General features: G+C 35.1%; 48 protein-coding genes, 1 pseudogene and 1 CRISPR repeat array (1 of these 50 running past the window's edge). Of the genes and pseudogenes, 37 read left to right on the top strand and 12 right to left on the bottom strand.

Features of this window, described 5'->3' with window-relative positions; all coding sequences use genetic code 11:
• Positions 1-52 precede the first annotated feature (52 nt).
• The 4 genes from RV15_RS14555 to RV15_RS14570 all read right to left on the bottom strand — a co-directional run bounded on the left by RV15_RS14555 (position 53) and on the right by RV15_RS14570 (position 4,649).
• Positions 53-799 (bottom strand): SDR family NAD(P)-dependent oxidoreductase, encoded by a 747-nt coding sequence (locus tag RV15_RS14555; RefSeq protein ID WP_071878743.1) that lies wholly within the window; start codon positions 797-799, stop codon positions 53-55.
• 241 nt (positions 800-1,040) lie between these two features.
• Entirely contained in the window at positions 1,041-2,963 is a 1,923-nt protein-coding gene (locus RV15_RS14560) for a PTS fructose transporter subunit IIABC (RefSeq protein ID WP_071878744.1), read from the bottom strand.
• A 22-nt stretch (positions 2,964-2,985) separates the two neighbouring features.
• On the bottom strand, positions 2,986-3,900 hold the full coding sequence (gene pfkB, locus RV15_RS14565; protein WP_071878745.1) for a 1-phosphofructokinase: 915 nt from the start codon (positions 3,898-3,900) through the stop codon (positions 2,986-2,988).
• Positions 3,897-4,649: a DeoR/GlpR family DNA-binding transcription regulator gene (locus RV15_RS14570; RefSeq protein ID WP_139243045.1), complete on the bottom strand. Its 753-nt coding sequence runs from the start codon at positions 4,647-4,649 to the stop codon at positions 3,897-3,899. Before RV15_RS14570 ends, pfkB begins: the two co-directional genes overlap by 4 nt.
• Positions 4,650-4,834: 185 nt before the next feature.
• Between RV15_RS14570 and RV15_RS14575 the strand changes: the two genes are divergently transcribed.
• The 21 genes from RV15_RS14575 to RV15_RS19080 all read left to right on the top strand — a co-directional run bounded on the left by RV15_RS14575 (position 4,835) and on the right by RV15_RS19080 (position 31,729).
• Entirely contained in the window at positions 4,835-6,322 is a 1,488-nt protein-coding gene (locus RV15_RS14575) for an alpha-amylase (RefSeq protein WP_071878747.1), read from the top strand.
• A gap of 284 nt (positions 6,323-6,606) precedes the next feature.
• Positions 6,607-7,383: direct repeats of the CRISPR family, unit length 33 nt; unit sequence GTCTCACTCTTTATTGAGTGAGTGGATTGAAAT.
• Between the two features lie 228 nt (positions 7,384-7,611).
• Complete coding sequence (pcrA, locus tag RV15_RS14580) at positions 7,612-9,852, top strand: DNA helicase PcrA (protein ID WP_071878792.1); 2,241 nt, start codon at positions 7,612-7,614, stop codon at positions 9,850-9,852.
• Between the two features lie 192 nt (positions 9,853-10,044).
• Positions 10,045-12,090 carry an NAD-dependent DNA ligase LigA gene (gene ligA / locus RV15_RS14585; protein WP_071878748.1) on the top strand — a complete coding sequence of 682 codons (2,046 nt, stop codon included), beginning with the start codon at positions 10,045-10,047 and terminating at the stop codon, positions 12,088-12,090.
• Between the two features lie 198 nt (positions 12,091-12,288).
• Complete coding sequence (gatC, locus tag RV15_RS14590; protein ID WP_071878749.1) at positions 12,289-12,594, top strand: Asp-tRNA(Asn)/Glu-tRNA(Gln) amidotransferase subunit GatC; 306 nt, start codon at positions 12,289-12,291, stop codon at positions 12,592-12,594.
• Positions 12,594-14,063 (top strand): Asp-tRNA(Asn)/Glu-tRNA(Gln) amidotransferase subunit GatA, encoded by a 1,470-nt coding sequence (gene gatA / locus RV15_RS14595; protein WP_071878750.1) that lies wholly within the window; start codon positions 12,594-12,596, stop codon positions 14,061-14,063. Before gatC ends, gatA begins: the two co-directional genes overlap by 1 nt.
• The gene (gene gatB / locus RV15_RS14600) at positions 14,063-15,493 is read left to right on the top strand and encodes an Asp-tRNA(Asn)/Glu-tRNA(Gln) amidotransferase subunit GatB (protein ID WP_071878751.1); all 1,431 of its coding nucleotides are present in this window, start codon (positions 14,063-14,065) and stop codon (positions 15,491-15,493) included. Before gatA ends, gatB begins: the two co-directional genes overlap by 1 nt.
• A gap of 16 nt (positions 15,494-15,509) precedes the next feature.
• Positions 15,510-16,568: a diacylglycerol kinase gene (locus RV15_RS14605; protein ID WP_071878752.1), complete on the top strand. Its 1,059-nt coding sequence runs from the start codon at positions 15,510-15,512 to the stop codon at positions 16,566-16,568.
• 267 nt (positions 16,569-16,835) lie between these two features.
• Entirely contained in the window at positions 16,836-17,516 is a 681-nt protein-coding gene (gene pnuC, locus RV15_RS14610; protein WP_071878753.1) for a nicotinamide riboside transporter PnuC, read from the top strand.
• Between the two features lie 22 nt (positions 17,517-17,538).
• The gene (locus RV15_RS14615; RefSeq protein WP_071878754.1) at positions 17,539-18,180 is read left to right on the top strand and encodes a deoxynucleoside kinase; all 642 of its coding nucleotides are present in this window, start codon (positions 17,539-17,541) and stop codon (positions 18,178-18,180) included.
• 109 nt (positions 18,181-18,289) lie between these two features.
• Positions 18,290-19,657: a 23S rRNA (uracil(1939)-C(5))-methyltransferase RlmD gene (rlmD, locus tag RV15_RS14620; protein ID WP_071878755.1), complete on the top strand. Its 1,368-nt coding sequence runs from the start codon at positions 18,290-18,292 to the stop codon at positions 19,655-19,657.
• 493 nt (positions 19,658-20,150) lie between these two features.
• Complete coding sequence (locus tag RV15_RS14625; protein WP_071878756.1) at positions 20,151-20,921, top strand: helix-turn-helix domain-containing protein; 771 nt, start codon at positions 20,151-20,153, stop codon at positions 20,919-20,921.
• Positions 20,876-21,226 carry a hypothetical protein gene (locus tag RV15_RS14630; RefSeq protein WP_071878757.1) on the top strand — a complete coding sequence of 117 codons (351 nt, stop codon included), beginning with the start codon at positions 20,876-20,878 and terminating at the stop codon, positions 21,224-21,226. Before RV15_RS14625 ends, RV15_RS14630 begins: the two co-directional genes overlap by 46 nt.
• Before the next feature lie 473 nt (positions 21,227-21,699).
• A complete protein-coding gene (locus RV15_RS14635; protein WP_245791389.1) occupies positions 21,700-22,893 on the top strand; it encodes a tyrosine-type recombinase/integrase in 1,194 nt (397 codons plus the stop codon).
• Positions 22,894-23,253: 360 nt separating this feature from the next.
• Positions 23,254-23,976 carry a winged helix-turn-helix domain-containing protein gene (locus tag RV15_RS14640; protein WP_071878758.1) on the top strand — a complete coding sequence of 241 codons (723 nt, stop codon included), beginning with the start codon at positions 23,254-23,256 and terminating at the stop codon, positions 23,974-23,976.
• A 274-nt stretch (positions 23,977-24,250) separates the two neighbouring features.
• On the top strand, positions 24,251-27,022 hold the full coding sequence (locus RV15_RS14645) for a MucBP domain-containing protein (protein WP_071878759.1): 2,772 nt from the start codon (positions 24,251-24,253) through the stop codon (positions 27,020-27,022).
• A gap of 18 nt (positions 27,023-27,040) precedes the next feature.
• Positions 27,041-27,316 carry an LPXTG cell wall anchor domain-containing protein gene (locus RV15_RS14650; protein ID WP_245791390.1) on the top strand — a complete coding sequence of 92 codons (276 nt, stop codon included), beginning with the start codon at positions 27,041-27,043 and terminating at the stop codon, positions 27,314-27,316.
• A 52-nt stretch (positions 27,317-27,368) separates the two neighbouring features.
• On the top strand, positions 27,369-28,196 hold the full coding sequence (locus tag RV15_RS14655; RefSeq protein WP_071878761.1) for a WxL domain-containing protein: 828 nt from the start codon (positions 27,369-27,371) through the stop codon (positions 28,194-28,196).
• 31 nt (positions 28,197-28,227) lie between these two features.
• Positions 28,228-29,052 carry a WxL domain-containing protein gene (locus tag RV15_RS14660; RefSeq protein WP_071878762.1) on the top strand — a complete coding sequence of 275 codons (825 nt, stop codon included), beginning with the start codon at positions 28,228-28,230 and terminating at the stop codon, positions 29,050-29,052.
• 244 nt (positions 29,053-29,296) lie between these two features.
• Positions 29,297-30,475 (top strand): WxLIP family cell surface protein, encoded by a 1,179-nt coding sequence (locus RV15_RS14665; protein WP_071878763.1) that lies wholly within the window; start codon positions 29,297-29,299, stop codon positions 30,473-30,475.
• Positions 30,414-31,067, top strand: coding sequence for a hypothetical protein (locus tag RV15_RS14670; RefSeq protein ID WP_245791391.1), 654 nt, complete (start codon positions 30,414-30,416; stop codon positions 31,065-31,067). Before RV15_RS14665 ends, RV15_RS14670 begins: the two co-directional genes overlap by 62 nt.
• Before the next feature lie 533 nt (positions 31,068-31,600).
• Entirely contained in the window at positions 31,601-31,729 is a 129-nt protein-coding gene (locus RV15_RS19080; protein ID WP_010765698.1) for a hypothetical protein, read from the top strand.
• Between the two features lie 239 nt (positions 31,730-31,968).
• Here RV15_RS19080 and RV15_RS14680 read toward each other — a convergent pair whose 3' ends face one another.
• Positions 31,969-32,796 (bottom strand): MBL fold metallo-hydrolase, encoded by an 828-nt coding sequence (locus RV15_RS14680; RefSeq protein WP_071878764.1) that lies wholly within the window; start codon positions 32,794-32,796, stop codon positions 31,969-31,971.
• 310 nt (positions 32,797-33,106) lie between these two features.
• Entirely contained in the window at positions 33,107-34,606 is a 1,500-nt protein-coding gene (locus tag RV15_RS14685) for an AcpB/EbpR/MafR family transcriptional regulator (RefSeq protein ID WP_071878765.1), read from the bottom strand.
• 333 nt (positions 34,607-34,939) lie between these two features.
• On the opposite strand from RV15_RS14685, the gene RV15_RS14690 reads away from it, so the two are divergent.
• The 7 genes from RV15_RS14690 (at position 34,940) to RV15_RS14720 (ending at position 43,222) form a co-directional block, all read left to right on the top strand.
• Positions 34,940-36,721 carry an Ig-like domain-containing protein gene (locus RV15_RS14690; RefSeq protein ID WP_071878766.1) on the top strand — a complete coding sequence of 594 codons (1,782 nt, stop codon included), beginning with the start codon at positions 34,940-34,942 and terminating at the stop codon, positions 36,719-36,721.
• Positions 36,722-36,758: 37 nt separating this feature from the next.
• Entirely contained in the window at positions 36,759-37,115 is a 357-nt protein-coding gene (locus tag RV15_RS14695; RefSeq protein WP_071878767.1) for an EF2685/EF0750 family sortase-dependent surface protein, read from the top strand.
• Complete coding sequence (locus tag RV15_RS14700) at positions 37,102-37,878, top strand: WxL domain-containing protein (protein WP_071878768.1); 777 nt, start codon at positions 37,102-37,104, stop codon at positions 37,876-37,878. Before RV15_RS14695 ends, RV15_RS14700 begins: the two co-directional genes overlap by 14 nt.
• Before the next feature lie 82 nt (positions 37,879-37,960).
• Positions 37,961-38,716: a WxL domain-containing protein gene (locus RV15_RS14705; RefSeq protein ID WP_071878769.1), complete on the top strand. Its 756-nt coding sequence runs from the start codon at positions 37,961-37,963 to the stop codon at positions 38,714-38,716.
• A gap of 122 nt (positions 38,717-38,838) precedes the next feature.
• Positions 38,839-39,870 (top strand): WxLIP family cell surface protein, encoded by a 1,032-nt coding sequence (locus tag RV15_RS14710; RefSeq protein WP_071878770.1) that lies wholly within the window; start codon positions 38,839-38,841, stop codon positions 39,868-39,870.
• A 100-nt stretch (positions 39,871-39,970) separates the two neighbouring features.
• Positions 39,971-40,672, top strand: a complete 702-nt coding sequence (locus RV15_RS14715; RefSeq protein WP_071878771.1) for a winged helix-turn-helix domain-containing protein — start codon at positions 39,971-39,973, stop codon at positions 40,670-40,672.
• 249 nt (positions 40,673-40,921) lie between these two features.
• On the top strand, positions 40,922-43,222 hold the full coding sequence (locus tag RV15_RS14720) for a lectin-like domain-containing protein (RefSeq protein WP_217265830.1): 2,301 nt from the start codon (positions 40,922-40,924) through the stop codon (positions 43,220-43,222).
• A 212-nt stretch (positions 43,223-43,434) separates the two neighbouring features.
• Here RV15_RS14720 and RV15_RS14725 read toward each other — a convergent pair whose 3' ends face one another.
• The 4 genes from RV15_RS14725 to RV15_RS14740 all read right to left on the bottom strand — a co-directional run bounded on the left by RV15_RS14725 (position 43,435) and on the right by RV15_RS14740 (position 47,617).
• Positions 43,435-43,902: a MarR family winged helix-turn-helix transcriptional regulator gene (locus tag RV15_RS14725; RefSeq protein WP_071878773.1), complete on the bottom strand. Its 468-nt coding sequence runs from the start codon at positions 43,900-43,902 to the stop codon at positions 43,435-43,437.
• 15 nt (positions 43,903-43,917) lie between these two features.
• Positions 43,918-44,694, bottom strand: coding sequence for an SDR family NAD(P)-dependent oxidoreductase (locus RV15_RS14730; protein ID WP_071878774.1), 777 nt, complete (start codon positions 44,692-44,694; stop codon positions 43,918-43,920).
• 178 nt (positions 44,695-44,872) lie between these two features.
• A complete protein-coding gene (locus RV15_RS14735; RefSeq protein WP_071878775.1) occupies positions 44,873-45,262 on the bottom strand; it encodes a MerR family transcriptional regulator in 390 nt (129 codons plus the stop codon).
• A gap of 378 nt (positions 45,263-45,640) precedes the next feature.
• Positions 45,641-47,617, bottom strand: coding sequence for an FAD-dependent oxidoreductase (locus tag RV15_RS14740; RefSeq protein ID WP_071878776.1), 1,977 nt, complete (start codon positions 47,615-47,617; stop codon positions 45,641-45,643).
• Between the two features lie 385 nt (positions 47,618-48,002).
• On the opposite strand from RV15_RS14740, the gene RV15_RS14745 reads away from it, so the two are divergent.
• The 6 genes from RV15_RS14745 (at position 48,003) to RV15_RS14770 (ending at position 53,590) form a co-directional block, all read left to right on the top strand.
• Positions 48,003-48,578 carry a TetR/AcrR family transcriptional regulator gene (locus tag RV15_RS14745; RefSeq protein WP_071878777.1) on the top strand — a complete coding sequence of 192 codons (576 nt, stop codon included), beginning with the start codon at positions 48,003-48,005 and terminating at the stop codon, positions 48,576-48,578.
• A gap of 208 nt (positions 48,579-48,786) precedes the next feature.
• Positions 48,787-49,401: a helix-turn-helix domain-containing protein gene (locus RV15_RS14750; RefSeq protein WP_071878778.1), complete on the top strand. Its 615-nt coding sequence runs from the start codon at positions 48,787-48,789 to the stop codon at positions 49,399-49,401.
• 4 nt (positions 49,402-49,405) lie between these two features.
• A complete protein-coding gene (locus tag RV15_RS14755; protein WP_071878779.1) occupies positions 49,406-49,984 on the top strand; it encodes a GNAT family N-acetyltransferase in 579 nt (192 codons plus the stop codon).
• 1,617 nt (positions 49,985-51,601) lie between these two features.
• Positions 51,602-51,994: an Rrf2 family transcriptional regulator gene (locus RV15_RS14760; RefSeq protein ID WP_071878780.1), complete on the top strand. Its 393-nt coding sequence runs from the start codon at positions 51,602-51,604 to the stop codon at positions 51,992-51,994.
• Between the two features lie 71 nt (positions 51,995-52,065).
• Positions 52,066-52,995 carry a DMT family transporter gene (locus tag RV15_RS14765; RefSeq protein WP_071878781.1) on the top strand — a complete coding sequence of 310 codons (930 nt, stop codon included), beginning with the start codon at positions 52,066-52,068 and terminating at the stop codon, positions 52,993-52,995.
• A 166-nt stretch (positions 52,996-53,161) separates the two neighbouring features.
• Positions 53,162-53,590: a formylglycine-generating enzyme family protein gene (locus tag RV15_RS14770; RefSeq protein ID WP_083429208.1), complete on the top strand. Its 429-nt coding sequence runs from the start codon at positions 53,162-53,164 to the stop codon at positions 53,588-53,590.
• A 334-nt stretch (positions 53,591-53,924) separates the two neighbouring features.
• Here RV15_RS14770 and RV15_RS14775 read toward each other — a convergent pair whose 3' ends face one another.
• Positions 53,925-54,623: a transglutaminase-like domain-containing protein gene (locus tag RV15_RS14775; protein ID WP_071878782.1), complete on the bottom strand. Its 699-nt coding sequence runs from the start codon at positions 54,621-54,623 to the stop codon at positions 53,925-53,927.
• A gap of 303 nt (positions 54,624-54,926) precedes the next feature.
• On the opposite strand from RV15_RS14775, the pseudogene RV15_RS19190 reads away from it, so the two are divergent.
• Together RV15_RS19190 and RV15_RS14780 are read left to right on the top strand one after the other, a co-directional pair.
• Positions 54,927-55,055, top strand: a pseudogene (locus RV15_RS19190) (DMT family transporter); the annotation flags it as partial.
• Positions 55,056-55,149: 94 nt separating this feature from the next.
• Positions 55,150-55,497 carry a cupin domain-containing protein gene (locus RV15_RS14780; protein ID WP_217265831.1) on the top strand — a complete coding sequence of 116 codons (348 nt, stop codon included), beginning with the start codon at positions 55,150-55,152 and terminating at the stop codon, positions 55,495-55,497.
• Positions 55,498-56,130: 633 nt separating this feature from the next.
• Here the strand turns inward: RV15_RS14780 and RV15_RS14785 are convergent.
• On the bottom strand, positions 56,131-57,519 hold the full coding sequence (locus tag RV15_RS14785; protein ID WP_217265832.1) for a pyridoxal phosphate-dependent decarboxylase family protein: 1,389 nt from the start codon (positions 57,517-57,519) through the stop codon (positions 56,131-56,133).
• 111 nt (positions 57,520-57,630) lie between these two features.
• On the opposite strand from RV15_RS14785, the gene pdxR reads away from it, so the two are divergent.
• Positions 57,631-57,671, top strand: partial view of a MocR-like pyridoxine biosynthesis transcription factor PdxR gene (gene pdxR, locus RV15_RS14790; protein WP_071878784.1) — the 5' end (the start) only. 1,417 nt of this gene lie beyond the right edge of the window; 41 of the gene's 1,458 nt are visible here — the first part of the coding sequence; the start codon lies at positions 57,631-57,633; its stop codon lies beyond the right edge, outside the window.

Below are 57,671 nucleotides of genomic sequence, written 5' to 3' on the forward strand. Positions count from 1 at the left end.
TTACCAACATTAGTTGACAAAGAGCCCTTTAAATATATCAACATATTTGTCTTTACATTGTAATGCTGTCTCCATCAATCACTAATTCCGCACCAGTTATGAAACTGGCTTCATCGCAAGCAAGGTAAATAATCCCATTGGCGATATCATCAGGTTTTCCTAAATAAGGAAAGTGAACTGATTTTTTATATGCTGGCCTGATTGTTGGAAAAGTAGTTTCTATCATGGGAGTATCGATACTGCCCGGACAGATTGAATTGATACGAATATTGTGTTTAGCATATTCAAAAGCCGCTTCAAGCGAGACTGAGCGAATAACATCTTTTGCTGCAGCATAGGGGCTATTGTCTGGTAAACCAACTAAACCTTCAAGAGATGAAACATTTACGATCGAACCACCCCCATTTTTTATCATAAACGGAATGACTTCTTTGATACTGAATACAAGGCTATTTACATCAATACTTTGAATTTTTTTCCAATCTTCAGCCGATAAATCTAACATCATTTTTGGAGCAGAAATCCCAGCATTATTAACTAACACATCAATTTTTCCATAGCTTTTTATAGTATTGGAAATTACTCTCTGCCAGCTCTCGACAGAACTTACGTCATGTTGAAACGCTGTAGCTACACCATCGGCCTGAGTGATTGTTGATATGACGGTAGAAATTTTATTCAAATTGTTACCAGTACAAACGACAATGGCTCCTTCCTTGGCCGCTAATTTAGCTGTAGCTGCACCAATACTACTGTTACTTTCTGTAATCAATATTACTTTACCTAATAATCGATTCATATAAAAAAACCGCTATAATGAAAAATCATTATAGTCATCCTTTCTGATCATTTTTTTAAAATGATTATTGTTCTAGTGAAGAAATAGTTAACGCGTAAGGAGTGTCTGCTTCTCAACTATAGTTTAATATAGATTTTTTTTTAAAGCGAATGATATAATCTCAAAATAACAAGTTTTTATTAAAGAAAAAACCTCAAGGCAAAGAGAACGGACTCTCCACCATTGAGGCTTAATAAAACGTTTATTGTGTAACTGGTTTTTTTACAATTCCTAAAATTAATGCAGAAACAACGGCACCAATTGCGATAAATACCAAGTACAAGATTGGATGACTAAGCAACAGAGCTACAAAAATCCCGCCATGAGGAGCTAGGAGGCGAATGCCAAAACCACCGACTAAGCCGCCAGCTAATGCTGAACCAACAACAAAGCTTGGGATAACCCGTATTGGATCAGCTGCCGCAAATGGAATTGCGCCTTCAGTAACAAATGATAGTCCCATCACTAAGTTGGTCAATCCAGCATCTTTTTGATCTTTCGTAAATTTATTTTTGAAGATCAATGTTGCAATAAAAATAGCTAATGGGGGAACCATACCACCGGCCATAACAGAGGCCATAATGATACTGCCGCCTTCTGTAACAGTCGCCGCAATCGAAGCTGTACCGAACACGTAAGCAGCTTTATTGATTGGACCACCTAAGTCAATCGCCATCATTCCACCAAGTAGGGCACCTAAAAGTGCCGCGTTTGTTCCATCTAAACTTAATAAGAAACCATTTAAACCATCATTGATAACTTTCATTGGAACATTGACTAAAAGCATTAAACCACCAGTAATCAGTAGACCAAAAACCGGATAAAATAAAATTGTTTTAATACCATCAAGTGATTTAGGCAAGCCTTTGAAAAGTTTCTTCAAGAAAATAATAACGTATCCAGCTAAGAACCCGCCGACTAAAGCACCTAGGAAACCAGCACCACCTGTATTGGCTAACGCACCAGCTGCAAAACCTACGATCAAGCCTGGGCGATCAGCAATACTTGAAGCAATAAATCCAGCTAAAACGGGTAACATAAAGCCAAATGCCGCAGCTCCAATTTGATTGAACCAAGAAGCTGCTTCATTATAATTACCAAGCATACTTAACTGATCTTGAGGAACACCGATAAATTGATCGATCATAAATGAAAGGGCAATGGCAATCCCACCACCAATGACGAATGGAAGCATATGTGAAACACCGTTCATCAAATCTTTATAGATTCTTGAACCGACTGAACCATCAGCTGATCCATCTTCTTCACTTGAATCTGATTCAGAACTATGGAAAGTCGGAGCAGTACCACTAGTTGCTAAAGTGATTAATTCTTCTGTTTTACGAATCCCATCACTCACTGGACGATTGACTAATTCTTTTCCGTCAAAACGATTCATTTCAACTTTTTTATCAGCGGCAACGATCACGCCATCAGCACGAGCAATATCTTCAGCTGTTAGCCGATTTTTGATTCCTTCAGAACCATTTGTTTCAACTTTGATGTCAATGCCCATTTCTTTGGCTTTTTTCTTTAAAGCATCTTCGGCCATATAGGTATGAGCGATACCAGTAGGGCAAGCTGTAACGGCAACAACGAATTTACGATCAGTATCCTGATTGTTTTTAGTTGTTTCTTCTAATTGTTCTTGTTTCTCTTGTGCTTCTTTGGCCTCTTCAGCCGATTGAAACAGGCTTTGAACATCTTCTGGTGTTGTAGTTTCTTTTAATTTCGCTACAAAATCTGGATCGATCAATAGGCGAGATAGGGCAGCTAAAGCTTGTAAGTGAGTATCGTTAGCGCCTTCTGGAGCGGCAATCATAAAGAATAGGTAAGTTGGTTGACCGTCTAGCGCTTCGTAATCGACACCCTTGTTACTTTTAGCAAATAAAACAGTGGCTTCTTTCACCGCACTATTTTTGGCATGGGGCATCGCAATTCCATCGCCAAGACCAGTTGACGTTTGCGCTTCACGGGCTAAAATTCCTTCTTTGTACGTTTCAATATCAGAAATTCTACCACCATCGTACATTTTTTGGACCATTTCATCGATTGCATTTTTTTTGTCAGTTGCTTGCAGATCCATGATCATCACGTCTTTGACAAGTAAGTCTTTGATGTTCATTTTTATTCCCTCTTTTCTTAAGTTACTTGATTTTTTCAATTTCTACTTCTGAAATCAATTCATTGATAAGGTCAGTAGATGCTAAGTCATCTGAAAAAGCAGTAGCGCTCCCACAGGCCACGCCCCATTTAAACGCTTCAATTGGATCGTTATTTTTAGCAAATGTGCCTACAAATCCGGCAATCATCGAATCTCCAGCGCCAACAGAGTTTTTCAATGGCCGTTTTAACACGTTTGAACGATAAATACCGTTTTTAGTGAACAATAAAGCACCGTCGCCAGCCATTGAAATGATCACATGTTGTGCACCATCTTCTAATAAACGTTCTCCAAATGGTAAGATATCCTCCATGGTTTGAAATTCTACGCCAAATAATTCAGCCAGTTCATGGTTGTTTGGTTTGATCAGTAAAGGCTTTTGCGGTAGAGCATTTAATAAATCTTTACCAGTGGTATCAATGACAAAATCAGCCTCTTTATCTTTGATAATTTGAATCAGCTCTTCATAGAAACCTGTTCGAAGCGTTGCTGGTGTACTTCCGGATAAAACGACGACATCATCGGAGGAAATTGCACTCAGTGCTTGTTTCAGGTCTTGCATTTCTTCGTTGCTGATAGCAGGACCCAATCCGTTGATTTCAGTTTCTGTTTCAGATTTTAGTTTAATATTGATTCGAGTATCTTCTTGAACCATTGTAAAATTCGTTTGGATTTGTTCTTTTGTCAGCCAGTCAGAAATGAAATTTCCTGTAAAACCGCCCAAAAAACCAAGTGCTGTTGATTCAGCTTGGATTCTTTTTAAGATTCTTGAAACGTTGATGCCTTTGCCGCCAGGTAACTTAAAGTCATTGGTCATTCGGTTCAAGTCGCCTAATTTAAGACCTTCTACATGAACGATATAGTCGATTGAAGGATTTAATGTCACTGTATAGATCATTGCGCTGCCTCCTTGATTGTTGTTTTTTTCTGGAATTGTTCAAGTAATTCTGATGAACACTGATTTGTTAGAAGGATTACGTCTTCCAGATCGGTTACCTTTGTGAAAGTTACTTTATTGAGTTTTGATTGGTCGATCAAAACATATGCTTCTTCAGCTTGAGCGATGGCTAGGCGCTTCAAAGCTGCTTCTTCAGGATCAGGAGTTGTTAAACCAAATTCAAGATGGGCGCCGTTCATGCCCATAAAAACTTTATTGAAGCGAAAATGACTGAGCTGTTCCATTCCTGTTGAACCCGTGATAGCCTTTGTTGTTAACTTTAGCGATCCGCCAAGAATGATGGTATTGATGTTTAAATCACCAAGTTTTGCTGCATGATGGACTGAATTTGTAACAACTGTGATATTTTTACCTGCTAAAAATGGCAACATTTCTAAAGTGGTTGATCCTGCATCCAGGTAAATAACGTCGCCATCATGAACGAATTGAGCAGCTAGTGATGCAATTATTTGTTTTTCTTGCGTGTTTTTGACTGATTTTTCAGTCATATTTTGCTCAAAACCTAAATCTAAAATTCGTTTGGCGCCACCGTGTACACGTTCTAATAATTCTGCGTCTTCTAATTCCTGTAAATCTCGACGGATTGTTGACTCAGAAGCGTTAAGGAGCGTGGATAATTCTTGTGATTTAACGACAGGTTGTTGATCTAATAAACGTAAAATTGCTTGGTGTCTTTCCTCTGTAAGCATTTTCACACCTCTTTTCAATGACTATAATAGCATATCTAAATTATTGATGCAATCAAAAACGGTCAAAAACGATCAATTGCAACTTAAAACGATCACTATAGAGAGAAATAAACCAAAATTTTATTATTTGACAAAGAGGTTTGTTCTTTGGCTTAATGAAGATAAGACAAATCGGAGGGATACGTATGAATAATCGTACAATTTTACAAGGATTTGAATGGTATCTGCCGGCAGATAGTCAACATTGGCAACGTCTGACTGAATTAGCAGAAGAATTACATAATATGGGAATCAATGGCGTTTGGCTTCCGCCAGCCTATAAAGGAGCAAGTGGTGTAGAAGATGTAGGGTATGGACCTTATGATTTATACGATTTAGGTGAATTTGATCAACAAGGAACGATTCCGACTAAGTACGGTACTATAGAAGAGTATTTAAAATGTATTAAAACATTAAAAGCGAATGGGATGGAAGTTTATGGTGATATTGTTTTTGATCATTTTATGGGAGCAGATGAAGAAGAGACAGTTTCAGCTATAAAATATCGCCCTGATAATCGAAATGAAGCACTTAGTGGTGAAGAAGAAATTTCAGCATGGACGAAATTTACTTTTCCAGGAAGAAATCAGAAATATAATGATTATACTTGGACGTGGAAAAATTTTTCAGGTGTCGATTTTGATGATCGTAGACAGGATCATGGGATTTTCAATTTTGATGGAAAAGGTTGGGATGAAGAAGTTGACAATGAAAATGGCAATTATGATTATTTGATGGGTTGTAATTTAGATATGGAGTATTCTGAAACAGTTGAGCAGTTAAATAGATGGGGACAGTGGTATCAAGAATTGACAGATGTTGATGGCTACCGTTTAGATGCAGTAAAACATATTCAGTTTAATTATTTCGTCGATTGGTTAATAAATAGAAGAAAAGAAAAAGGCAATGATTTATTTGTCGTTGGTGAATATTGGAATGGTGAGTTGGAGAAATTAACGAATTATATTGATAGTTCTGGAACGTTGATTTCTCTATTTGATGTTCCTTTGCATTATCATTTTTATGAGGCAGCAAACTCTGACGGTCACTATGATATGCGAAATATTTTTGAAGGAACTTTGGCAAAAGAGCGCTCAGAATGGGCGGTCACCTTTGTTGATAATCATGATACGCAAAAAGGCCAAAGTTTGGAATCATGGGTTGATGGTTGGTTTAAAGTTCATGCTTATGCGTTAATTTTGTTGCGAAAAGCTGGGACACCAGTTGTCTTTTGGGGCGATCTATTTGGAATTCCGTCTCAAGGTGTGGACGCTGTGGGGAAAGATTTAGAACTATTGTTAAAAATTCGTGAACAGCTAGCTTACGGCAGTGAAATGGATTATTTTGATGATCCCAACGTGGTTGGATGGATAAGAACAGGGACGTTTGATCGAGAGCAATCGGGCTACGCTGTCGTAATGACCAATGCTCAGGCAGGCGAAAAGAATATGACAATCAGTGCGATACATGCTGGGAAAATATTTGTTGATATTTTGGGTAATAATGATACAAAAGTCACATTGGATGAAACTGGTGGTGGCACATTTCCAGTGAATGGCGGAGAAGTTTCTGTTTATGTGAATGAAGAGATTGTAGAAAAATTGAGTAGAAGAATTGACGGTTTGACGATGTAGGAAGAGCAGTGAAAGACAGTGCTCGTTACTTTTACTGGATGATATGTCGATTTGAGCGTGACTTCTATTGAAGGAATAACTATACTAAGAGTAGTAAGTAAACATTTAGAGTATATGTAAAACAGGTGCGAACCCCAAGTGCACATGAAATCACTAGGGGACCCGCACCAGAATTTTGGTGAAAATAGGTATTAAACAGGTCTTTTTCTCATTGAATTCACATTTTTGGATAGATGCAATGCAGAGAAATAGTAGATATGTAAATTGTTTATTACTTTTTCACAGTCTCACTCTTTATTGAGTGAGTGGATTGAAATTGTTTGTGTTAATGATGAAGACTATGTATCTAAGTCTCACTCTTTATTGAGTGAGTGGATTGAAATCATTTCAGCATCTGTGGCATATCTAGCAGATCCATATGTCTCACTCTTTATTGAGTGAGTGGATTGAAATTTATCACACGAGCAATGCAAACTTTAGGCGTTTTGGTCTCACTCTTTATTGAGTGAGTGGATTGAAATTTTTTCGTGATGATGCAGATGATAGCGGCCGCAAACGTCTCACTCTTTATTGAGTGAGTGGATTGAAATATTTCACTACCTCCTAATATCCGCTATATAACAAGTCTCACTCTTTATTGAGTGAGTGGATTGAAATAAATCTAAGAACGCCTTACATACTGGTAAGAAAGCGTCTCACTCTTTATTGAGTGAGTGGATTGAAATCAACCCATCAATGGGTTATCATTTAAACGAGCGGGTCTCACTCTTTATTGAGTGAGTGGATTGAAATAAGCTGTTAGTAATCCATATGTTTTGAGTTTGATTGTCTCACTCTTTATTGAGTGAGTGGATTGAAATATTGCGAACAGCCGGAATCTCAATTTGTTTGACTGGTCTCACTCTTTATTGAGTGAGTGGATTGAAATAAGAAAGTTATCCCTTTTACTGCACTCAAAATGGTCTCACTCTTTATTGAGTGAGTGGATTGAAATTCGCTGCGTTTCCCAAGCAGTAACTAGAATATTAGTCTCACTCTTTATTGAGTGAGTGGATTGAAATCTTCATATTCCCTTTATTTTTTTGTAAATCAAATCGTCTCACTCGTTACCGAGTGAGTTTTTTATTTCCCCTGAAATCCATAAAAACAATAAGTAAAGTTGATTTGTCACTATAATTGCCATCACCCAAAAAGAAAATATTGTTCCAAGAATTCCATCATTATTAAAGAATTTTTGTCCTATATTTGGTATAATGTATAAGATTGAAAAAAGAGAGAGGACGTTGATGATGGCACAAGAAAACGCCTTGATCCAAGGTATGAATCCGAGACAAAAAGAAGCCGTTCTGCATACTGAAGGGCCTTTATTAGTTATGGCGGGTGCAGGCAGTGGAAAAACTAGAGTTCTAACTCACCGTATTGCCTATTTAATTGAAGAAAAAGATGTGAATCCATGGAATATTTTAGCAATCACTTTTACGAATAAAGCTGCAAAAGAGATGAGAGAGCGGGTTGGGAAATTATTAGAAGTTGGCGGAAATGATGTGTGGGTTTCAACATTTCACTCAATGTGTGTACGGATTTTACGTCGAGATGTTGACCATATCGGCTATAACCGCAACTTTACGATCATCGATACTTCTGAACAACGAACGTTGATGAAACGGATTTTGAATGAACTAAACATTGATTTAAAGAAATACGATCCCCGCTCGATTCTAGGCACGATCAGTAATGCCAAAAATGAGCTACAGACTCCTGAAAAGGTTGAAGAATTACAAGGAACACCTTATGAAGAAGTTGTCGCAAAATGCTACAAGATGTATCAAAAAGAATTAAGAAATAATCAGTGTATGGACTTTGACGACTTGATCATGAATACGATTCGTTTATTTAATGAACATCCAGATTCATTGAATTATTATCAAAATAAATTCCATTATATCCATGTAGATGAGTACCAAGATACCAACCATGCTCAATACACCTTAGTCAATATGTTGGCGGCACGTTTCAAAAATTTATGTGTCGTGGGCGATGCTGACCAAAGTATATACGGCTGGCGTGGAGCAGACATGCAGAATATCTTAGATTTTGAAAAAGACTACCCTAATGCGTCTGTCATCCTGTTGGAACAAAATTACCGCTCTACCAAAAAAATTCTAGATGCGGCTAATAATGTCATCAAAAACAATAGCAATCGTCGAGACAAACAATTATGGACAGAAAATACTGACGGAGAAAAAATTGTTTATTACCGTGGCGATAACGAACGGGATGAAACGCAGTTTATCGTGGGCCAGATCCAAAAAGAAATGCGTGAAAGAGACCGAATTTATGGCGATTTTGCTGTGTTATACCGTACGAATGCCCAATCTCGGGTGATGGAAGAAATGTTGCTTAAATCCAATATTCCTTATACCATGGTCGGCGGGCATAAATTCTATGATCGTAAAGAAATCAAAGATATCTTAGGTTATTTAAATATTATTTCCAATCCAATGGACTCACTTAGCTTTGAACGGGTAGTCAATGAACCAAAACGAGGCATTGGCAAAAGCTCTGTTGAGAAATTAAGAAGTTTCTCTCAGATGCATGGTTGGTCATTACTCGAAGCGTCACAAAATGTGGATCTAGCAAATATTTCAGGTAAGGCTGGTAAAGAGTTAGGTAGCTTTGGCATGATGATCCAAGATTTGACACAGATGATTCCTTATTTGACGATTACTGAATTGGTGAAAGAAGTGCTGGAACGCAGTGGCTACCGTGAAGAATTAGTCAGACAAAATAATTTAGAATCTCAAGCACGCCTAGAAAACTTGGATGAATTTTTAACGGTTACCCAAGAATTTGATAAACGTTATGAACGCCAAGATGAAGAAGAAGCAGATGCACCCGATGAAAAATTAGCCGTATTCTTAAACGATTTAGCGCTTGTTTCAGATTTAGATAATTTAGAAGAAAGTACTTCTCAAGTAACGTTGATGACATTACATGCAGCTAAAGGACTTGAATTTCCTGTTGTATTCTTGATTGGATTGGAAGAAGGGGTCTTCCCGTTATCTCGTGCAATGTTAGAAGAAAGCGAACTAGAAGAAGAACGTCGACTTGCATATGTGGGAATCACTCGCGCCGAAGAAGTATTATATATATCCAATGCTTTTTCTCGCACCTTATATGGGAAAACACAATACAATCGTCCAAGTCGTTTCTTAGATGAAATCGATGAAGAATTATTAGACTTACAAGGTTCGATCGCAGCACCAAAAGCACCTGCTAGAACCTTTGAACCGAAAGTGTTTAAACCAGCCTATGCGCAGCCAACGAAGCAGCCGGTAACGGATAAAGTTGAAAGTGGCGGGGAATCAATGGCCTGGCAAGCAGGAGATAAAGTCAGACATAAGGCGTGGGGAACCGGCACAGTCGTTCGAGTTGGTGGTACCGCTAAAGACTTAGAACTAGATGTTGCTTTCCCGGAAAAAGGGATCAAGCGCTTATTAGCAGCATTTGCTCCGATTGAAAAAATATAAGTGTGGTAAAAAGTGTCTCAAGCCTATTTTTAATGAGGTTAAACGAGCCCGTTTGCTGTTATATTTATCTAGCTGCACAAATCAATCCTTATGAAAATAGATAAATCAACAGTGAAACAAAGAACGTTTCAATGCTAATTTCCTACAGGATTAAACGATTTGTTCCGCTTTTAATATTAGGAGGGATCAATTATGACGCAAGTGCCGATAACATTAGCTGAAGCGACAGAGAAAGCAAAAGAACTACGGATACAGTTAAATCAGTATTCCCATGAATATTACGTTGCTGATAAACCGACCGTAGAAGATTATGTGTATGATCGCTTATATCAAGAATTATCAGACATAGAAACCGAATATCCAGATTTGATCACTTCTGATTCACCAACGCAGCGAGTTGGTGGAAAGATTTTACAAGGTTTTGAAAAAGTCACACATGAAGTGCAAATGTATAGTTTGAATGATGGTTTCAGTAAAGAAGATATTTATGATTTTGACGAACGTGTGCAAAAATTAGCTGGCAAACAAGTGGGATATTGCTGCGAGCTAAAAATCGATGGATTAGCAATTTCATTAAAATATGAAAATGGCAAGTTCGTTCAAGGTGCGACTCGTGGTGATGGAACAGTTGGTGAAAATATCACAGAGAATCTGAAAACAGTCAAATCAATTCCTTTGGAGCTGAAAAAGCCAATTTCAGTTGAAGTCCGTGGTGAATGTTATATGCCAAAACAATCGTTTGTCAATTTAAATAAAGAACGTGAAGAAGCAGGACAAGATGTTTTTGCGAATCCACGAAATGCAGCTGCTGGGAGCTTGCGTCAGTTAGATACAAGTATGGTTGCTAAAAGAAATCTTAGTACATTTTTATACACTGTGGCTGATTTTGGACCGATGACAGCACAAACTCAGTTCGATGCGCTGAATGAATTATCAGAAATTGGTTTTAGAACCAATCCTGAAAAAAAACTATGTCAAAATATCGATGAAGTTTGGGCTTATATAGAAGAATATCATGAAAAACGCTCAGAATTACCGTATGAAATCGATGGAATCGTGATCAAGACCAATGAGTTCACGATCCAAGATGAATTAGGGTTTACGGTCAAGGCCCCTCGTTGGGCAATTGCGTATAAATTCCCACCAGAAGAAGCTCAAACGGTAGTAGAAGAAATCGAATGGACGATTGGACGAACTGGTGTCGTAACGCCAACTGCTGTGATGCAGCCTGTTCGTGTGGCGGGGACAACGGTTAGCCGAGCAAGTTTGCATAATGCTGATTTCATCGCAATGAAAGATATTCGCTTGAACGATGCAGTCATTATTTACAAAGCTGGCGATATTATTCCAGAAGTCGCACAAGTCTTGACCGAAAAACGGGATGAAAATAGTCAACCCTATGAAATTCCAACTCATTGTCCAGTTTGTAATAGTGAGTTAGTTCATCTGGATGAAGAAGTTGCTTTACGTTGTATCAATCCGAAATGTCCAGCTCAGATCAAAGAAGGACTCAATCATTTTGTGTCTAGAAACGCAATGAACATCGATGGCTTAGGTCCGCGCGTATTAGAGCAAATGTATGATAAAGAGCTAATCGCTGATGTTGCTGATTTGTACTTTTTAACAGAAGAACAGTTGATGACATTAGAAAAAATCAAAGAAAAATCTGCGAATAATATTTATCAAGCAATTGCTGCAAGTCGTGATAATTCTGTTGAACGCTTGATTTTTGGTTTAGGCATTCGCCACGTTGGTTCTAAAGCAGCCAAAGTTTTAGCAGAACATTTTGGTGATCTACGAACAATCAGTAAAGCGACTAAAGAAGAAGTCGTGGCATTAGATTCGATGGGGGAAATCATCGCAGACAGTTTAGTGACTTATTTTGAAAATGAAGAAGTACATGAATTGATGGATGAACTGACCAAAGCTGGCGTGAATTTTGAGTATAAAGGGATTCGTACGTCCCAATTAGAGGCTGTAGAATCGCCATTCAAAGATAAAACAGTTGTTTTAACAGGAAAACTTACCCACTACAATAGAGAAGAAGCAAAAGAAAAAATTGAAAATCTAGGCGGCAAAGTAACCGGCAGTGTTTCCAAGAAAACAGATATTGTTGTTGCAGGCGAAGATGCGGGTAGTAAATTGACGAAAGCCCAAGATCTTGGAGTTGAAGTGTGGGATGAGCAGCAAATGGTTAACGCATTAGATAATAGCTATACAAAAGAAGAAGCAGAATAACTTGAAAACGAAACAAATTGAATTTTTAGCGTTATTTTTTACATTTTCAGACTATTTTCTTCCATCTCTCTCAAAAATACTTATAATTTTATGATAGAATAAGAAAAAAGCTACTTTTTAACGAGAAAGGTCGTTAACAGTTAAAAAAATGAACTAGTGAACTCTTGAGTGAGTTTTTCTAAGGAAAGAAGGGTATCCATGGCAATCAGTGAAGAAAAAGCAACACATGTAGCCAAATTGTCCAAACTGTCTTTTTCAAATGAGGAGTTAAAAGACTTTACTGAACAATTAGGCAAAATCATCGACATGGTGGAATTATTAGAAGAAGTAGATACAGAAGGAGTTCCATTTACCTCAAATGTTGCACACTCAATCAATGTTATGAGAGAAGACGTAGCAACACCTGGTATGGATCGCGATGAGTTAATGAAAAATGTACCTGAATCAGAAAATGGCTATATCAAAGTGCCAGCAATTATCGACAATGGGGAGGCTGGTGCATAATGGAAAAATTATACGATAAGTCACTAACAGAATTGCATGATTTACTTGTTTCAAAAGAAATCACTGCAACTGATTTAACACGAGCTACCTTGAATCGTATCAATGAGACAGAAAAAGATGTGGATTCATTTATTACGATCAGTGATGAAAAAGCTTTAGAATTAGCAAAAGCAATTGATCTTAAAGGGATCACTGAATCAAATCCTTTAGCTGGTATTCCGATCGGAATCAAAGACAATATCGTAACCAAAGATATTTTAACAACAGCAGCATCAAAAATGCTTCACAATTTCAACCCGATTTATGATGCAACAGTTATGGATAAAGTCTATCAAGCAGACATGATCCCTGTTGGAAAATTAAACATGGATGAATTTGCGATGGGTGGAAGTACAGAAACATCATACTTTAAGAAAACTAAAAATGCATGGGATCATACTAAAGTACCTGGCGGTTCTTCTGGTGGCTCAGCTGCAGCTGTTGCAGCTGGACAAATCCCGGTTTCTTTAGGAACTGATACAGGTGGTAGTATTCGTCAGCCTGCCTCATTTAATGGAATCGTTGGGATGAAACCAACTTACGGACGTGTGTCTCGTTTTGGATTGATTGCATTTTCTTCTAGTTTGGATCAAATTGGTCCGTTGACGAGAAATGTTAAAGATAACGCTTTGGCATTGAATGCAATTAGCGGTTTTGATGAAAAAGACGGTACATCTGCCGGTGCTTCTGTACCTGATTTTACTGCTGGTTTAACAGGAGACATCAAAGGCCTAAAAGTGGCTTTACCAAAAGAATATTTAGGTGAAGGTATCGATGCTGGCGTTCGTGAATCTGTTCTTAAAGCAGCAGAAACATTTAAAGCTTTAGGCGCAACGGTTGAAGAAGTTAGCTTACCTCATTCTAAATATGGTGTGGCTGTGTATTATATCATCGCTTCATCTGAAGCAAGCTCAAACTTACAACGTTTTGATGGTATTCGTTATGGCTACCGTTCTGAAAACGTCAAAAATCTTGAAGATGTGTATGTAAATTCACGTTCTGAAGGGTTTGGTATAGAAGTAAAACGTCGTATTATGCTTGGGACATTCTCATTAAGTGCTGGACATTATGATGCACACTTTAAAAAAGCTGGACAAGTAAGAACATTGATCAAACAAGACTTTGATAATGTCTTTGAAAAATACGATATTATCATTGGTCCTGCGTCACCGACTGTCGCTTTTGGTTTAGGTGAAAATATCAATGATCCAATCACAATGTACATGAATGATTTACTAACAATTCCAGTTAACTTAGCTGGATTACCTGGTATGTCAATTCCAGCAGGATTCTCAGAAGGGTTACCTGTTGGTCTACAAATCATTGGTAAAGCTTTCGATGAAAGCACAATGTATAAAGCAGCGTATGCGTTTGAACAAGCGACTGATTTCCATACGAAAAAACCTGTGATCTTAGGGGGGAATGACTAATGAATTTTGAAACTGTCATCGGACTTGAGGTCCACGTAGAATTAAAAACAAACTCTAAAATCTTTTCACCTGCACCCGCTCACTTTGGGGCAGAACCAAATAGCAATACGAATGTGATCGACTGGGGCTATCCAGGCGTATTACCTGTTATGAATAAACAAGCACTTGAATTTGGGATGAAAGCAGCACTTGCGCTAAATTGTGAAATCTCTAAAGATACACATTTTGATCGTAAAAACTATTTCTACCCAGATAATCCCAAAGCATACCAAATTTCTCAATTCGATCAACCAATCGGTCACGATGGCTGGATCGACATTGAAGTCGAAGGTAAAACAAAACGTATTCGTATTGAACGTGTGCATTTAGAAGAAGATGCTGGTAAAAATATCCATGGTGATGGCGGTTATTCTTATGTCGATTTGAACCGTCAAGGAACGCCTTTGATCGAGATCGTTTCAGAAGCGGATATGCGTTCGCCAGAAGAAGCCTATGCTTATTTAGAAGCAATCCGTTCAATCATCCTCTTTACAGGCGTTTCAGATGTGAAAATGGAAGAAGGCTCAATGCGTTGTGATGCCAATATTTCTTTACGTCCTTATGGTCAAGAAGAATTTGGAACAAAAGCAGAGCTTAAAAACCTAAACTCAATGAGTTTTGTTAAAAAAGGTCTTGCCTTTGAAGAAAAACGTCAAGCAAAAGTGTTATTATCTGGCGGTGAAATCCAACAAGAGACACGCCGTTTTGATGAAACAACCAACAAAACTTTATTAATGCGTGTTAAAGAAGGTTCAAGTGACTATCGTTACTTCCCAGAGCCAGATGTACCACGTTTTGCGATCGATGATGAGTGGATTGAACAAGTTCGTCACAGTTTACCAGAAATGCCAGCCTCTCGTCGTGCTCGCTACATCAAAGAATTAGGTCTGCCAGAATACGATGCAATGGTTCTAACATTAACAAAAGAAATGTCTGATTTCTTTGAAGCAGCATTAAACGAAGGTGCCGATGCAAAACAAGTTTCTAACTGGTTGATGGGTGAAGTTTCGGCCTACTTGAATAGTGAAAAAATTGAGTTACCAGATACATTATTAACACCTGCTAACCTAGCAGGGATGATCACATTGATCGAAGATGGTACGATCAGTTCTAAAATCGCTAAGAAGGTCTTTAAAGAATTGATTGAAAATGGCGGCGATGCCAAAGAAGTCGTTGAAGCAAAAGGCTTCGTTCAATTATCTGATCCGTCACAATTATTACCGATCATCAATGAGGTATTAGATAATAACCAACAATCAGTAGATGATTTTAAAAACGGCAAAGACCGTGCAGTTGGCTTTTTAGTTGGTCAAATCATGAAAGCAACGAAAGGCCAAGCAAACCCAGGCGTTGTAAACAAATTGCTCCAAGAAGAATTGGCAAAACGCTAGAAAGCAGCGAAAGATTATGAAAAAAGCAAGAGTGATTTATAATCCAACTTCAGGTAAAGAGTTAGTCAAGAAAAACCTAGCTGATATTCTTTCTGTGGTGGAAGAATGCGGCTATGAAACCAGTGCTTTTGCGACAACTCCAGAAGAAAATTCCGCTAAAAATGAAGCACGCCGAGTTGCAGAATTAGGGTTCGACCTAATTGTAGCAGCTGGTGGCGACGGAACGATCAATGAAGTCGTCAATGGCATTGCTCCTTTAGAAAAAAGACCGTCTATGGCGATCATTCCTGCTGGAACAACCAATGATTATGCAAGGGCATTAAAAATTCCTAGAGATAATATTCTTAAAGCCGCAGAAGTTATCAAAAAAAATCAAACCGTCAAAATGGATATCGGTAAAGCGCAAGATAGCTATTTTATCAATATTGCCGCTGGTGGTCATTTAACTGAATTGACCTATGAAGTTCCTTCAGAACTTAAAAGTATTTTTGGTTACTTAGCTTATTTAGCCAAAGGAGCCGAAATGTTACCGCGTGTCAAACCAATCAAAATGCGGATGGAATACGATGACGGTGTTTATGAAGGCAATGCTTCGATGTTTTTCTTAGGATTGACTAACTCAGTTGGCGGTTTCGAAAAGATTGCACCTGATGCAAAACTCGATGACGGAAAATTTTCTCTGATCATCGTAAAAACAGCTAACGTGTTTGAGATTTTACATTTAGCAGCACTGATGTTAAATGGTGGCAAACATATTGAAGATAACCGTTTGATTTATACAAAAACTAGTCATTTACATGCTGAAACACTTGAGCCAAACAGTCGTATGATGATCAATTTAGATGGAGAATATGGCGGCGATGCACCGATGGAATTTACGAATTTACATCAGCATATTGAAATGTTTGCCAATGCAGATGCGATACCGTCGAATGCGATCATGGGTTCAGTGTTAGACGATTACAATGACGAATCTGATGAAGAAGATGAGTATCTTGAAACAAGCAAAGAATTTGTAAAAGAAGTTGAACGTTTGACTGAAGAAGACATTGACAATAATGGAAAAATTGGTTAAGTGTTCAACATAAAAATCAGTATCTAAGGCAGATTTGTCTTAGATACTTTTTTGGTTCCTCTAGTTATAACTAAAGCATGAAAAACCAAACTATATACAATATATAGATGTTTGAAATTAAAAAACACAATATGTTGTATAAAAAATGTCTCATAATCAATAGTTGAGAAGGATTCTCATTGACTTGTGAATAAAACCGAGGTAAATTAAATAAGTCGTCATCTCTGCAGAAAATGATAAACAGGACAAGTGAGAGGTTTGTTTGAAATGAGTTCAAATTTCATTCTTAATGATTTTAAAGGTTGGGAACGAAAAAACTATCTTTTTTTATTTACAATGATTGGTGTGCAATTAGTTGGGTTCTTATTTAATCCATCTAGTTGGATTACTCTAGTGGGCGGTTTATCTGGTATTATCTGTGTCAATCTGATTGCTCAAGGTAGAGTGAGCAATTATATATTTGGTTTTATAAGTGCGCTGATCATAGGATATTTTGGATTCAAAAGCCGTGTTTATGCTGAAGTTTTACTTCAAAGCTTTTATATCATAATGGATATTACAGGTTTATATACTTGGTTAAAAGTTAGCGAAGATGGATCTGGTAATGTGACAGATGTCAAAACGTTGAAAGGCATTCAATGGCTGTATGCTGGACTTGTATGGCTGTCCATTGGTATGGCGGCCTACTATCTTTTAGGCTTTGTCAATGATGCTCAGCAGACTCTTGATGCTGTGACATTTAGTGTGTCGGCAACTGCGATGCTATTGATGATCAAAAGATATCAGTCACAATTCGTTTTTTGGCTATTAGGGAATATTTTCTCTCTAGTCTTATGGTTTAGAGCAGGGACCCATGCTGGTGGCGATTATGCTCTGTTTGTCATGTATAGCATGTATACAATCAATTCTATTTATGGCATGATTCATTGGTTAAAATTAAAAAAATAAACAATAATAGGTAGGGAGTTCGATGGCAGTGATCGTTTTAGCAGGTACAATTGGTGCAGGGAAATCTAGTTTAACAGAAATTATTTCAGAACATTTAGGATCAGATGCGTTTTATGAATCCGTTGATGATAATGAAGTATTGCCTTTATTTTATGCAGATCCTAAAAAATACGCATTTTTACTGCAAATTTATTTTTTAAATAAGCGATTTGACAGTATCAAACAAGCACTCTCTCATGAGAACAATGTATTAGATCGTTCGATCTATGAGGATTCTTTATTGTTTCACTTAAATGCGGATCTCGGTAGAGCAAATGAAACAGAAGTAAAAGTCTATGATTCTTTATTAGAAAATATGTTGCAAGAGTTGCCGTATGCAGCTCAAAAAAAGCGGCCAGATCTATTAGTGCATATTAAAATATCTTTTCCTAAGATGTTGGAACGGATTCAAAGACGAGGACGTCCGTATGAGCAAGTAGAACAAGACCCAGCTTTGTATGATTATTATAAAGAATTGAATAGTCGCTATGAACAATGGTTTGAAGCATACAATGAGAGTCCTAAAATCCAAATTGATGGAGATAAGTATGATTTTATCGAAAGTGAAGAAGCAAAAAAAAAAGTGATTAAGCTGATTGAAAATAAACTAGCAGAAATCAATTAAAACAAAAAAATTAATTTTTGCTTCTTTTAGCTATAGAAACAATCTCTCTATTGCTTTTCTAGCATTTTTTCATTAGAATGAGAGAAGCGCATTAAAGAAGGAGCGACTTATGAATAATTTTCCAGTGAACAAAAATGAAACAATCGAAGTTGATATTATTGATCTGACACATGAAGGAATGGGTGTTGCCAAAGTTGACGGCTACCCACTTTTTATAGAAAATGCTTTGCCAGGTGAAAAAATCGAAATCAAAGTCTTGAAAGTCGGCAAAAGCTTTGGCTACGGCAAAGTCTTGACGATCTTAAAATCAAGCGAAGACCGTGTCCCAGTTAAAGACGCAAACTTTACTAAAGTTGGGATCAGTCCGTTACAGCATTTAGCTTATGGGGCTCAATTGACGTTTAAAACAGATCAAGTGAAAAATGTAATGCAACGTGTAGCGAAATTACCGGATGTTCCAGTGTTGGGCACATTAGGCATGAACAATCCTTGGGGGTACCGTAATAAAGCGCAAATTCCAGTAAGAAAAATCGATGACAAACTACAAACTGGTTTCTTCAGAAAAAATAGCCATGATCTAATTCCATTAGAACATTTCTATATCCAAGATCCTAAAATCGATGAAGCAGTCATCAAAATCCGTGATATCATGAGACGTTACAGCATCAAGCCTTACAACGAATCTGATAACACTGGTAACTTACGCCATATCGTCGTTCGCCGTGGCTACCATACTGGTGAGATGATGATCGTTCTAATTACTAGAACACCAAAATTATTCCCAACAAGTAAAATCATTCCAGACATTCTAGAAGCGTTGCCTGAAGTTGTCAGCATCGTGCAAAATGTCAATGCTAAAAAGACAAACGTGATTTTTGGGGATGAAACGATTCTTTTACATGGCGAAGATAAAATGATCGATACGATTTTTGGTTTGAAATTTGAAATCTCATCTCGTTCATTCTACCAAGTAAATCCTCAACAAACTGAAGTAATGTATAATAAAGTCAAAGAATACGCAGCATTGACTGGTGAAGAAATCGTTGTAGACGCTTATTGTGGGATCGGTACGATCGGTTTAACTTTAGCGAAAGATGCGAAACATGTCTATGGTGTGGAAGTCATTGAAGAAGCAGCAAAAAATGCTGAAAGCAATGCCAAACTAAATGATATTACCAACGCAACCTTTACAGCAGGTTTAGCTGAAGAAGCATTACCAAGAATGATTGAAAATGATATCAAACCAGATGTTGTGATCGTTGATCCGCCACGTAAAGGGTTAGAAGCAAGTCTAGTGAAAACGCTGATTGAAACAAAACCTAAACGAATTGTTTATGTGAGCTGTAATCCAGCGACATTAGCACGTGATCTTGCCTTACTCGTTGAAGGTGGCTTTGAAGTCAAAGAAGTCCAACCAGTGGATAATTTCCCACAAACGACTCATATCGAGTCGGTATCATTGTTAGAACGAAAATAAACGCCTACATTACACCTATTATTAAGATGTGATCGTAGACACAATGAATAAAAATTGACTAAAAAAGCCTTTGTTTTTTAAGGCTTTTTTATTTTCACATCGATGTAAAAATAGTATAGATTTATCATGTTTTTTAGAAAAAAATAATAATAGATGTTTCAATGAATGCCTCTTACATTGTGTAATTGATCTTATTTTACTAAAGCACCGATTGTTCGTAAAATTGTTTTTGGATGCATAAAATGAATAGCTAATCTAGTAGCAAAGGGTGTATGGAATTTATGAAAATGTTTATTGAACAAAGTGACAATAGAAAAATTGAAATTTTAGATTACTTAATTCGCGCGTCTGGCGCAGTAACCTTTTCAGAATTAGTTGAGGTGATGCCATAACAATTCGATCGATAGTACTTTCGTATCAGGAAAATCCTTATCTTAATGAGAACAGGCTAGAAATTAATTATACTAAAGCAGGAACACTACACAGTATTCAGTTGAAAGATACTTCATTAACAAATGCCGCTTTTTTTTATCTTGAAAGAGCACCCTTATTTATAATGATTAAAGAACTATTTTTAGAAGGAGAGCTCAATCGAGAAAAGATATGTACTAAATATTTTATAAGCCAAGCGACTTTTTCTAGAAATAAATCAAAACTGAAAAAAATGTTACGGATATTTGAATTTGAATTAACGACGAACAATTGTATTGCAGGGAAAGAACACATGATTCGTAATTTTTTTTTTATGTTTTTTTCATACGCAACTTCAGAATGGCTTTTTTCTGAGAATGCTTATGTATCGCTAGAAGAATCAATGACCTCAGGATTTTTAGATAATCTTGATCCGGCTAAGAAAAGTCTTATGAGATTATTATTGTATATTAGTAAAGTTAGGAATATACAAGGATATTCAATAGATACTTCAACGACTATTGCATTTGAAGAAAATAGTAACTATGAACATTTTTATAAAGATATAGCCAATTATGTAGAGAAAAACTTTCCTTACATTGAAAAAAAAATAGAAGAAATACAATTTATTTTTTTCTTTAGTATACGTGTTAAATTAATAGTGCCAGATATATATCAAGAAGAGAATCTTTTAGTGGACACAGACCAAATAGAGAAGCTTGATAAAAGTAACGTTTTTCTTACAAAGTTAATTCTGGATCATTTTTTGAGGGAAATGAAGAGTTACGTTCCCTTGTTCAACAAAAAATGTTTCCTTTTTTGCTGTTCGTTCATTTTAATTTTATTGATATGAGGAAGTTTTTATATGTATATGATGAAGAAACCTATTTTTCAAAAAGTAACTTTGAAAATGAAATCAATGAGAAAGTTACCTTTTTTTTCTATGAGACAAAGAAAAACTATCCTGAAAATCCTTTTATAAAGAAAATAGTTGAAGGAAATGAGGAAGATGCAGTAATTAACCAGCTATGCTTAATGATTTATAGTATTTTATTACAGACAGAGAAAAGACAACCACAGAGAGTTAAGGTCTATATTCATAACTCAAAAGTTTATATTGCCGATATTTTAAAAGGGATAGTCAAAAAAATTTTTTAGAGAATGTTGAAATAGTTGATGTTTATGATAGCACTGTAGATATTTATATTACAGATAAACTATATTCAGGTGAAATTGATCACCCAGTAAGAGTTTATGTTCAGACATTCTCTGATAGGCATTTGATACGTAGAATATGTACAGCAATTGAAGAAGAAATTATAAAGAAGATTGATAATTCTATTTTATAAAGTAGTAAATATGGTATCCAATCTATCCCTCAAACAAGGGAGATATTGATAAGAACTACGTGTAAAAATGATGTATAAATAAATATAGTGTATTAAAAAAGTAAACATTTCTTATTTTTATATAAAATAAGAAATGTTTACTTTTTAATTTTAATAATATCTACTAACAGAGTTCATTGTATTGGTTTTTTATAACAAAATCAATAGAAAATCATTAGTTTCCTCTCTCAATTTTTTGTGAATATATAAAAAAAAATGAGAAAAACATGATGTTTTATTTGTATGTTAGGTAAACAGGCAGAAAATACAAATGATATCGGTTATTTTTTTCCGCCGTCAATTCCGCCGTCAAAATATAGAAAGGATTTGATTACTTTGGCTAAAGGTGAAAATATCTACAAACGAAAAGATGGACGTTGGGAAGGGCGATATCCCAAAGCAAGAAAAGCTGATGGTTCCATCCGTTATGGGTATATCTATGCTCGAACATATCGTGCAGTGAAAGAACAAATGATTGATAAAAAAGTGCAGTCAAAAGGATTTTACATGGGAGTGACGAAAGAATTTTATGGATCATTTGGAGATTGGGCCAACCTTTGGTTAAACGAAATTGTTTTTCCTAAGGTAAAAGAAAGCACATATGCTAGTTATAGCAATAAAATTCAAATACATATTTTACCTCAACTGGCAAAACGCCCGTTAAAGAAAATCACAGCTTTAGATATGGATCAGTTAGTGAAACGTTTATCGGAATCTTTAGCTGAGAGTTCAGTCCACATCATTTTTCGGATAGTAAAAAGCTGTTTTGAAGCTGCAAAAGAACGAGGTTACCTTTACTTAAATCCTTGTGAACAAACAGTATTGCCAAAAATAAAAAAACAGAAAGTTCAGGCTCTATCACGCACTCAACATAAAGCAGTAGAGAAAGAAAGTTTGAAATCGATTAAAGGGCTACCAGTTTTAATTGCTTTAGAAACAGGAATGCGAATTGGGGAAATTTGTGCTCTTAAATGGGAGGATATTGACTTTGATTCGTCTGTATTAAAAGTTAACCGTACAAAGCAACGAATTGCAATGCCAGGTATCTTAGGACAACGAACTAAGCTTGTAGAAACTAGTCCAAAAACAACAAATGCAGTACGAATTATACCTCTTTCAAAAAAATTAAAAGGAGTGCTGGTTAAATGCCGAAATGAGACGAATTCTTCTTATGTAATAACAGGTGGTGAGGGCTCTGTAGAACCAAGAACAGTTAGTTATCGATTTGAACGAATCAAGCAGAAATTGGACTTATTAAACGTGCCTTTTCACGCATTACGCCATACTTTCGCCACTCGTTGTGTAGAGATGGGGGTTAATATAGCGGCAATCAGTTCATTATTAGGACATTCATCAATTAAGCTGACTCTTGATATATACACCAACTCATTCTTTGAAGAGCAGAGAGCGGCAATTGATCAATTAGCATTTATATAATTCACTCATTTTTTTCTCATTTAAAAAGGGTAATATTCTCTTTTTTCTTTTTATATAACGATCGTTATATAAATTTTATTTCTTATCTATTTTTATAAGTAGGTATCACTCTTTTTAAGAAGACCTTATTTTTTTAAATATCTCCGCCGTCAACTCCGCCGTCAGGGATAACTAAAATCCTTATGAGTCAAGTTCAAATGGAGCTAATTCTTGTTTTATATAAAAATAAGAAATGTTGAAAAATGAATTTACTATAATTGCGACTGATTGAGAAATAGCAATTTATTATAAATACAATTATACAACAATATATTTTTTAATAAAAAGGATAAGGAAACTAATATTAGCGGAGGTAAAAATATGTTTAAACTTGGCATTATTTCCAATATGGAAATAAGTAGTGAGCTGCATTCAAAAATACTGAAACATTCTGAATATTCAGTGATAACTTTAAGCATGGATAGTTATCTTGAAGAACTTAGTAATGTAGATGCAGTGATTATTATGGAAGAGCAAAATATTGGCCAAACCTGCCGTTTTATTTTAGATATTTATAATAACTCTGAAATACTAACTTACGTTTGGATGTCAGCACCATCAGAGAACAATAAAGCACTATATCTTCAATTGGGAGCTGATGGTGTGTGTAGTGATGAAATCGAGGTGTCAACATTCCTACTTCTGGTCAACAATGCATTAAATAGATTTGAATTATATAGAAAAAAAATACTACATGAAATTGAAGCAACTCAAAAAAGCTGTAAAGCAAAAAAATCAAGTATGTTAGAAATGATTCCAGAGAACTTCAGTGTTTTAGTAAATGGGAAAGAAGAAGTTAATATGACTAAGCTAGAGTATATAGTATTGGATATATTGTATTCCAATGCTGGGAAAGCTTTAAGCTATCAAGAAATTGGAGATAAGGCCTGGAAACAGCAAAGTCAAGCTGTTCAAAAGTATCGAGTCGCAAATGTGATCTTTCATATAAGAGGAAAAATCAAGAAAAATGATAATGGAATCGAATTTATAAAAACGATTCGATCTAAAGGTTATATGTTAGATGACCAAGCTTTGAAGGGTTGAAAATAATATCTAAGTCATAGACTAAGCACCAGAATTCGAAATTCTAAATATTATGAGGAAGAATCGAATTTTGATGGAAAGTCATTTCTGAGGAACTGGTCATCAAATTAAAAATAGTATTTCTTTTTTCAATATAATTACAATACCTGCAAGTTTCTTTAGTGTCGGCAGGAATGGCTAAGTTCTTGTTTGTGTGATGTAACGATAAAGAAAAATTGAAATAAATAATACCTTCTTCGTTGAAGTGTATAGAAAACTAGGAAAGGAGGAAAAAATGAAAAATAAAAAGTGGAAAAGTCGTATATTTTTTCTTCTAGGTCTGTTGTTAGTTGCTATAATAGCGTTCAATAGTACAACGCCAATTAAGGCTAACGAAGGATCTGCAACAAGATCTTCTATTAGCGATACTGGGTATGAAACTTGGGCAGCTACTGATTTACTTACGGCACAATCTGAAACAAAAGATTTTTTAACTAGTCAAAAAAGAGCAGATACGGTTCGGCCATACAAAGATAATGCAAAATGGACAGAAGGTTCTTTGATGGCAGTGGATAAAGCCTATCAATCTAGCTTGAAGTCAGAGGCTGGCGCAAGTTCGGATTTAGCACGTATGCTTTTAATAGAAACTGTGCGGAAACTGGAGGTAAAGACGGTAACAGATCAGTATGATCCAACCATCAAGGCTCTTAATAACTATCCTGATGATAATGGTAATTACGATTTAGAATATGATTTACCTACTGTTTTAAGCTTACCACCTGATAAGACTAAAAAATATGATATTATGTTTGTTTTGGATTGGTCGGGTTCTTTGTGGGATGGAGGAACGATAGCTGGATTAGGTGATCGACCTCTTATACACCAAGCTAAGTTAGTTCATAGACTTTCTCAACATGTTATTGAGCACTATAGTGGAAGTCGAATTTGGTTATTAGGTTATGGTGCTGCTAGTCGAAACTCCACACCGCTGCTGTATCCTGCTGCAAATACAGGTTTCTTCAATGATAGTACAGATCCAGCACCAGCTTGGCAAAATAAAATAGATGCCGCATTTCCTCTATCATCAAGTAAACCAAATTATTCAGAGGACAATATTACTGGAAACTTGACAGATGCAGTGAATAAAATGAAACAGCCATATGTAGCAGATAATCCTAAAAGTGGCAGAGACCCAAAAGCAACACCTGTGATTGTCTATATGAGTGACTTCCAATTAGTAAGTAATATGAATGTATCTGACCCGCCCAAAGCATACACAGATACTCTTACTTCATATAATAGAATGGCAGCTGCAGATGAGTCAGATCCCACTACAAGACCGATTTACTTAGCTGTTAGGTACGACCATACTGGAAATACAATGATTTGGTCGGGGGCTACCTATAATACCCTTCAAAATAATGTGACAAAATTAGCTGTGCCGGCAAGGAATAACTGGAATTGGATGCCAATTAACGCAAGTAACGCTCGGACAGCTTCTGATGACTTTTTGAAAATGTTTGGTGATTCGTTGCCATCTTTCCCATCAAGAGCCTATAAAGCACAGATAATCCAGGAAAAATTCAATTACAACACTGGATCAATTGTTTCAGTAAATGGCGCAGCCTTTCAAGCGACAACAAATAAAAATCTGTCAATAAAACATGCTATTGAACCTGATAATGGAAGCTACTCTGTGAAGTTTGATGACTCAGTGGTAGAACCAATGGGCAGTAATGGGAAATTATTAGGAGCAAGTACTTTAAACTTTAATGCGGGAGAATATAAAGATTATAATCGACCGTTTAATGGAAATCCTACATTGTTCTATCCATATTCTGAAGCGGCTATAGAGATTCACAGCTATAAAGGAACTGGAGATAAAGCAGATAAAGCAAATTACGAGCTGAAAAATACGATTGTTGGTGAAAATTTTAACGAATACGGCGGAGCAACCACTTATACACTAAAACACAATAAATTATCATCAATAAAATATGGTCAGACAATAAGCAAAGCTGAAGTTCTGGATATCACTAAAGCTGCAATAGGAGACATGGAATATAATAAATTAGATTTTTCTGATCCTAATAACCTGACAGCAGCTTCGCAAAAAGTAACGTTTGATGCAGCAAAAAATGTGTATAAAGTGTATGTAGAACCAAACGAAACACAGCTTGTTATTGAGTATTGGAATGAAACAACAAATACTCAGATTCAAAAGGAAAAACTAATACCTGGCGTTGTAGGTGATGCCTATGAAATCGATCCAGTCAATGATGAGCAAATTTCAGGTTATGACTATGTTCGTTCAGAAGGTGCACCGCTAAAAGGTAGCTATACAAAAACAAATCAGACAATCAAGCTATTTTATCGTGAAAGTGAAACCTTGTTAACTGTTTATTTCAAAGACGAAGAAGGAACACCAATCAAGGAAAGCGTTCTACTGTCGAAAAAGCCAGGTGACATTGTTGATTTGACAAGTGAGGTAAAGGTAAGTACAGTTGTCAAATCCATTTTGGATGATTTATATGAGTTGCTGCCTTTAGCTAATGATGAAAAATCAGTAGAAGTAGAAGCTGGTGGCTCAGAATTCACCTATGTATTTAAAGGAAAGGTATCGATCGATGCGACAAAAGAAATGAAATTTAAATCAGGCGTCATTACTTCTCGCGACCAGATACTGGACTATGATTCTGCTGGTTCATTTATGATCAATGTAGCAGATAAGCGAGGAAAAACAGTGCCAAGTCAAGGGTATAAACGAGGGCAATTCAAAGTTGCTGGAAGCTTAACAAAACCGTTTACTCATGAAGTAACAGGTGTTGCTTTAAATAATGCGCAATTAATTTACAACGATGGCATTGCTGACAAAGAGCTTTCTGCCCCAACCGGTGCAGAAATTTACAGTAGTGATCAAGCTAGACCAGATACCAGTTATGACTTGGAATTAGCAAATCAATCGGATAAAAAAGATGGTCTGAAATTGATTGTGCCTAAAGGCAGTGGAGCAACCCAAGGGAAATATCAAGCTGAGATTACATGGGAATTAATCCAAGGACCATAATAATAGGAGGAAATAAAAGTGAAAGTAAAAAGATATTGTTTGTTTTTCCTCCTATTGATTAGTGTGTTTCTAGGGGAAACCGCGCAGGCGGCTCAGTCAGATGCAAAAACAGAAGCAGAGGTTGGTTTTATTCAAGGTGATACTCCGGTAAAGCCTAATAAACCAACTGAAAAACCATTGGGAAGGCTTTTACCCAAAACTGGGGAAGATATACTCGTGTATACGGCTGTATCAGGAATAATAATTCTAGGTGCTATTGCTACAGTATACGTGAAACGGAAAATTAAAGGTTGATTATAAATAGAATTATCTATTTTAATAATAAAAAAGGGAAGAAGGAACCAGGGTGAAGAAAAAAGTATTAGCAAGTTTATTATTAAGTACATTTGTACTATCAGTAGGAGCAACATCTGCTTCAGCAACAACAGCACCACCAGTAAAAACAACTGGAGATGCAGGCTTTGTTAAAGGGGATAAACCAGAAACAACAAAACCAGAAGAAGGTCCAAAAGATCCAACTGTAGTTGATCCAGATCCAGACCCACGTCCAGAGTATGGTGGAGTTTATGTAACTCATTTACCAAATATTTCATTCGGAAATGATAACAAAACGTCTCTTAATACAACAGAATATAAAGCAGAGTGGGAAAAAAGAACAAAAAACACTGGTGCTGAAGAATTTTACATGCCCCATTCTGTTCAAGTAGCAGATGTTTCAGGTAATGCTGCAACAACATGGAAACTAACTGTGAATCAAGATGCTCCATTTGAGTCAGCAGATAAAACAGCAAAATTAGAAAATTCACGCATTCGTATCTATGGGAATACTTTTACAAGTAGCGCTTATAGTGCAACAGATTTAGCTGGTAAAATCTCAGGTGTTAGCTTAGATAAAAAAGACACAGCAACAAGTGCAGCTCATTCTGTGATTCCTGTTGTAGGAGATGCAGAAACAGAATTAAAAGTATTGGCAGATGATGAAGCTGGATTCACAGTAAACTCGTATACAAATGCTGTATTTGATACTGGCTATTTAGAAGAAAACTACACAGCAGCTACAACGCCTAATGCTGAAAAATATGAAGGTATCAAATTAAATGTACCAGCTAAAGACCAATCACAAGTAAAAGTGTACACTACTAACTTAACTTGGACATTGACAGTAGAACCGTAAAAAATATAGAGACATAAAAAGGAGAAAATAAATGAAAAATTTAATGAAATACAGTGGGGTAAGTGCAGTCTTATTAGCAAGTCTATTGGCAGCAGTCCCTTTAGCAAATGCAGAAGAAAAAAGTGTTAAAACTGACGGGAAAGCCACGTTTACAACACCAACAGATTTTGAAGATGTGATCAAACCTGGAACCAATGATCCAATCGATATTGAAGGACCGCAAACACAAATCGGTGGTGTTCAATTACTACATGTACCAAACTTTGACTTTGGTTCTAACCCATTAAAACCGCAAGGCGGAGAATTTGATGTAAAACATGAAACATACAAAGAAAAAGGTCAAGCAACAGAATATGCAATTCCATTATTTATTGAAGTCGGAGACTTCTCTGGGAAAGTTGGAACAGAATGGAACGTTAAAGTGGAACAAGATACTGTATTCAAAGATTCTGCTGTAGGCGGAACACATACTTTGGATAAGGCTCGTATCCAAGTATTCAATCAAAAACTACACAATAATTTAAATGATGCAAATGTTGCAAATATGATTACAGGTATTAATATTCCAGCAAGTTCTTATGCAAAAGTTCCTGTAAATGTTGCCGATAGTGATGGTCCACTAGAAGTGATGAAATCTAAAGCTGCAGCTACAGTTACCGACTCAACAAACGGAACAATTTCTTCTGTGGTACTAAAAGAAAACTATAATGAAGCTGACTATGGTTCAGCCGCAGCTGGAGCACCTGCTGTAGGCTCAAAATATTCAGATGTTAAATTGAATGTTCCTGCAATCGACAAAGCACAAACATTAAATTATGCAACTAAATTGACTTGGACATTGACAGTAGAACCATAAAAATTAGTTTTTCTTGATCTGTAAAAAGCGAAAAAATGGTGATATAAAAAAAGATAATCATCACAGCAACACTTAAGAGTGAAAGCTCTAAGAGTTGCTGTGATGTATTGTAGATTGAGGAGAGTAACTTATTACATCTCTACTCTTTAAATATCAAGGATACTAAGTATTGAAGAATTTTGTTCTCAAAGCTGACCGTTTTGTCCTAACTTCTTCATGATTTTATTTGAAAGGAAATAAACAAATGGATGTATTACAAACAAAAAAGCACTGGAAACTAGTGCCAATGTTATATTTAATGATAGGTTTTCTACTTTTGCTACCAGTAAAGGCACTGGGCGAAGAGATGCAATTATCTGTTGAAGCAGAATTGCCAGAAAATCAAATTACAAAAGATGCAGGATACTATGATTTAAAAGTAACACCTGGTCAAATACAAGAACTAGTTTTAAAAGTTTACAATGCTGGTGACAAGGAGACAACAGCAAAAATAGAGATCAACCCGGCATACACTGGTGATGGTGGAACTTTTGTATACTCGATTGATGCGTCAAAAAAAGATGATAGTTTGAAATTACCTTTATCTGATATTGCATCAACAGATGAAAATATTAGCATTCCTGCAAAAAGTGCTGCAGATGTTATAGTAAAGTTAGCTATTCCAGATGAGCCGTTTGAAGGAATTATTTTTGGCGGCATTCGTGTAACAGATACACAAAAGGAAAAAGAAGGAACCAAAGAGTCAGAAGAAAAAGATAGTAGCGGGTTTAGTATTTCAAATAAATATGCTTATACTGTAGCCATGCGCTTAAGAGAGAATAATCAAATACCTGACTCTAATCTTCAATTAAAAACGATCTCTGCTTCACAGGTTGTGGGTAGAAATGCAGTGAAAGTCTTATTGCAAAATCCAACACCGACCATTATTGACAAAGTCAGTTACGAAGCTAAGATCATGAAAAAAGGACAAAGCCAAGTATTGTTTGAACGCAAAGCCAATGATTATAGAATCGCCCCTAATACAAACTTCAACTTTCCAATTAGTTGGGAGAATAAACCGTTTGAAGCAGGTACATATGACTTAATGATGACTGCAAAATCAGAAGAATCAGGTCAAAAATGGGATTTCAAGCAAGAATTTACCATTAGTGCAAAAGAAGCGAAAGAGCTGAATGACAAAGCCATTGATTTAGAACAAGATTACTTGAAATATATTATCTATGGTGCTATAGCTGCAGCTTTCTTATTGGTACTTATTATTACATTATTAGTTATTTATTCAAAGAAGAAAAAAAAGAAACGTAAGAAGAAAAGAAAAGCAGAATCTCAAAGTAAAAATAAACGAAGAAAGGGAACAAATAATGGAGCCTCTAAACCAAAACGAAAAACCAATTCAGGCAAACGAAGACCAAACGGAAATTGATCAAGAAGTAGATGATGAGTTAGAGAATGCTCAGAGTGAGGTATTGGTTAGATCTCCTATATTTTACATATTGTTCACCTTATTAGGATTGCTTTTAGTAAGTATAGGTGTAGGAATTTATCTAACCTATCCATTCTCAACTAAAGTCAAGGGAACGTGGGAAAATCCAGAGCTTAATATGGTTTTGACTAGCAAAAGTACCTCTTGGACAGCAGAATTAACAAATTATCAAGAGGTGGATGGGTATACACTTCTTTATAAAGGCAAGTGGCAAGCAAACGGGATTAACATATATGACAGTACAAATGTAAAAGTCCAAATTATTTTAGATAAGTCAAAAATTTCTGAAAATGAAATCAAAAAATTAGAAAAAAAGAGCCCTTTGTATACAACGATTAAAAATAGTGCGAAAGTATTACAATTAGAATATACAGAAAAGGGCTTAAAGCAAGTGTACCATAAAACATCTGTTGATAATTTTTTTCATTTTTCATTGGAACCTGTCCTCAGCCGTAAAAAGGAACAAGTACTTTATTTGAATCATTCTTACTTTTCGGATGAACGTTTGCCATTTAAATTAATAAATGAGTGAAAAGTATTTTCGGTCTTCAGTTTTTAGATTATTGAGAGAATCATCTTTGTTTGCGTACTTGTCGTTTTCCTTGAATAGAGAACCGATTGAAGTCTAAATAAGCCTTCAAATAGCTGAAAGCCTGCTCGATGTTAACTTTTCGTTGACAATAAAATTTACCTGTTTCTTTTTCTGAAACTAGCTGTTGAATTGTTGCTTTAAAGTATTCTCAGTTTATATTCTTTTGAACCTCGTAGTTCTTGTCATTCTTCACTTTTATACATCAGCTTCGAACTGGGAAATCCGAGTGGTCTCCATATTTATACCGTTTAAATTTATTAAAGAATAGAGCTAAAGTAGAAAGTTATTCTTAGTTTTATAGAAGCTAGAGAGAATTATTTTTAATGATAAAATAGAGCAAGTAGTCATGAAAATGGGATAGGATTTAAGCCAAAGAGAAGGAGTAAAATTCGAAAAATTGTCTATGAACCGTACTATTCAACGGTTGACAAGCTATAAAAAGTCAGTTATCCTTTTGACAAGGACGGTGTAAAATGGATACAAAAAAGAAAATGCTTGAATTAATCAAAAAGAAACAAAGCGGAGGCCGCTCGAAACAAATGGAGACGCCTAAAAATGACCGTAAAAATATGCGCAAAGGTCCGAAAATTTACAACAAGTAAATTAAAGGGGACTGAGTAAAAAGGCTAGCTAAAAATAATGTATAAGAGAAGTGTTATTAACATCACTGAAAGTCCGAATAAACGATGTGAAAAGGCAATTTCATAAAAAAACACACAATGCATAAAAAGCATTGTGTGTTTTTTTACGTTTAATTACTCAAGTCTAACCAGTGTCTTGTTTAAACCCGCTAAAAAAATTCAAGCAAAAAATGAATCTTATATTTTATGCTTAGAAATCATTAAAAGGCATTCCAAGATAGTTCATTTTTTACCACTTTAGCACTTAACTCTAAATTAACTTGACCTTGAAGAGTAGGATATTTATCAGTCATTTGTTTGATCAGTTCGGCTGCAGTTGAACTTTTATCAGTCGCTTGCATAAAGTACTCGATATAGTTTTTCGTAAAGTCTAATACGGAGCTATCCATCTTAGAATCACCAGAAAAATGTGCAGGAATTACTTTTTTTGGGTTCATCTTTTGAAAATCTAATAAATTCGCTAACCATTCCTGCTGCTCTTTTTTATCAGGAGTATCTGCAAGAAAAATATGGAGATGATCAAAAAAGTCGATACTACCAAATAAAATTTGTTCGTTTTTTTCATAAAAAGCGCCTCTGGTTTTATTCGATCCTACTAGTTGAAACACTTCGCCTTCAAAAGAAAATTCATTTGTAAGGATTGTATTTGGCAAAACAATTTTTGCTGGAGTATTGTCTTTTAAGGTTTCTTCCCAGGTTGTAAGCTTATCCGAATAAGATTTTTTAATCCGTTCAATGGTTGTTTCAGTGGCAGAGATTTCTATATCGGGAAATGCCTGCTGAATAACATCTAATCCAAAATAAAAATCTGGATCAGAATAAGAAATGATCACTTGTTTTAAATCAAGTTGTTTTTCTTGTAGCAATGCCACTATTTCACGACCATCCTCATTTGAAAATTGGGTATTCACTAATAATGCTTTACCATTTTTATGGATAAGTACAGCTGATGAGTTCATTATTTTATCTGGTTCTAAGACCTCAAAAGTAAGATACTCTCCATTAATGGTTTGAATAATTTTTTTCATTTGAATTCCTCCTTAGCTAATATAATTTGACTATACATCAAAACAATTCTAAAAAAAAATATTTTACATGCTGTTATTATAGATGTGAAAAAGTTACTTAGTAGTTTTTTAAGGAAATTAAGTAGGTTTTAAAATCACCTGAAATACTGTCACATAAGCATTAAATGGCTACGTGTGATTTTCTCTATATCACTTAATTTGAATGCAAAAATCATTATAAGTAAGTAGGAATAGCCTAAAAAGGCAATTTAGAAAATAGATTTTAAAATTATACTGATTCAGTACGGTTAGTTTTAGCACCTTAAGCGTCTTACTCCAAATCGTTTGGTTTAGTTTTGGTAATTGAATTAATAATGTCAACGATTTTTATATAGTTTTCTTTATTAATATTTTTATAGAAAAATATTTTTTTAACATTCGCCAATCGTGAACTAACGACTGTATTATTAGTGATGATAAAGTCGTAGCACGTATCTTCTTGTTCATAGTAATGAATATTTAAATTACAAAGAGTTGAATAGTATGTAGTTAAAGATAATGAAATGAGATGATTTTCAACTACTGATAAATCAGAAACTAGCAGGACGTTAACTGTTTTTTTCAATGTAGCTAAATCAAACAGATAAGATGCGATATGAATGTATTGTTCAAGTAAATAAGTTATGTCTCGGTTCGGAGGAATGAGATTGGCTTGTTTTAAGCTATCAATTAAAGGCTGGATTAGCGCTAGCACTTTAGAGTCATAGATTTCAGCTAAGTTATAAAGGATGGTTTTACTTCTAAAACTATAGAATAGATTATAAGTTATATGTATGCTCAACAAATAACTAGTCAGTATTCTTTTTTCATCATTTGAAAGTGACTGAGCTTTTTTTGATTGGCTAACAATCTTTTGATAGCACAGATATGCTGGTGTTGATCGTTCACTATGAAAAGTAACTAAATCATTTTGCAGTATTGGATCTAAATAATAAGTATCTTTGGTCATAAATAGAATAAAGAGAAAGGCAATTTCTTCCTCAGAATAGTTGAAATGCTCATAAAGTTCAGGTAATTGAGTCTTGAACTTTTCAAAGACAGGATTATTTGTAATATATAGACGAAATGTATTGTTTAACTTGAGTTTATGAGCTTTTTTGACTCTAAAACAACAATTGGCAAGAACATAAGCTAATTTTTTCTTCTTTATTTGATTTAAACCGATATTAAAAAAAGTTTCAATTTTTTTTATGAGTAAGCAAGTAGCTTGTTCGGATATGATATGAGAATACGGCCATTCATTAGGCTCATGATATTTCCAACTGATAAAGCAATAAAGTACTCTGATCTGTGTTTCTTTTCCAATTAAACGGAAATTTTTTCTACTCAAGGAAAGATCGAATTTTTTTAATAGCATCTTTAGTTTATTGAGTTTTCTTATAACGGAGGATTCACTCACATGATGAGTCAACGAAAACTTTCTGACGCTCACAAATGTTTCCCAGTAAATCGCACTTAATAATTTGAATTCAAGTGTTTTTTTTAATAAAAATGAAATGAAATCTTCTAAAATAATATTTTTTGCAATTAAATGATAACCTCTTTTTTTCTCATACTCAATATAAAAATTTTTTAGATTAGCTTCTGAAATAGTTTGGTTTAGCGAATCAATACAGTCATTAATTTTTCTGCGTTCAAAAGAGCTAGATTTTTCAAGTTCTGCGATTGAGAACCATGAATCTTTTGAAGATAATAAGGCAAACAAAATAACCTGTGCTTGCGTGTCTTTATCATAAATTTCTAACGCTCTCATTCGTAAGTCAACATTCATTAGTTAATCCTCCATCAAATCTTTCAAAATTTTGCTAATTATCTTTCATTCTACCTTCCATTTTAGTACAAAAAAATCACTTTGTGCAAATTGTAATAACTGAAAAAGAAAATTTTAATTCTAAAAAAGCTGTAAAATTAATGTTGTTATTAAACTAACTTAATCAATAATAATTAAAAAATAATCTTTATAACTAAAATAGTTCTTGATTGTAAAAGGAACCAACCTCATACTACTTTCTTCAACAAGAAGAGAGAAGAGAAAATTCAGAGAAGTTAAGTAAGATCAATTATCTTTGTATGCGTGATAAGCATGAAGGAGTTGTCAAAGAACATGAGAAAAATCAAAATCATCTATGATCAAAAGCCTAATCAGGAGAGGAAAGATTATTTTTTTCTTGTCGTTTTATTAAAAGTATTAGGAATAGTCTCTGTTTTTTTTATCGGTAGTTCAGAATCCTTGGCACTGGCAGATGTTTTGGAGACCAATGATGGATTAGAATTTTTTGATTATCCAGAACAAGCAGAAGATGACAGTAAAGGTCTTGATATTTCCAAAAGATCTTTGATTCCAGCTAGAAACTCACTGTTAGAGAACTCACAATTTAAGGATTTTTCTAGTTGGAATTACATTGTTTATACAGGAAATAATTATTATATCAATCGTAGTAGTGACAAATTAGGACCCAAAAAAGAAAATGGGTTTCAGCATGTGTTAAGTCCTATTTTCGGAAATAATCAAGTGGAACTGAAAGCTTTAGGCAATAACTCGTTCTTCGTGTATCTATCACCGAGTGCAGCAGAAAATCGAATTGAATATGCTCGACCGGGATTTAATTTGTATACCAATGTAAATAATTTGATTCCTGGACATCAATATGAGGTGGCTTTGACTGCGAATACGGTATTGGGAATAGGAGAACCGATAGCAAAATATTCGATTAATATGCACGATCAATATGGAAACTTTTTCAATGTTGGTGATAATGATTGGATAATTGTGGATACTGCCCCACAAGATAGAAATATTAAGTTTACAGCAACAGAAAATAGAATGCGTTTTTCACTATCATTTGATATAGCAAGTTCTCAGAGCCGTGGGGTAGCACAGGTGAAAATCAGTAATTTGACTTTTATTGATGTAACTTCAGCTGGGACTCCAGTGATTGATCCAGTGATGGACAGTTCACAAATAATAACAGGAACAGGACAAGTCGGAGACTATATCACGGTTAAAAAGTTGAATGGTGACGAAATTGGTCAATCAACTGTTGTAGATTCATCTGGAAAATGGGCTTTGGAGATTAAAAAAGGGCAATTAAAGGCAGATGAGTCAATTGTGGCAATCGCTGTTCAACCAGAATCTGATCAAAGTGCTACTTCTATTCCTGAAAGGATTGGCCATGATCCGCTACTGGATTTTACGCCAACACCGATTGAAGTTAAGTTTATTCCCAATGATCAAGAACCTACTCAAGGAACAATAGTGGGAACTGTTCCTGAAGAATCATCAGGTGTAAATGTTACAGTAATGAATGAACAGAATCAAAAAATTGGAACGGTAGTAACAGATGAAAATGGTCATTTCAGTTTGGTTGTCGATCGAGATACAACAGACATCCCTGTGTTAATAACTGCAATTCAAGAAGGAAAAAAAGAATCTAAACCAGCCTCAGCAATCATTGATAAGGCTGACTCCAAGCTAGCAGTTTTGCAATTAAATGCCCCCATCTTATATTTTGGTACGCAAAAAATTTCTACTAAAAATGAAACTTATTTTGGTGTCCCATTAGGGATTCTTTCTGTTAAAGACTTTCGTGTTAAAGGCAGACAAACGCCATGGAAGCTAACGGCAAGATATACAAAGTACGAAAGTCAACTTCCAGGTAAATTAGTTTATAAAAATTCAGAAGCTGAGCGAGAAATCACAGATGAGGATCAATTGATTTATAATGCGACGATCAGTGATATAGAAAGAGAAAAAAATTTATCTCTACCATGGAGTGCAGAGAAGAAAATAGGTTTTTTTCTAAAAGTAGATGCTGGAATGGCTAAAAAAGGAACATATGAATCATCAATTACCTGGACAGTACAAAATACACCGACTCCTAAATAAAGAATCAATCAACATCCTTAAAAGGAGGGATTACGACATGCTAGAGAAAAAAAGTGTTCATTCACTGTACATTGTCTTCAATGCAATCATACTGATTGTCTGTCTTTTCGGAATGTGTGCCAAGGCAAACGCTGAGGAAAGAATAGTAGTTGAGTCACCAGCTGAAATTGAATTTTACGAAAACCAGAAAAATGATAAAGATGCAGTTCAGCAGCGTAAGCATGTAAATGTTCCAACTGCCCAAAGTAGTGACAGGGATCGAATATTACCAAAAACAAATGAGGCAGTTGACTATGAAAATAAAATAAAAATACTGGGCATAATGCTATTACTTGGCATTTTGATAATAAAAAATAAACTAAGAGGAGAATATCACTATAATGAAAAAAATTAAATTTTTAAGAGCAGGACTAGTCATTGGAGGAATTACCACCGTTCTGTTACTTGACTCAAAAACTATATCGGCCCAAGAAGTAGATTATAGCTCAAATGGTTTAGTAGAATTTACCCCAAATAATAATCCGACAGATCCTGTAAACCCAAATAATCCAGATCCGAATAAACCAGTAAAACCGACAGATCCAATCACGAAATTACCTACAAAAAAGGGCACTTCGGGTCCTTTAAGTATTGATTTTGCTTCGAGTTTAGACTTTGGAAAACAAGAGATTACTAGCAAGGAGATGACATATTATGCTAATCCCCAAACATATGGCGATTCCAAAGACAAAACAGCAAATTACATCCAAGTCACCGATAATCGAGGCAGTGCAACGGGGTGGAAACTAGCTGTTAAACAAAATACACAATTTCAAACAACAGACAATGCTAAAAAAGAATTAACTGGAGCAAAATTAACAATCAATAATACAGTAGCGGATAGTATCGCAAAAACTAAAATAAACACACCAAAAACAGAGACAGTTATCACTTTGATCCCAACAGAAGCCAGTCTGATTATGACTGCTTCAAAAGGTCAAGGGATGGGTACTTGGGTTGGACGCTTTGGTGCATTGCAGACTCTAAAAGAAAATGACCAGGAAAACGTGAAAAATATAGATGTTCAATTAACAGTACCAGGCGCTACTGAAAAATCATCAGCTCGATATCAAACCACACTAAATTGGTCACTATCTGACACACCTGAGGGGAAATAGATTGACTAATTAATAGCCAATAAATAAAGCGTAAACTATGACACTAATCTCAAATTTTAAAAGAAAAGGAAGGATGATTCACATGAAAAAGCAACTATTCACTATTTTAACAGTTAGTATAGGAATTGGAGGAGTTTTATGTAGTACGGTAGCCTTTGCCGACGAAATACCTAACGAATTACAATCCAATGCAATCGTAAAGTTTCTAGAAGACGACTCACCGTCTAAACCTGTCGATCCTGTAAATCCAGATCCAAACAAACCAGTTACACCGTTTGATCCTACAACGCCAGATAATAAGCCAAACGCTGGAACGAAAGGGCCTCTGAGTATTGACTTTGCTTCTTCACTAGATTTTGGTGAAAATAAAATTTCTACAGCAGATGCTGTTTACAAAGTAAAACCGCAAAAGTACATGACGGAGGATAAAAAAGAGATGGTAGGCCCAAACTATGTTCAAATAACGGATAAAAGAGGAACGCTCTCTGGCTGGACTTTAGATGTAAAACAAGTGACACCGCTAAAAAATGGAGACAATATCTTAGAAGGTGCCCAAATTCGTTTCACTAATGCTGATATCGTAACGAATTCTGCAGCGCAAAAACCTTCAAGTATAAAAAAAGATTTTATTTTGAACGGGGAAACAGGATCACAAAATGTACTAATAGCTAAAGATGGCGAAGGGGCTGGCACATTTGTTTATAGATTTGGAAGTGATGAAGCAACTGCAGCTGATTCTATACAACTGTTTATTCCAGGTCAATCAGTCAAACATAAAGGATTGTATCAAACCACGTTAAATTGGTCTTTAAAATCTGTTCCTTTAGCAGCTTTTTAGAGTTGTTCGTGAGTGAAGCCTATGATCGTATTATTTATGATTATAGGTTTCAAATTTTTCCATTTTATTTTATTCATAAAGACATCATAATTAACAGGCGGCTAATCGGGAGGGTTTATATAATGAAATGGAGAAATTATAAAAAAAAATTATTTTTAATGGGAGGATCATTGATTGTTATTAGTTTAACACTTCTGAATTTTCACATAACTGTCAGTGCAGCAGAACTGAATTTTAATGCTAAAGCTGAACTACTAGAAAACCAAATTGATAAAAAACAGTCCTATTTCGATCTTTTAGTTAAACCTGATACAGAGCAGGATTTGTTAGTGGAACTTACCAATGATACCGAAAAGGAAGTCACATTATCACCAGCAATTTACGATGCTGTTAGTAATTCTAATGGTGTTGTAGAGTATGGACCTAATGATAAGAAGCGGGATCCTACTCTGGTGGTGGGGTTGACTAATATTGCAAGTACTCAAAAGGAAATAAAAATTCCAGCAAGAGGAACTGCTAAATTAACTGTGAAGTTGAAAATGCCAGCAAAGAGTTTTTCAGGTGTAATTCTTGGTGGACTTTATTTGAAGCAAAACAGTTCTGAAACGAATAGTATGGAAAAACAGCAGACAGCAATTAAAAATGAATATTCTTATATTATAGGCATACAATTAAGGGAAGAGATGCAAGAACCTTTACCGGCTTTTAATCTTATTTCTGTAATACCAGATCAAGTTAATGCACGAAATGTTATCAAAGCCAGAATTCAAAATAGTCAAGCCTTATTAGTAGGGAACGTTACCATCACAAGTAAAATTTTTAAAAAGAATACGAAAAAACCGATTTATGAGGAAAAAAAATCGGGCATTGAATTGGCACCAAATTCATATATGGATTTTTTAGTTCAATTAGATGGAAACCCTTTATTGGCGGGAGATTATACTGCAACAGTGACACTAAATTATCAAGAAGAATATTGGACATGGGACAAAGATTTTACAATCACTAAAAATGTTGCTGCATCGTACAATAAAAAAGATGTAAGCATCCCTAAAAATAACAATTGGATGATTTATCTGGGAACAGGAATATTCATTACGATAATTATTTTTTTATGTCTGATCATTGTCCGCTTAAAAAAAGAGAAAGACTAGACGTGAAAATGGATGAAGAAAAATAAGTCAATCAACTCTGATATTTAAATTGTGTTGTTTATCGTTACCTCAAAATACGAAAAAATGGAGGAGTAAAAGTATGCATACTATCGGGTACCTTGCTTTATCAGAGATAAAAGAGAACACGACGATAAATTACCTAGAAGAAAATGGCTGGAAGGTTTTTGAAATAACTGTGAATGAGCCGGACATACTAGAAATCCAAGTAGACGCTCTAGTCATATTAGAAGCAACAATGGCTTTAACCTGTAGTTGGTTGATTGAACTGAGAAAACATTTTAATGGCCCAATCTATCTACTATCAATGGAGAACGATTCTTATTCAAAAGTCACATACCTGCATTTAGGAGTAGAAGCATGTTTTCCAGCGGACATAGATAATGAGGAATTTTTCTTAACATTAGGTAATTTACTCACAAGTTATCAGACAAATAAATTGATCCAAAATAGCGCTTTGTTAAAGAAAAAAGATCCAGTACAAACTGGCGTGATACAGCTGATTCCTAGTAATTTGAGTGTCATAATCGAAGGAGAAAAAGTAATTGATTTAACGAAAAAGGAATTTCAAATAATGAAAATCTTATATGATAATTCTTGCAGGGCTATTTCGTATGAAGAACTCAGTGAAAAAATGTGGAGCACTAAATTAGAGAAAAGAGATCAGAATAACCGAATTGCCAATCTTATCTTTCACTTAAGAAATAAAATTGAAAAAAGCCCCGATCAACCTCAATTTATTAAAACAGTCCGTTCGGTTGGATATGTTTTGAACGATAGTTAAAAAGTAATAGATTTAACTAGCTTAATTGAAAATAAGGAGAATTAAGGTTTAAATTCAAATCAAAAAGAGAATATGTAAAAATCAAGAAATTTTTGTATCACAGAGAATAGTCGTATTTTTTAAATCGTTACACCGGAACTAGTTAATAGATTTAAGGATTAAAAAATTGCTTATGGGTGAGTCATTCAGTAGATACCCAAAATAATACCTAATGGGGGAATATTTATGTTGAAGAATAATCGGAAATTTATGAATCTGGAGTATAAGAAGCGCTATAAAATGTATAAAGTGAAAAAGAGTTGGGTTGTTGCGCCAATTGTTTTCATAGGGTTAATTGGGCTTGCAGGAATAACTACAGATACTGCGTCAGCGGCTGAAGTTGGCCTAGATTCAACTGGGCGCCAACCTATCACGAAGCCTCAATCAGCTGCTCCAACCGTGCAGGGAAATTCACAATTAGAAAATGCTGATGAAAACAGTTCCCCAAAAAATATAGTTAGCACCGAACCTACAACAAATAATCAGAAAGCGATTGTTGAAAGTCAGCCTGTAATGTCTGGAAAAGGGCAACAAGAAAGTGCATCTATGGATCAACAAGCGCAAAATAATTTAAATCTACCAGATGTTTCTAAAGATAATCAAGAAACTTCAGAAGAAACAGCGACCAAAGAAAACCCAGAATATGATATTAACCAGCAGACAAAGACTTCTGATGATAAGAAGTCTACTACTATTGATACCGCAGAACAAAAGGACATACAAAGCACAGAGGCAATAAATAATAGTAGAAACAAAAGAGCAGTTACAGATGGTGTTATCCATGTTGATAAGGATAATTTTATAGATAGTTTTAAAATATCAGGAACTCAGGGGACCCCAGAACAATATAAAAATCGTGAGTTGAGCTACGACAAAGCAACAGGGATTTTAACACTGACAGATGACGTTAGAGACCAAGCAGGAACGGCTACATTAAAGACGAAAATTAGTACAGATGCAGATTTTATTTTAAAAGGACAATTAAATATTGGGGATAAAGACCAAATTAAGGGAGGTGCAGATGGTATCGGGATTGGATTTTCAACGGATAATACTGGATCAGTCGGACATATTGGTGGTGGTGTCGGAATTGCGGGTTTACTAGGCAGTAGTGGTTGGAAAGTAGACACGTTTTGGGATACAAATCATCCAAATCAAGATTTAAAAGCTGATCCTAAAGAATTTCAATATGTTAATAAAGCAGATGAGGACAAATATGGAAAAAATGGGCAAGGAAGAGGTTATACCTTTGCAGGATTTGTATATTCACGTCCTATAAATGGAAATACCAACACAGTAAGTGATCTCGAGACTGATAATGGACAAATTGTTGATGCTCCTGATGGTAAATTTAAACCTTTCACTTTGGAGTTTAATGGTGAAACAAAGATGTTAACTGTTATATATAATAATAAAAAATTTAGTAAAGACATGGGGCCTGATTTAGCAGCCACGAATCAGAATGCAGTAAACTTAATTATATCTGCTGGAACTGGTAGTCAGATGAATAGACAACAGTTTTTAATTGAAAGTCTGGATTATACTGCTGCAGCATCTATAAATGTAAAATATATTGATGAAAATAAAAATGAAATAGCTCATGCACAAGTACATTACGGGGCATTGGGTGCCGTAATCGGTGAAACATATTCCACTCAAAAGTTAGACATCAAAGATTATACGTTTAGTAGAATGGAAGGAGATATGCCTGCCTCCGGTAAGTTAGAGCGCCTCGGTTTAAATGGAGAAGTTATTTATGTTTATCAAGAAAATAAATATAAATTGGTTATTGGTTATACAGATACTAATGGAAAAGAATTACTGCCTAGTGAAACACCGAAAGAAGACTATAAAAAAGGCGACACATACGAAACAAGTGCCAAAGTAGTGAAGGGTTATTACTTAACGGAAACACCAGCTAATGCCACAGGTACCTTTACTACAGAAGACATCAGTGTCACTTATGTATATAAGAAGTTAGGGAATCTGGTTCCTACCCCAGAAGATCCAAATGATCCGAATTTTCCAGAAACACCAAAAGTACCATATCCAGGAGATCCAAATGATCCGACTACAACAGGAATACCAGTCGTGCCTGTTGTACCAGGCTATACCCCTTATTTACCAGATCCAAATGATCCAAACAAACCAGGGCAACCAATCCAGCCGGGTACACCGATTACACCAACAACACCTGATGGAGATACATTAATTATTTATGTACGAAATAAACCTAATAAACCTAGTGTGACTGGAAATAACATCTCAGGGAGAAATTCAGGAACCCCTAATGGAATTTCTCCAAAAAGGAACATCAGTAGTAATACTCCAACAATTCCAAGCAATAGTAAGCTAAGCTATTCCCCTATACTAAAAAATAGTCAAGCGGAGAAATCTCTTCCACAAACAGGAGAAGTGGTTAGCCTAAGCTTATGGAGCTCTGTTCTTGGTTTATGTATGGCTACCTTAGGGATAGTGGGAATAATCATTAAAAGAAAGACTGCTAAATAATTGAGAACCTTTTTATGATTAGGAAGTTTTATAAAATAACAAGTAGAAATGAGCTTAAGGCATAAATTCTAACAAATAAGGGTGTGAAACAAAAGTGGATTTTACTTTTGTTTCACACCCTTAATCTGGATAAACGATGGAGCAGAAACAACTACTACACTAAACGTTGCTTCAATCTCATCAATCTTTATGTGTCAAAGACACTTCTGTTCCTAGAGGTTGGAATCAATTTTTTTCTTGCTGATGATTTGGTTTAAAGATTTCGTGCCCTGAACTTGAGCTTCAAGCATATCAATTAATTGATCAATGTTCATTTTACTTTCAACAGATTTTTTTATCTGAAGATTGAATTGATTTTCGATCTTTTTAGCTTCTTTAAGTAGATTCAGGCCTTTATCAGTAATAAATATAATAGATTTTCGCGCATCAGAGCTATCATTTTCTTTAGACACAGCACCTTTTAATAGTAACCTCTGAATTACTCTACTGGGACTATCTGAACCGCAGATCAATAAATCACCAATTTCAGAAATTGATAAACCATCTTTTTTTGATAAAATTTTTAATACTTCATTTTGATTAGGCGTAATGTCCAAGGGAGCCAACATTCTACGGTAATTATTTTCGCCTTCTTGATCAACTGCTTTAATAAGGTATCTTAATTCTTCAATTTTATCCATAATTATATTACTCCATTACTTTTTTAATTGTTTTTGCATAATGCCATAGACCATTTTTGCCATATTCTTTCTTGGTAAGATCCTAGGCAAAACAGTGCTTGTAAAATAGTTGTTCAAACCATCTATTTTAGAAATTTTACCTTTGTTCATTGCTTTTATTGTAGCCTGTACAACATTTTCAGGTGTTCTTAGAGAGCCATAAGAAACACCACCGCCATTTGAAAAGAAATTTGTATCTGTTGCGCCAGGTGAAATGGCGAATACCTGAATATTAGTTTTTTTACATTCCATACTCAATGATTCGGAAAAAGAAAGTACAAATGCCTTTGTTGCGGCATAAACTGCCATAGTTGGAATGGGATGATAAGCTGAACTGGATGCAACATTGATAATTTGCCCTTGGTTTTTTTCTTTCATTTTATTTAGAAATAATTTAGTTAAGTCAAATAATGATACCATATTTACCATAATTTCACTATGCTGTTGATCAAATGAAACATCAGCTACTGGCCCACTTGTTGCAAAACCAGCACAATTAATTAATGTATCCACAAATATATTTTTTTCTGAAACTTTGCTATAGATATCTTTGCTGATATTTTCAATGGATAGATCGTAAACTAAGCATTCAACATGGATATTATAGCGCTTTTCAAAGTTCTTTTTCATAGTGTGTAATTTATCTTTAGATCTTGCTACAAGAATTAAATTTTTTCCTTTTTCAGCATAATAATTTGAAAAAGCTTCGCCAATTCCTGAAGAAGCTCCAGTGATTAATACATAATTTTTCAATTTTTATCTCTCCAATTCTATAATAATGTCTCGACATGCATGTCTAGACATTATTATAGGCTAAAAAAAATAAATTACAATGAGAAGTGAAAATATTTTTTAAGATATAGTTATTAAGCGAGTTGAAAGAAAATCCTTAACCGATAGAATTGTAGCAAAGTAAAAAAAGATGACATTTTTAAGCGTCATCTTTTTTACTATTTTCTTGACCATCGTTCACTTTTTTGGTGTAAATGTCAATTTTATGATCAAGGACGCTAATGCCCTCTTGAAGCTGCTTCATTTCGCTTAAAGCTATTTCTTTTTGCTTCTTCAATAAATCCAACCGATTTTGATTAGTAGAATCTCCTTCATACCACCAAACGAGATACTGTTTTAAATCTTCAATCGTCATTCCTGTTTTTTTCAAATGCATAAAAAAGTCGATCCATTCCTTATTGCGGTCGTCATAAATTCGGATATTATTCTGATCTCTTTTGACTGTGATTAATCCTTCTTTTTCGTAAAAACGGAGTGTATAAGGAGTCAGACCAGTTATTTTTGAAAATTCATGAATTTTGTAAGCCATCAAAGTTACCTCCATGCTGTTTTTGACTTTATTGTACCATTTAGAGTGAACTCTAGGTCAAACAGAATAAAACCAGCTTGATTAGAAATTTAGTTCGATGGAGAGAGGATCAGGGAAAAGTTGGGAGCGATTAGGCTTTCTTCTTTGAAGCTTTTTCCAACCACTTACAGATAGTGATTTGATAAGCAATATCTAAAATAAATTCAATCATAAAATTTCACCTCTTTATTATTTGCTTTGATTTGATAAATTAACTATATCATGCGGCAAGAGGAGAGCCTACTTACGGTTGCAGGAGAAAACGTACAGTTTGGTAAGGTTGTGGCATAGAAAAAATGATGAGACGGCAGCAAACATGGCCATCTCATCATTCTTTTTCTAAATACTTATTGCCACTTCATGGCCTTGTTTAATACTAGTTGCAAAACAATCTGGAGTATGACTATCACCGATATTATACACTTCAGGAACTTTGCCAAATAGGTTATCATATAAGGTAGTATTTGGTTTTTCGCCGACAGATAATAAGATAGTATCGGTTGGAATTTGCTTCATAGCACCAGATTCATCAATAACATCAACGGAGTTTTCATTGATGTTTACACATTTAGTACTGCTCATAAAGGTCGCACCTAAAAGAGTTAAATGATCTAATAAAATGGTACGATTTGTCATGACCATTTTTGCAGCAAAGCTATCAGCTGCTTCTATGATTGTTACATTTTTACCTTGCTCTACAAGATATTCAGCTGTTTCACAGCCAACGACACCACCGCCGATGATCACGACTGATTGACCAGTTTCTCTTCCAGATAAGGCTTCTTTGGCATCAAAAACGTTAGGTAGATCAATGCCTGGAAGGGTTAATTTTACTGGAGTTGGGCCAGTCGCACAGATCACAACATCTGCGTTTAGAGCTAAAATCGTGTCGATATTCATCGGTGAGTTTAGTTTGACCTGAATATTAAGTTCCTCTATGATCGCATTAAAGTAATCCAACATTGGGTGTATATTTTCTTTGTGAGGTGGAGCTGCTGCTAATTTTACTTGTCCTCCGAGATAGTCATTTTTTTCGTAAATCGTAACATCATGTCCTCTTAAGGCCATAATACGAGCGGCCTCAATTGAAGCAATACCGCCGCCAATAATAGCGACAGTTTTCTTTTGCTCTGCTTTTTGGAGCTTGTAGCGATTATTTAGATTGCCCAAAACTGCATTACTAGAGCATCTAGAAGGTTTGTTATATTGCAGTTGCTGGTCAATACAGGTGTTGCAGCCGATGCAAGGACGAATCAAAGCTTCTTTGTCTTGAAGTACTAAGTTAGGCAGATTTGGCTCAGCTAAAAGGCCTTTGCCCATAAAGACAAATTCACATTTTTCGTTTTGTAATGCATCTTCAGCAATCTGAGCATATCCTGAACGACCGCCGCTAATAATCGGGATTTTAGGTTCATTTCCAGTGATTTGTGAAATTCCACCTTTGATACCAGCTGAGATATCGAAGAGTTGTCCTTTGGCTGATCCGGTGTCTGCGACGTCTTCTAATGTTGCTTCTTGTTTCCAAGCACCTACCATTACCTCAAGAGCATCAACACCAGCTTCTTGAAGCTGATAAGCATAATAAGTTCCTTCTTCGAAGGTGATTCCAGCATCTTCCCCAAGCTCTAATACGGTTAGCTTAACTGTAATGGCAAAGTCATCACCGCATAATGCTCTGATTTTACGAACAATATTTAAGTGGAAGGTGATTCGTTTTTCTTTACTGCCGCCATATTCATCTGTGCGGGTATTTGATTTTGAATTTAAAAATTGCTCGCCCATGTAATAACCGATACTATGCAATTGAATTCCGTCGAAACCAGCTTTTTTTGCTCGTAGTGCTGCTTGGGCATACTTGTCTTCGATTGCTTGAATTTCGGTAATTGTCAGCATTTTTGGTGTTTCATTTGAAAGACCCATCATAAAGGTGTAAGGCATTGCAACAGCTGAGGGACCAACGGGTTGTTGTCCAGTTATTTTACGACGAGCACCGCGGCCTGTATGACTGATTTGCAGTAGACATTTGGCATCATGTTCATGGATTGAGGCTGCTAGTTTGCTCATACCGTCAATATATTTATCATCATCGATCACGAGCATATTAGAGGTGTTCAGACCTTGAGGTGCATCTACACAAGAGACTTCAATGATCACAAGACCAGCACCACCTTCTGCTCGTTCTGTGTAGTGGTTGATGATCGCTTCGTTGACATAGCCTTTGTCGGACATATTGATGCCCATCGCCGGTAAGACGATTCGATTTTTTACTGTGACTGGACCAATTTTTCCTTCTGAAAACAATTTTGGATACTTCATTTTAACATTCCTCCTAAATTTTAAGAGCTACGCGGATCGCGTAGCTAGATAACATTAAAAGCTGAAAGGCTAGCTTTTGAAGCTAGATAATACATGGTAACAACATTCCTTTCAGTCACCTTGTACCAAGTCTTTTCGCACGACGAGTAATCGCAGGAGCAATCAATATCAACTCATAACCTCGTTGTATTTCTTGGCATGTTTCAAAGCAAAAACTTGATAACGCAATAATTATGATTAATTGTTGCTAAAACACAGTCTTTAATTGAAAAAAAGTCACGCTTAAGTCATACTTGATCACTATAGGACTGTAGAATTTTAACTTGCTTTGAGCTATAATTTAGGCAAGTCAAGCAACAAATAATTGATAAAAATGAGGGATAAGATGAACAAACAGCTAAAAAAATCAGAAATAACAAAATTAAAACTTAAAGAAGCTGCCAGTCAACTATTTGTATCTAAAAGCTTTGACGATACAAGTATTGCAGATATTACTAAACAAGCAGGTTACGCAGTCGGCTCATTTTATAAACATTGGAAACGTAAAGAAGACCTGTTGTTAGAATTGTGGTATGATGCAACGACCCATTTCATGTTAGCAACAGCAGAGTCATTGATTCAGACTAAAACGTTTCATGAGTTCAGTGTGCATATGGTAGAAAGAGTCTTGATGTATGGCAATGACCCGTTTATCAAAAAATATTTCGCCGCTCGCTATTCTTTAGAAGTTCATGATGCAAGTGGTATGTCCGCTGCGTTTGATCTATATGTGAAAAATATTTATCAACAGCTATTATTTCTACATCACAAAACTGAAAGTCAACAGCTCTGGGAAAGTGCGATCGCTGTTGCAGACTTGCTAAATGGACATGTGCTGAATGCAAATAATTTTGGTGAAAACAGTCTAGCAATACTTGAAAAAGAACAATTGGTCAGGATTGTAGAACAATTAATTATATAGTGATTTAATTCACAATATATTTTAAAAGTGAACTGTATTCACTTTTAAAATAGCATTTATTGGAGAAGTTGTCAATATTGATTCAAAAATATATTGATCAAGTGATCACAAATTGAGCGTGTTTTCTCATTCAACTGTTCGTTGAGTTGAATTTACAGCAGTTCAACTAATCGTTAATTGCATAATAAAGCGGCGGGAGGGTATGATTTTGATAGAGATTGGTAATCGATTAAAAGAGCTGAGAGAATCAAAAAAAATGACGCAAAAGGATTTAGCTAGAATTTTAAATGTCACGCCTCAAGCTATTTCGAAATGGGAACGAAATAAAAGTTACCCTGACTTAGATACATTAGTAAAACTTAGTATATATTTCCAAGTTTCTACAGATAGTATTTTAGGAAATGCTAAGCGTTCTTTTTTGGATTCACTCTTTTCAAAGCAGAAAGGAAGAAAGAACATGGAAAAAGAAATGTCTGATTTAACAAATGAGAATCAAGCTGAAAAAGTCATTATGATCTTCAGCATTACTGCGAGTTTTATCTCTGATGCAGGTTTTCAGACACAACGGCTTGCGATTAAAATGGAGAAGATAGCTAAAGAGAAAAATGAAGCGATTGCTATTGAACTGTATAGTTCTAACAAAGTTGCTGAAAAAGGAATTCAGGCCGATGTGATTTTACTGACGCCAGAATTTGCTTATGCTCAAGAAGAAATACAGCAAATATTTCCTGTAAAACCAGTTAAAACGATTAGCCAAAGGGATTATGGCTTGTTAAATGCTGAGAAAATTCTGGTAGATAGCTTAAGAGAACTAAAGGAGTAGGAAAATGATAGAAACAGCTCGGCTGATTATTCGAAAAATCGAAGAAGCTAAATTAGATATGGAAGCTTTGTATACGATTTTATCGGATAAAAATGTTAATAAATATTTACCGTGGTACCCTGTGAGAGATAGAGGAGAGGCTAGGGATTTCTACAAAACAAGGATCGAACCCTATTATCAAAAAGAGAATGGTTATTACTTTCTAGTTTGCTTTAAAGAAAGCAACAATCCAGTTGGTTACGTTACTGTGAGTGGTAGTGAAAGCCATGATTTTGGTTATGGGCTGTTAGAAGAATATTGGGGTCAAGGACTGATCACAGAAGCTTGCGTCGCAATTATTCAGTTTTTAAAAGCCCAGGAATGGTCATATATCACAGCCACTCATGATATTCATAATGTAGGCAGTGGCAAAGTGATGGAAAAACTCGGAATGAGCTATAAATATTCATACAAAGAACAATGGCAACCAAAGGATTTAAAAGTTACCTTTAGGATGTATCAATTGAATTTAGATCATAATCAAGCAAGAATTTTCCAAGGCTATTGGGATAATTACCCAGAACATTTTATAGAAAACCTATAGATAATCAAATAATTTTAGAAAGGAGTACGCGAAAGGGAAAAAATGTTAATCATAGGTCTCTAATGTATTAGAAGAGTTGAACCAAACATACGGTGAAGAGGATATCATTTGCTGTTTTACTAAAGTTGAAGGAATGTTTGCAATAATGCAACAAGTTATTTTATTATTGAACACTGAAAAAGTAATTGTGTTGTTTATTCATTTCAGCTTGTGCATAAATTAGAATTTCAGAGAGAGGAAATTTCAGCGATTACTTTAAAAGAAGGCCTGTTTCTCGATATTCTGTGGAAGTTTCATGGTCGATATCAAAAATGGGTTTTCAAAATTCCTAAACCTATCTTTTATTAAATCTGTAAGATAAAAGGCATTTTGCTATTGCTAGGATGAAAAACATATAAAAAAACAAACAACTGTTTATCCCTATGTTGGTAAAATGGTTGGGTTTGGCTGTTTACTAAAAAGGAATAGCATTCAAGATAAACAGTTGTTTGAAATAACAGGCTCTGCATACCTGCTATTTTTTGATTTGAACGTTAAAAGTATCTTCCGCCAGTTATATCTTAACGTTCACTGATGGACACAGAATCATTCGCTACTTTCGCTACTCAGTCTGGTAGATCTAGGAAAATTATTGTTTGCATGTTTATTTTTTTAACCTACTTATTTTTGTACGCATTGACGTGACAACCTTTTTTAGACTAAATAGAAAAGCATGGTGAGCGGCAAATTCCTGTAACATCAGTTCGTAAACACCAAGAGATGAAAAAAATGTGTTAAGAAAAAAGGAGAACTTGATGTTTACTATTTATAAAAAGAGCGAAAAAAAGCGGTATTGGTCACCAACCAATACCGCGCAAGAGTTCAATAAATAACCGTTGCTCATCTAAATTCCTAAAATTTGCAAAAAAACACTAGTATTTCTTACAAAAATTAGGTAAAATGAATGAGTCGATACGTATTGACCTCAGGCAACTTGTATTGTCAGTTCGTGCTGACGATACAGGTCTCTGTGAGAGGATTTGCAGTCTTCTTGCAGAGTGCCTGTTTATTTTGTTTTTCGCTCTAATTATCTAACGAGTGATACAAAACAAAAAAAATGATATTAGTCAGCAACTAATACCATGAAGCGTTCAATAAATAAGCGTTAACTAAATTCGCTGAATAAGCAAAAAAGACTAGTAATCTTTTCTTACTTTTAGTACAATGAAAATAGTCAATAATATATTGACGTGGCAACTTGTATTATTAGTTCGTGCTGATAATACAGGGCTCTGCGGGATGATTTGCGGTCCTCCTGCAGAGCGCCTTTTTTAATTTAGTTTTGTAATGTTATCTTAACTTAAAGACAGGAGTTTAGTCAATTAGTTTTTCAAAATAGTAAAAATTAAACGCATTGAGTAAAAAATCGGCTTAGTGTTGTAAGCATAAGCATATTTTTCTCTAAAGAAATTCTTAATCTTTTGTTCGATTTACTAAAACTAGTCAGTTGGATGTCATTCACTTTGGAAGCTCTAAAATTTATTAGCAACCTTCATTTATCTATGAATAGAAAATGCTTGACAAATTTATCATTAAAGATATTATAGATATACATAGTCTTTGATAGGAGAGGATAGTATGAAATATTCTAAAGCAACAGATTATGCGCTACACACCCTATTTTTTCTAGCAAAAAATCAGGATAAAACGCCGATCAATGTTCATGAATTAGCGAAAGAACAACGGATTTCGCCAACTTATTTATCAAAAATTTTAACGAAATTATCAAAAGAACAGTTGATAAAAGCGAGTTCAGGCGCTAATGGAGGTTATTCGATCCGCTCTAATTGGCAGGCAATCACATTCTTTGATGTGATCCAAGCAGTTGAGGGAAAACAATCATTATTTGAGTGTTATGTTCATGATGATTCTAATTGTGATATAAAAAAAGTGATGTTTCATGCAGAAAAAATTATGGAAGATTATCTAAGAAGCCAAACTTTAGCAACTGTACTTGAAGAGAGTAATTAAATTTACTCTCTTTTAAATTTATTAATTAAGGATATAGAATGTCTTTAATATGTATTATAAGGAGTGTTTTTATGGAGTTCATTTTATTTATCAGTCTTGGTATTTTAACAGGTTGTTTTTTTTCTATTCAAGCATCGATCAATTCAACGTTAAGTAGGCATACTAAAACGCCGCTTAATGCGTCTTTAATTGCTTTTTTTGTAGGATCAATTATTCTGTTATTTGTAACAATAATTTTTGATTTTGCTCAATTGAAGAGTATTGATTGGTCGTATCCTGCTTATACGTATGTGGGCGGAGCAGTTTCAGGAGTGATTTATAATGTGGCAAATATCATTTTATTCAGAAAAATAGGTGCAACGAATACGACATTTTTAACTGTAACCAGTCAGATCATTTCAGGGGCAATCTTTGACAGTCTTGGATTTTTGGAGTTACCAGTGGTTCAAATCAGTTTGAAGAGAATCGTAGGAATCAGTATTATGTTACTGGCAGTTTTTATCTTGCAAAAAAGCAATAAAAAGAACCTCTTAAAAAATGAAAAAATTGAGAATGTGACGCCTCTTTGGTTACTCATCGCTTTAATCGCTGGGATGTTTCCGCCATTGCAAGCAATTTTTAATGGTCAATTAAGAAATGCAACACATTCGCCGATAGTAGCAACCCTGATCTCATTTTTGGTCGGTTTGATTATCTTATTTGTTGTTGTTCTACTTGTGCAAAAGAAAATTGATTTTCCAACAAAAGATTCGTTAGGTGAGAAATTGCCTGTATGGATTTATCTTGGCGGTGTTTTTGGCGTAATTATTGTAGGAGGAACGATTTTGGTCATTGGTGAATTAGGTTCAGTCTTAACAAGCAGCTTATTTTTATTTGGGCAGATCATTATGTCTAGTTTGATTGATCAATTTGGTTTATTTGGCCTTAAAAAGAACGCAATAAGTGGGGAAAAAGTTCTTTCTATTGGCTTGATTATCATGGGGTTATTAATTATTGCTTAAGAAAAACGCTTATTATCTGCTATAATCAAGTGGAGTACTGTAAAATAGCTTATGCAAAAATAGTATGGTGTTCGTATATGATTGATAAAATAAATAGGTTAGAAAAGTTTGTTAAAGAAAGGAATAGCTAGTGCTAAGTAGAATAGAAGAATATTTTAAGGATAGCATGATACCGATACCAGGAGGAACAGAAATAGTAAGAGACTTTCAAGACTTGAATCAATGGGTAAATTCAAATTCAAAAATGTCTATCCCTGTGCCTACAGATGCTGAGTGGCAATACGCGTGTCGATCAGGAACAAAAGGATATCATGGAGAACTTGATGCCATAGCTTGGTACCAAGCTAATTCGTTAGGCCATGTGCATGCCGTTGGTAAGAGATTGCCTAATTCTTGGGGATTATACGATATGATAGGCAATGCGTGGGAATGGTGCTGGGATTTGTACGATGAAGAAAGATATGGAACGTATCGCATCTTTAGAGGAGGAAGTTGGGCCACAGAAGCTCGAGGTTGTGGAACTACTTCGAGACGAAAGAGTTTTCCTGATTTTAAGATAGATGATTTAGGGTTTAGAATTGCTCGATCATTGTAGTAGATAAATCTGATCTGTAATAAATAAAAAATGCTGCTCTTCGCATTATCAAAACAGACTTTGACTACACCTCACTCAAATTGAACAATAACTTCTGACACCCGAAAAGCTAATGGGTGTATAGTCTCTAAAGAGCTTTATGAATCCAGTTAAGAAATCATAGATAAAAGAACCCAGACTATTCAAAGACACAACACGACAATTTGATTATTTTGAAAGTACAGTCATGGCGATAATCCTATAAAGTATCTGAACCCTTAAACCAAAAACAGGAGAAGTATCAGATTTTGTCTGACTATTCTCCTGCTTTTTGGGAAAGTACTTCACTAATAAATCAAAGTAATCGCATCTTTTTAATATTTTTATTCATTGAATCCATAATTACATCTTCATAAAATTTTCTTTCTTCGCTACTCATGTTTTGTGAATGGGCAGCTAACAATTCGTCTGGTGAATCATAAACACCAAGATCTTTTACGATCCCTTCTTTTTGTATATAGGTATTGCCTTCGTCCCAGTCTATTTCCGGTTTTTTTAAATTACTTGTACCAACTCCATAGCCGAAAAAAGTTCCTTTTGAATCCGAAAACTTTTTTTGTAAATTATTAAAATATTTAGAATCTAGGATAAAGCCTTCCATATCTAACCACACACCATTGTAAAGTATCTCGATCCATGTGTGCAAAATTTGATTTGGAAATACTTCATAATGATCCTCTTCTAAAATGCCCTTCTGAACTTTTTTATCAAGAAGAAAGGCGTGAATTCTACAAGGAATATCATTAGCACGCAAAAGTGCCATAAATAAAGTCCCTTTTGTATTACATTGTCCAAAACCATCAGCTAAAATTTGAGATGCTGGTAGCTCATCAGCTATATTAAAGCCAAAAGGAATATCATCTCGGATAAAATTATAAATATTCTGAATTTTATCTCTAACATCCATAGAACGCCAATTTTTAGATTCAATTAGGTTCTGGATGGCTTTATTGTTAAAATCCAAAAATTTTGTTTCTGTTAGATAGTTGTTCATAATTGTTTCCTCCTATTAAATTTAATATGATACACTTCACAAATGAACATATGATCATTCATTCATTTGTTTAATGTATCATAATTTAAAAATGACTAAATGTCAATATAGTTTTCTGATATAGAGTTTATTATTTCTGTCACTGTAAACTATAGGATCAAGCGTTCTGTATAACCGCTCGAATGGTCAAACCAAGTGCAACAGCAAGAAAGTTTGCCGAAGCTAGAAAAATGGAGGTATCAAAGAGAAATAATTTTGGTCATCGGGGAATTAAGTCCAGTCTGAACAAGTAGCTTATTTTTATTTGGGCAAATCATTCTGTCTAGTTTGATTGATCAATTTTGGTTATTTGACTTTAAAAAGAACGTAAAAAGTAGGGAAAAGCTCTTTCTATTGACTTTGATGATCATGGGGTTATTAATTATTGTTTAAAGAACTCGCTTATTATCTGCTATAATCAAGTGGAGGATTACCAAATAGCTCATATAAAAAAGGATGGTGTTTTTAAATGATTGATAAAATAAATATGATTGAGAAGTTTGCTGTGATAGAAAACTATTATGAACCAAAAGAAGCGGCGCGAGTCAATGATATGGCGGTTAAAATGGTGAAATTAAAAGGACCTTTCACGTGGCATTTACATGAGGATTCAGATGAAATGTTTATGGTTGTTAAAGGTAAGTTGACGATTGAAATCGAAAATCAAGAATCTGTCGATATAAATGAAAATGAATTTATTGTTATTCCAAAAGGTGTTAAGCACAGACCCAACCCCGTTGAAGAGGTTTTAGTCGCATTATTTGAACCAGCAGATTTACTTAATACAGGAAATGTTGTAAATGAGTTTACGGTTGAGAAGGTTGAAAAGATTTAACAGCTTTCGACTAAATAATCATAATCCACTAAATTTAAATAATTAATCCGAAAACAAGCAGGCAGCCGCTAGTTCAAGCTGCTTGCTTGTTTTTAATGAAGCTTATTTAGTTTTCTTTAGGGTAACTCCTTTAATAGCACGTTCTGTTACTGGTAAAGCAGATCATATCTCAAGATCTTTAATTGTAAATAAAAGCCCATTTGAGCGGTATATAGTCATGATTATCAAGATAAAGCTCGACATAGTAACCATATAAGCAGGAATTAAGGTTCCCTATCCCATCAACACCAATGTTTTAGCAGCTTATAGACTATAAAATCAAGAAAAAAATTCCCAGAAGGTCAATCAGTTTAGTGGATTTGTCCTTGTTAGTTTGAAATAGTTTATCTAAAGAAAAATTATGAATAAGTAAGTTTTTTAGTGAAATCAATATGTTACGCATGCTTTTAGACATCCATAAATAACTGACTAGCAGTATCCATAATTTCAGGTTCTTTGACGTTCCGCATATTCAGTCCTTTTTTTCAAATTAGTATAAAGCTTGATTATCAGTTTATCAATTGGGTGATTAAAGGAATAGTTAAGTTATTTAAAAGAATCTTTTAAAATAGTATAGACTTCAGTCCACTGAGTTTAGCTTTTTTTGAGAAGAACAGCATGAAGTAAAGATTTCCAAATAATTTCTACATCTTTGCTTTCAGTACGCCAGTTACTAAAAGCAGCTCGAATGGCTGATACACCATTGTAGATAGTGGGCGTCATGAATACATCACCTTGTTGATTTAAAGTAGCAAGGAACTGTTTGATCATTTCAGCAGTTACCGACTCTTGTTTTAATGTAAAACAAACGACATTTAAATTGACTGGAGCTAAAAGTTCGAAGTATTCACTATTTATTATCTTTTTTTCTAAATTTTTTGCGCAAGTAACATTTTCTTCTATGAGTGTTTGGTAGCCTTCTTTTCCATAAGCTTTTAAAGTGAACCATGCTGGCAATGCTCGGAATCTTCGAGAATTTTCAGGGGTCAAATCAAAAAAATCTGGATGATCAATGGAGCTGCCAAGATAGGCTGCATTGTTTTGAAAGACTTCAACTTGAAGCGATTTGTGACGAGTAAACTGCATAGCAGAATCATAGGGAACATTAAGCCATTTATGAGCATCAATAGTAATCGAATCAGCTTTATTGATTCCAGCAACTAGATGATCATATAGTGGGGAACAAGCAGCAAATCCACCAAAAGCAGCATCAATGTGCAACCAAAAGTTATACTGTTTTTTTAGTTTTCCTATAGCAATCAAATCATCATAATCGACGGTATTTACAGTACCAGCATTCGCTATTACAATGCAAGGCTCATATTTGTTTTGCTCAAGGAATTCTTTAAGCAAATTGATGTTTATCGCTTCTTGATTTTCCTGACATGGAATCAAATGAATTGAGTTTCTTCCCATCCCTAACATAGATGCAGCTTTAAAAATGCTTGAGTGAGGAGCACCGCTTATAAGTTTTATAGATGGAATAGCGAATAATCCTTCTAGCGTTAAATCTTTTCCATAATGGTGGGCAGCCCATTGTCTGGCTTGAGCGAGTCCGACGAAATTTGACATAGTAGCACCACTAACGAAGGTACCACTATAATTGGTGTCTAGTTTGAGTAACTCTTTTAACATGTCAAGTGTTTCAGTTTCAAGAGTTCCAGCAACTGAGTCTTGTGAACTAGATACATTTTGATCGTAGACGCTAGCTAACCAGTCACCCATAATAGAAGCAGGTGTAGCACCTCCTGTAATAAAACCTAAGTATCTAGCCCCCGCACTTGCACTCAAGCCATTAGAATAATGTTGTACAAAATAATCAAGTGTTTGGTTTGCACCAATTCCTAGTTCAGGTAATTGATCCTTACTGGGTTGATAATATTGGATAGCAACAGGACGACTATCAAGCTCATTAAAAAAATTTGTTGAATGGGTTACGACATTTGTCAGTAATTGCTCTATTTTTTTTTGATCTTCTTTCATGATGTTCATAAATTGAAATGCTCCTTTTATAGTTTTATTGATGGGACACTCGTTATGATATATAGTGAGGGGTATAACAGTCAACTTTTGAGTATAACAGTAGGAGGATTTATGAAAATAGAACTTAATCGTCAATCAGATCAGTCATTAAT

The organism is Enterococcus silesiacus, from assembly GCF_001886225.1.
In the GTDB taxonomy this organism is placed as follows: domain Bacteria; phylum Bacillota; class Bacilli; order Lactobacillales; family Enterococcaceae; genus Enterococcus_L; species Enterococcus_L silesiacus.

Bases quoted from the DNA above. Each gene is read 5' to 3' on its own strand.
- RV15_RS14555 (WP_071878743.1), bottom strand. From the start codon at position 799: ATGAATCGATTATTAGGTAAAGTAATATTGATTACAGAAAGTAACAGT.
- RV15_RS14560 (WP_071878744.1), bottom strand. From the start codon at position 2,963: ATGAACATCAAAGACTTACTTGTCAAAGACGTGATGATCATGGATCTG.
- pfkB (WP_071878745.1), bottom strand. From the start codon at position 3,900: ATGATCTATACAGTGACATTAAATCCTTCAATCGACTATATCGTTCAT.
- RV15_RS14570 (WP_139243045.1), bottom strand. From the start codon at position 4,649: ATGCTTACAGAGGAAAGACACCAAGCAATTTTACGTTTATTAGATCAA.
- RV15_RS14575 (WP_071878747.1), top strand. From the start codon at position 4,835: ATGAATAATCGTACAATTTTACAAGGATTTGAATGGTATCTGCCGGCA.
- pcrA (WP_071878792.1), top strand. From the start codon at position 7,612: ATGGCACAAGAAAACGCCTTGATCCAAGGTATGAATCCGAGACAAAAA.
- ligA (WP_071878748.1), top strand. From the start codon at position 10,045: ATGACGCAAGTGCCGATAACATTAGCTGAAGCGACAGAGAAAGCAAAA.
- gatC (WP_071878749.1), top strand. From the start codon at position 12,289: ATGGCAATCAGTGAAGAAAAAGCAACACATGTAGCCAAATTGTCCAAA.
- gatA (WP_071878750.1), top strand. From the start codon at position 12,594: ATGGAAAAATTATACGATAAGTCACTAACAGAATTGCATGATTTACTT.
- gatB (WP_071878751.1), top strand. From the start codon at position 14,063: ATGAATTTTGAAACTGTCATCGGACTTGAGGTCCACGTAGAATTAAAA.
- RV15_RS14605 (WP_071878752.1), top strand. From the start codon at position 15,510: ATGAAAAAAGCAAGAGTGATTTATAATCCAACTTCAGGTAAAGAGTTA.
- pnuC (WP_071878753.1), top strand. From the start codon at position 16,836: ATGAGTTCAAATTTCATTCTTAATGATTTTAAAGGTTGGGAACGAAAA.
- RV15_RS14615 (WP_071878754.1), top strand. From the start codon at position 17,539: ATGGCAGTGATCGTTTTAGCAGGTACAATTGGTGCAGGGAAATCTAGT.
- rlmD (WP_071878755.1), top strand. From the start codon at position 18,290: ATGAATAATTTTCCAGTGAACAAAAATGAAACAATCGAAGTTGATATT.
- RV15_RS14630 (WP_071878757.1), top strand. From the start codon at position 20,876: ATGTTTCCTTTTTTGCTGTTCGTTCATTTTAATTTTATTGATATGAGG.
- RV15_RS14635 (WP_245791389.1), top strand. From the start codon at position 21,700: ATGTTAGGTAAACAGGCAGAAAATACAAATGATATCGGTTATTTTTTT.
- RV15_RS14640 (WP_071878758.1), top strand. From the start codon at position 23,254: ATGTTTAAACTTGGCATTATTTCCAATATGGAAATAAGTAGTGAGCTG.
- RV15_RS14645 (WP_071878759.1), top strand. From the start codon at position 24,251: ATGAAAAATAAAAAGTGGAAAAGTCGTATATTTTTTCTTCTAGGTCTG.
- RV15_RS14660 (WP_071878762.1), top strand. From the start codon at position 28,228: ATGAAAAATTTAATGAAATACAGTGGGGTAAGTGCAGTCTTATTAGCA.
- RV15_RS14665 (WP_071878763.1), top strand. From the start codon at position 29,297: ATGGATGTATTACAAACAAAAAAGCACTGGAAACTAGTGCCAATGTTA.
- RV15_RS14670 (WP_245791391.1), top strand. From the start codon at position 30,414: ATGGAGCCTCTAAACCAAAACGAAAAACCAATTCAGGCAAACGAAGAC.
- RV15_RS19080 (WP_010765698.1), top strand. From the start codon at position 31,601: ATGGATACAAAAAAGAAAATGCTTGAATTAATCAAAAAGAAACAAAGC.
- RV15_RS14680 (WP_071878764.1), bottom strand. From the start codon at position 32,796: ATGAAAAAAATTATTCAAACCATTAATGGAGAGTATCTTACTTTTGAG.
- RV15_RS14685 (WP_071878765.1), bottom strand. From the start codon at position 34,606: ATGAATGTTGACTTACGAATGAGAGCGTTAGAAATTTATGATAAAGAC.
- RV15_RS14690 (WP_071878766.1), top strand. From the start codon at position 34,940: ATGAGAAAAATCAAAATCATCTATGATCAAAAGCCTAATCAGGAGAGG.
- RV15_RS14695 (WP_071878767.1), top strand. From the start codon at position 36,759: ATGCTAGAGAAAAAAAGTGTTCATTCACTGTACATTGTCTTCAATGCA.
- RV15_RS14700 (WP_071878768.1), top strand. From the start codon at position 37,102: ATGAAAAAAATTAAATTTTTAAGAGCAGGACTAGTCATTGGAGGAATT.
- RV15_RS14705 (WP_071878769.1), top strand. From the start codon at position 37,961: ATGAAAAAGCAACTATTCACTATTTTAACAGTTAGTATAGGAATTGGA.
- RV15_RS14710 (WP_071878770.1), top strand. From the start codon at position 38,839: ATGAAATGGAGAAATTATAAAAAAAAATTATTTTTAATGGGAGGATCA.
- RV15_RS14715 (WP_071878771.1), top strand. From the start codon at position 39,971: ATGCATACTATCGGGTACCTTGCTTTATCAGAGATAAAAGAGAACACG.
- RV15_RS14720 (WP_217265830.1), top strand. From the start codon at position 40,922: ATGAATCTGGAGTATAAGAAGCGCTATAAAATGTATAAAGTGAAAAAG.
- RV15_RS14725 (WP_071878773.1), bottom strand. From the start codon at position 43,902: ATGGATAAAATTGAAGAATTAAGATACCTTATTAAAGCAGTTGATCAA.
- RV15_RS14735 (WP_071878775.1), bottom strand. From the start codon at position 45,262: ATGGCTTACAAAATTCATGAATTTTCAAAAATAACTGGTCTGACTCCT.
- RV15_RS14740 (WP_071878776.1), bottom strand. From the start codon at position 47,617: ATGAAGTATCCAAAATTGTTTTCAGAAGGAAAAATTGGTCCAGTCACA.
- RV15_RS14745 (WP_071878777.1), top strand. From the start codon at position 48,003: ATGAACAAACAGCTAAAAAAATCAGAAATAACAAAATTAAAACTTAAA.
- RV15_RS14755 (WP_071878779.1), top strand. From the start codon at position 49,406: ATGATAGAAACAGCTCGGCTGATTATTCGAAAAATCGAAGAAGCTAAA.
- RV15_RS14760 (WP_071878780.1), top strand. From the start codon at position 51,602: ATGAAATATTCTAAAGCAACAGATTATGCGCTACACACCCTATTTTTT.
- RV15_RS14765 (WP_071878781.1), top strand. From the start codon at position 52,066: ATGGAGTTCATTTTATTTATCAGTCTTGGTATTTTAACAGGTTGTTTT.
- RV15_RS14770 (WP_083429208.1), top strand. From the start codon at position 53,162: ATGATACCGATACCAGGAGGAACAGAAATAGTAAGAGACTTTCAAGAC.
- RV15_RS14775 (WP_071878782.1), bottom strand. From the start codon at position 54,623: ATGAACAACTATCTAACAGAAACAAAATTTTTGGATTTTAACAATAAA.
- RV15_RS14780 (WP_217265831.1), top strand. From the start codon at position 55,150: ATGATTGAGAAGTTTGCTGTGATAGAAAACTATTATGAACCAAAAGAA.
- RV15_RS14785 (WP_217265832.1), bottom strand. From the start codon at position 57,519: ATGAAAGAAGATCAAAAAAAAATAGAGCAATTACTGACAAATGTCGTA.